Source organism: Loigolactobacillus rennini DSM 20253 (assembly GCF_001436505.1).
In the GTDB taxonomy this organism is placed as follows: domain Bacteria; phylum Bacillota; class Bacilli; order Lactobacillales; family Lactobacillaceae; genus Loigolactobacillus; species Loigolactobacillus rennini.
Window position 1 is genome coordinate 1 of sequence record NZ_AYYI01000010.1, and the last position, 57,671, is coordinate 57,671.

The 57,671-nt window shown below is 41.8% G+C and carries 58 protein-coding genes, 1 tRNA gene, 1 pseudogene and 1 other annotated feature (1 of these 61 running past the window's edge); of the genes and pseudogenes, 8 read left to right on the top strand and 52 right to left on the bottom strand.

What is annotated here, in order from left to right; translation table 11 throughout:
• Positions 1-67: 67 nt before the first annotated feature.
• The gene (gene ffh, locus FC24_RS01700; protein WP_057873145.1) at positions 68-1,504 is read right to left on the bottom strand and encodes a signal recognition particle protein; all 1,437 of its coding nucleotides are present in this window, start codon (positions 1,502-1,504) and stop codon (positions 68-70) included.
• Between the two features lie 16 nt (positions 1,505-1,520).
• A complete protein-coding gene (locus tag FC24_RS01705) occupies positions 1,521-1,862 on the bottom strand; it encodes a putative DNA-binding protein (protein WP_057873146.1) in 342 nt (113 codons plus the stop codon).
• 174 nt (positions 1,863-2,036) lie between these two features.
• Here FC24_RS01705 and FC24_RS01710 point away from each other — a divergent pair, with 174 nt between their 5' ends.
• Positions 2,037-2,363 carry a hypothetical protein gene (locus tag FC24_RS01710; RefSeq protein WP_057873147.1) on the top strand — a complete coding sequence of 109 codons (327 nt, stop codon included), beginning with the start codon at positions 2,037-2,039 and terminating at the stop codon, positions 2,361-2,363.
• 83 nt (positions 2,364-2,446) lie between these two features.
• Here FC24_RS01710 and ftsY read toward each other — a convergent pair whose 3' ends face one another.
• From ftsY to FC24_RS01750, 8 genes are all read right to left on the bottom strand, one after another.
• Positions 2,447-3,463 carry a signal recognition particle-docking protein FtsY gene (gene ftsY, locus FC24_RS01715; RefSeq protein WP_057873148.1) on the bottom strand — a complete coding sequence of 339 codons (1,017 nt, stop codon included), beginning with the start codon at positions 3,461-3,463 and terminating at the stop codon, positions 2,447-2,449.
• Positions 3,464-3,492: 29 nt separating this feature from the next.
• The gene (smc, locus tag FC24_RS01720) at positions 3,493-7,050 is read right to left on the bottom strand and encodes a chromosome segregation protein SMC (protein ID WP_057873149.1); all 3,558 of its coding nucleotides are present in this window, start codon (positions 7,048-7,050) and stop codon (positions 3,493-3,495) included.
• Positions 7,051-7,080: 30 nt separating this feature from the next.
• On the bottom strand, positions 7,081-7,779 hold the full coding sequence (gene rnc / locus FC24_RS01725; protein WP_057873150.1) for a ribonuclease III: 699 nt from the start codon (positions 7,777-7,779) through the stop codon (positions 7,081-7,083).
• Between the two features lie 172 nt (positions 7,780-7,951).
• Complete coding sequence (acpP, locus tag FC24_RS01730) at positions 7,952-8,191, bottom strand: acyl carrier protein (RefSeq protein ID WP_057873151.1); 240 nt, start codon at positions 8,189-8,191, stop codon at positions 7,952-7,954.
• Positions 8,192-8,370: 179 nt separating this feature from the next.
• Positions 8,371-9,393: a phosphate acyltransferase PlsX gene (gene plsX, locus FC24_RS01735; RefSeq protein WP_057873152.1), complete on the bottom strand. Its 1,023-nt coding sequence runs from the start codon at positions 9,391-9,393 to the stop codon at positions 8,371-8,373.
• 22 nt (positions 9,394-9,415) lie between these two features.
• On the bottom strand, positions 9,416-11,461 hold the full coding sequence (gene recG / locus FC24_RS01740; RefSeq protein ID WP_057873153.1) for an ATP-dependent DNA helicase RecG: 2,046 nt from the start codon (positions 11,459-11,461) through the stop codon (positions 9,416-9,418).
• Positions 11,462-11,630: 169 nt separating this feature from the next.
• Positions 11,631-13,295, bottom strand: a complete 1,665-nt coding sequence (locus tag FC24_RS01745; protein ID WP_057873154.1) for a DAK2 domain-containing protein — start codon at positions 13,293-13,295, stop codon at positions 11,631-11,633.
• 140 nt (positions 13,296-13,435) lie between these two features.
• Positions 13,436-13,798 carry an Asp23/Gls24 family envelope stress response protein gene (locus FC24_RS01750; RefSeq protein ID WP_057873155.1) on the bottom strand — a complete coding sequence of 121 codons (363 nt, stop codon included), beginning with the start codon at positions 13,796-13,798 and terminating at the stop codon, positions 13,436-13,438.
• Positions 13,799-14,154: 356 nt separating this feature from the next.
• On the opposite strand from FC24_RS01750, the gene rpmB reads away from it, so the two are divergent.
• Positions 14,155-14,340 carry a 50S ribosomal protein L28 gene (gene rpmB / locus FC24_RS01755; protein WP_057873156.1) on the top strand — a complete coding sequence of 62 codons (186 nt, stop codon included), beginning with the start codon at positions 14,155-14,157 and terminating at the stop codon, positions 14,338-14,340.
• A 62-nt stretch (positions 14,341-14,402) separates the two neighbouring features.
• Here rpmB and FC24_RS01760 read toward each other — a convergent pair whose 3' ends face one another.
• The 12 genes from FC24_RS01760 to FC24_RS01815 all read right to left on the bottom strand — a co-directional run bounded on the left by FC24_RS01760 (position 14,403) and on the right by FC24_RS01815 (position 26,418).
• The gene (locus FC24_RS01760; RefSeq protein ID WP_057873157.1) at positions 14,403-15,047 is read right to left on the bottom strand and encodes a thiamine diphosphokinase; all 645 of its coding nucleotides are present in this window, start codon (positions 15,045-15,047) and stop codon (positions 14,403-14,405) included.
• A complete protein-coding gene (gene rpe, locus FC24_RS01765; RefSeq protein ID WP_083485598.1) occupies positions 15,040-15,702 on the bottom strand; it encodes a ribulose-phosphate 3-epimerase in 663 nt (220 codons plus the stop codon). Before rpe ends, FC24_RS01760 begins: the two co-directional genes overlap by 8 nt.
• Positions 15,702-16,610 carry a ribosome small subunit-dependent GTPase A gene (gene rsgA, locus FC24_RS01770; protein WP_057873159.1) on the bottom strand — a complete coding sequence of 303 codons (909 nt, stop codon included), beginning with the start codon at positions 16,608-16,610 and terminating at the stop codon, positions 15,702-15,704. The genes rpe and rsgA overlap by 1 nt, the downstream gene beginning before the upstream one ends.
• A gap of 16 nt (positions 16,611-16,626) precedes the next feature.
• Entirely contained in the window at positions 16,627-18,384 is a 1,758-nt protein-coding gene (gene pknB / locus FC24_RS01775) for a Stk1 family PASTA domain-containing Ser/Thr kinase (RefSeq protein ID WP_057873160.1), read from the bottom strand.
• Positions 18,381-19,127, bottom strand: a complete 747-nt coding sequence (locus FC24_RS01780; RefSeq protein ID WP_057873161.1) for a Stp1/IreP family PP2C-type Ser/Thr phosphatase — start codon at positions 19,125-19,127, stop codon at positions 18,381-18,383. The genes pknB and FC24_RS01780 overlap by 4 nt, the downstream gene beginning before the upstream one ends.
• A 5-nt stretch (positions 19,128-19,132) precedes the next feature.
• Positions 19,133-20,482 carry a 16S rRNA (cytosine(967)-C(5))-methyltransferase RsmB gene (gene rsmB, locus FC24_RS01785; RefSeq protein ID WP_083485599.1) on the bottom strand — a complete coding sequence of 450 codons (1,350 nt, stop codon included), beginning with the start codon at positions 20,480-20,482 and terminating at the stop codon, positions 19,133-19,135.
• On the bottom strand, positions 20,472-21,419 hold the full coding sequence (gene fmt, locus FC24_RS01790) for a methionyl-tRNA formyltransferase (RefSeq protein ID WP_057873163.1): 948 nt from the start codon (positions 21,417-21,419) through the stop codon (positions 20,472-20,474). Before fmt ends, rsmB begins: the two co-directional genes overlap by 11 nt.
• A 40-nt stretch (positions 21,420-21,459) precedes the next feature.
• A complete protein-coding gene (gene priA, locus FC24_RS01795; RefSeq protein ID WP_057873164.1) occupies positions 21,460-23,871 on the bottom strand; it encodes a primosomal protein N' in 2,412 nt (803 codons plus the stop codon).
• A 20-nt stretch (positions 23,872-23,891) separates the two neighbouring features.
• On the bottom strand, positions 23,892-25,097 hold the full coding sequence (gene coaBC / locus FC24_RS01800) for a bifunctional phosphopantothenoylcysteine decarboxylase/phosphopantothenate--cysteine ligase CoaBC (protein WP_057873165.1): 1,206 nt from the start codon (positions 25,095-25,097) through the stop codon (positions 23,892-23,894).
• 143 nt (positions 25,098-25,240) lie between these two features.
• Positions 25,241-25,504, bottom strand: a complete 264-nt coding sequence (gene rpoZ, locus FC24_RS01805; protein WP_057873166.1) for a DNA-directed RNA polymerase subunit omega — start codon at positions 25,502-25,504, stop codon at positions 25,241-25,243.
• Entirely contained in the window at positions 25,501-26,121 is a 621-nt protein-coding gene (gene gmk / locus FC24_RS01810; RefSeq protein WP_057873167.1) for a guanylate kinase, read from the bottom strand. Before gmk ends, rpoZ begins: the two co-directional genes overlap by 4 nt.
• 69 nt (positions 26,122-26,190) lie before the next feature.
• Entirely contained in the window at positions 26,191-26,418 is a 228-nt protein-coding gene (locus tag FC24_RS01815; protein WP_057873168.1) for a YdbC family protein, read from the bottom strand.
• Between the two features lie 170 nt (positions 26,419-26,588).
• On the opposite strand from FC24_RS01815, the gene FC24_RS01820 reads away from it, so the two are divergent.
• Positions 26,589-26,954, top strand: coding sequence for a hypothetical protein (locus tag FC24_RS01820; protein WP_057873169.1), 366 nt, complete (start codon positions 26,589-26,591; stop codon positions 26,952-26,954).
• A 194-nt stretch (positions 26,955-27,148) separates the two neighbouring features.
• Here the strand turns inward: FC24_RS01820 and recN are convergent, their stop codons facing one another.
• From recN to rplU, 14 genes are all read right to left on the bottom strand, one after another.
• On the bottom strand, positions 27,149-28,864 hold the full coding sequence (recN, locus tag FC24_RS01825; protein WP_057873170.1) for a DNA repair protein RecN: 1,716 nt from the start codon (positions 28,862-28,864) through the stop codon (positions 27,149-27,151).
• Positions 28,865-28,919: 55 nt separating this feature from the next.
• Positions 28,920-29,375, bottom strand: coding sequence for an arginine repressor (gene argR / locus FC24_RS01830; RefSeq protein WP_057873171.1), 456 nt, complete (start codon positions 29,373-29,375; stop codon positions 28,920-28,922).
• Between the two features lie 93 nt (positions 29,376-29,468).
• Complete coding sequence (locus FC24_RS01835) at positions 29,469-30,296, bottom strand: TlyA family RNA methyltransferase (protein WP_057873172.1); 828 nt, start codon at positions 30,294-30,296, stop codon at positions 29,469-29,471.
• An 18-nt stretch (positions 30,297-30,314) separates the two neighbouring features.
• Complete coding sequence (locus FC24_RS01840; RefSeq protein ID WP_057873173.1) at positions 30,315-31,193, bottom strand: polyprenyl synthetase family protein; 879 nt, start codon at positions 31,191-31,193, stop codon at positions 30,315-30,317.
• Positions 31,186-31,431 (bottom strand): exodeoxyribonuclease VII small subunit, encoded by a 246-nt coding sequence (locus FC24_RS01845; protein WP_057873174.1) that lies wholly within the window; start codon positions 31,429-31,431, stop codon positions 31,186-31,188. Before FC24_RS01845 ends, FC24_RS01840 begins: the two co-directional genes overlap by 8 nt.
• Positions 31,432-31,448: 17 nt before the next feature.
• Positions 31,449-32,798 (bottom strand): exodeoxyribonuclease VII large subunit, encoded by a 1,350-nt coding sequence (gene xseA / locus FC24_RS01850; RefSeq protein ID WP_057873175.1) that lies wholly within the window; start codon positions 32,796-32,798, stop codon positions 31,449-31,451.
• Positions 32,791-33,642: a bifunctional 5,10-methylenetetrahydrofolate dehydrogenase/5,10-methenyltetrahydrofolate cyclohydrolase gene (locus tag FC24_RS01855; protein ID WP_057873176.1), complete on the bottom strand. Its 852-nt coding sequence runs from the start codon at positions 33,640-33,642 to the stop codon at positions 32,791-32,793. Before FC24_RS01855 ends, xseA begins: the two co-directional genes overlap by 8 nt.
• A gap of 86 nt (positions 33,643-33,728) precedes the next feature.
• On the bottom strand, positions 33,729-34,145 hold the full coding sequence (gene nusB, locus FC24_RS01860; RefSeq protein ID WP_057873177.1) for a transcription antitermination factor NusB: 417 nt from the start codon (positions 34,143-34,145) through the stop codon (positions 33,729-33,731).
• Positions 34,142-34,588 (bottom strand): Asp23/Gls24 family envelope stress response protein, encoded by a 447-nt coding sequence (locus FC24_RS01865; RefSeq protein WP_057873178.1) that lies wholly within the window; start codon positions 34,586-34,588, stop codon positions 34,142-34,144. The genes nusB and FC24_RS01865 overlap by 4 nt, the downstream gene beginning before the upstream one ends.
• A 39-nt stretch (positions 34,589-34,627) precedes the next feature.
• The gene (efp, locus tag FC24_RS01870) at positions 34,628-35,185 is read right to left on the bottom strand and encodes an elongation factor P (protein WP_057873179.1); all 558 of its coding nucleotides are present in this window, start codon (positions 35,183-35,185) and stop codon (positions 34,628-34,630) included.
• Between the two features lie 69 nt (positions 35,186-35,254).
• Positions 35,255-36,331 (bottom strand): M24 family metallopeptidase, encoded by a 1,077-nt coding sequence (locus tag FC24_RS01875; protein WP_057873180.1) that lies wholly within the window; start codon positions 36,329-36,331, stop codon positions 35,255-35,257.
• 166 nt (positions 36,332-36,497) lie between these two features.
• Entirely contained in the window at positions 36,498-36,794 is a 297-nt protein-coding gene (gene rpmA / locus FC24_RS01880) for a 50S ribosomal protein L27 (protein WP_057873201.1), read from the bottom strand.
• Positions 36,795-36,807: 13 nt separating this feature from the next.
• Positions 36,808-37,152, bottom strand: a complete 345-nt coding sequence (locus FC24_RS01885; protein WP_057873181.1) for a ribosomal-processing cysteine protease Prp — start codon at positions 37,150-37,152, stop codon at positions 36,808-36,810.
• Positions 37,153-37,174: 22 nt separating this feature from the next.
• Positions 37,175-37,486, bottom strand: coding sequence for a 50S ribosomal protein L21 (rplU, locus tag FC24_RS01890; RefSeq protein ID WP_057873182.1), 312 nt, complete (start codon positions 37,484-37,486; stop codon positions 37,175-37,177).
• 10 nt (positions 37,487-37,496) lie between these two features.
• Positions 37,497-37,570: a sequence feature (ribosomal protein L21 leader region), on the bottom strand.
• Positions 37,571-37,712: 142 nt separating this feature from the next.
• Here rplU and FC24_RS01895 point away from each other — a divergent pair.
• Positions 37,713-37,786 (top strand) — tRNA-Arg (locus FC24_RS01895).
• Positions 37,787-38,060: 274 nt separating this feature from the next.
• Here FC24_RS01895 and FC24_RS01900 read toward each other — a convergent pair.
• Positions 38,061-38,789: a Fic family protein gene (locus FC24_RS01900; protein WP_057873183.1), complete on the bottom strand. Its 729-nt coding sequence runs from the start codon at positions 38,787-38,789 to the stop codon at positions 38,061-38,063.
• A 373-nt stretch (positions 38,790-39,162) separates the two neighbouring features.
• Between FC24_RS01900 and FC24_RS11860 the strand changes: the two genes are divergently transcribed.
• Positions 39,163-39,285, top strand: coding sequence for a hypothetical protein (locus FC24_RS11860; protein WP_268872292.1), 123 nt, complete (start codon positions 39,163-39,165; stop codon positions 39,283-39,285).
• The gene (locus tag FC24_RS01905) at positions 39,282-39,509 is read left to right on the top strand and encodes a hypothetical protein (protein ID WP_057873184.1); all 228 of its coding nucleotides are present in this window, start codon (positions 39,282-39,284) and stop codon (positions 39,507-39,509) included. Before FC24_RS11860 ends, FC24_RS01905 begins: the two co-directional genes overlap by 4 nt.
• A gap of 349 nt (positions 39,510-39,858) precedes the next feature.
• On the opposite strand, the gene FC24_RS01910 is transcribed toward FC24_RS01905, so the two are convergent.
• From FC24_RS01910 to FC24_RS01960, 11 genes and pseudogenes are all read right to left on the bottom strand, one after another.
• Entirely contained in the window at positions 39,859-41,262 is a 1,404-nt protein-coding gene (locus FC24_RS01910; protein WP_057873185.1) for an FAD-binding oxidoreductase, read from the bottom strand.
• Between the two features lie 3 nt (positions 41,263-41,265).
• A complete protein-coding gene (locus FC24_RS01915) occupies positions 41,266-42,462 on the bottom strand; it encodes an electron transfer flavoprotein subunit alpha/FixB family protein (protein ID WP_057873186.1) in 1,197 nt (398 codons plus the stop codon).
• Between the two features lie 11 nt (positions 42,463-42,473).
• Positions 42,474-43,262 (bottom strand): electron transfer flavoprotein subunit beta/FixA family protein, encoded by a 789-nt coding sequence (locus FC24_RS01920; RefSeq protein WP_057873187.1) that lies wholly within the window; start codon positions 43,260-43,262, stop codon positions 42,474-42,476.
• 323 nt (positions 43,263-43,585) lie between these two features.
• Positions 43,586-46,180, bottom strand: a complete 2,595-nt coding sequence (gene fdhF, locus FC24_RS01925) for a formate dehydrogenase subunit alpha (RefSeq protein ID WP_057873188.1) — start codon at positions 46,178-46,180, stop codon at positions 43,586-43,588.
• Positions 46,180-47,481 carry an NADH-ubiquinone oxidoreductase-F iron-sulfur binding region domain-containing protein gene (locus FC24_RS01930; protein ID WP_057873189.1) on the bottom strand — a complete coding sequence of 434 codons (1,302 nt, stop codon included), beginning with the start codon at positions 47,479-47,481 and terminating at the stop codon, positions 46,180-46,182. Before FC24_RS01930 ends, fdhF begins: the two co-directional genes overlap by 1 nt.
• An 18-nt stretch (positions 47,482-47,499) precedes the next feature.
• A complete protein-coding gene (locus tag FC24_RS01935; RefSeq protein WP_057873190.1) occupies positions 47,500-47,994 on the bottom strand; it encodes an NADH-quinone oxidoreductase subunit NuoE family protein in 495 nt (164 codons plus the stop codon).
• A gap of 582 nt (positions 47,995-48,576) precedes the next feature.
• Positions 48,577-49,347 (bottom strand): trypsin-like serine peptidase, encoded by a 771-nt coding sequence (locus FC24_RS01940; RefSeq protein ID WP_057873191.1) that lies wholly within the window; start codon positions 49,345-49,347, stop codon positions 48,577-48,579.
• A 174-nt stretch (positions 49,348-49,521) separates the two neighbouring features.
• Positions 49,522-49,896: a hypothetical protein gene (locus tag FC24_RS01945; protein ID WP_057873192.1), complete on the bottom strand. Its 375-nt coding sequence runs from the start codon at positions 49,894-49,896 to the stop codon at positions 49,522-49,524.
• Complete coding sequence (locus FC24_RS01950; protein WP_057873193.1) at positions 49,893-50,213, bottom strand: hypothetical protein; 321 nt, start codon at positions 50,211-50,213, stop codon at positions 49,893-49,895. The genes FC24_RS01945 and FC24_RS01950 overlap by 4 nt, the downstream gene beginning before the upstream one ends.
• A complete protein-coding gene (locus tag FC24_RS01955) occupies positions 50,206-51,507 on the bottom strand; it encodes a Y-family DNA polymerase (protein ID WP_057873194.1) in 1,302 nt (433 codons plus the stop codon). The genes FC24_RS01950 and FC24_RS01955 overlap by 8 nt, the downstream gene beginning before the upstream one ends.
• Positions 51,508-51,645: 138 nt before the next feature.
• Positions 51,646-53,028 (bottom strand): annotated as a pseudogene (locus FC24_RS01960) (MFS transporter).
• Positions 53,029-53,184: 156 nt separating this feature from the next.
• On the opposite strand from FC24_RS01960, the gene FC24_RS01965 reads away from it, so the two are divergent.
• Entirely contained in the window at positions 53,185-53,625 is a 441-nt protein-coding gene (locus tag FC24_RS01965) for a MarR family winged helix-turn-helix transcriptional regulator (RefSeq protein ID WP_057873195.1), read from the top strand.
• 203 nt (positions 53,626-53,828) lie between these two features.
• Here FC24_RS01965 and FC24_RS01970 read toward each other — a convergent pair whose 3' ends face one another.
• Both FC24_RS01970 and FC24_RS11735 read right to left on the bottom strand, forming a co-directional pair.
• Positions 53,829-54,131 (bottom strand): hypothetical protein, encoded by a 303-nt coding sequence (locus FC24_RS01970; RefSeq protein ID WP_057873196.1) that lies wholly within the window; start codon positions 54,129-54,131, stop codon positions 53,829-53,831.
• Position 54,132: 1 nt separating this feature from the next.
• Positions 54,133-54,543, bottom strand: a complete 411-nt coding sequence (locus tag FC24_RS11735; RefSeq protein ID WP_235807295.1) for a hypothetical protein — start codon at positions 54,541-54,543, stop codon at positions 54,133-54,135.
• Between the two features lie 144 nt (positions 54,544-54,687).
• Between FC24_RS11735 and FC24_RS01980 the strand changes: the two genes are divergently transcribed.
• The gene (locus tag FC24_RS01980; RefSeq protein WP_057873197.1) at positions 54,688-57,078 is read left to right on the top strand and encodes a Xaa-Pro dipeptidyl-peptidase; all 2,391 of its coding nucleotides are present in this window, start codon (positions 54,688-54,690) and stop codon (positions 57,076-57,078) included.
• A 1-nt stretch (position 57,079) separates the two neighbouring features.
• Here FC24_RS01980 and FC24_RS01985 read toward each other — a convergent pair whose 3' ends face one another.
• Together FC24_RS01985 and glnA are read right to left on the bottom strand one after the other, a co-directional pair.
• Positions 57,080-57,514 (bottom strand): N-acetyltransferase, encoded by a 435-nt coding sequence (locus FC24_RS01985; protein ID WP_057873198.1) that lies wholly within the window; start codon positions 57,512-57,514, stop codon positions 57,080-57,082.
• Positions 57,515-57,594: 80 nt separating this feature from the next.
• Positions 57,595-57,671, bottom strand: the 3' end of a protein-coding gene (gene glnA / locus FC24_RS01990; RefSeq protein ID WP_057873199.1) for a type I glutamate--ammonia ligase. Its footprint extends 1,264 nt past the window's final position; 77 of the gene's 1,341 nt are visible here — the last part of the coding sequence; its start codon lies off the right edge, out of view — the gene reads right to left on this strand; its stop codon occupies positions 57,595-57,597.

Genomic DNA, 57,671 nt, shown 5'->3' on the forward strand with positions numbered 1-57,671 from the left:
GTGATTAGAACTTTTATAATTAATTCACCAACAACAGTTGACGAAGAGCCTTTTTTTACTGCTAACATTATTTACGTCTTCTCCGGGCCTTTTTTAGCCGTTTACGTTTACGCTTTTTTTGTTTACGTGCCATCGAACCCATTGCCATTTTTCCTAATTTGCCTGACATCCCTTGGCCAAATAACTGATCCATGCCGGAGAAGTTTCCTTTGGACATTTTATTCATCATTTTCCGGGATTGATTAAACTGTTTGATCATCCGGTTAACTTCTTGAATTGGTCGGCCAGCACCTGCTGCGATGCGCCGGCGACGACTAGGATTCAACAGACCTGGTTTAACCCGCTCTGCCGGTGTCATGGAATAAACCACGGCCTTCATGTGACCAATTTGTTCTGGCCCCATTTGAATTTGGTCGGCGCCAGGAATTTTATTCATTCCTGGCATCATTTTCATAATGTCTTTTACACCGCCCATTTTTTGAACCTGATCCAATTGATCAATAAAATCATTAAAATCAAAGGTATTTTCTTGAACTTTTTCCGCTAAATCGGCTGCTTTTTTCTCATCATAATCAGTTTGTGCCTTTTCAATTAGCGTAAGCATGTCACCCATGCCTAAAATTCGGTCAGCCATTCGATCGGGATGGAATACATCTAACTCGCTAAGTTTTTCACCTTGACCGGTAAATTTAATTGGTTTGCCCGTCACTGCCCGGATTGATAAAGCAGCCCCACCACGGGTGTCACCATCTAATTTAGTTAAAACAACACCAGTGATGTCCAATTGCTGATTAAAACTCTCCGCCACGTTAACAGCATTTTGCCCGGTCATCGCATCTACTGTGAGCAAAATCTCATTCGGCTGCGCAATTGCTTTTAAATCAGCCAGTTCTTGCATTAACTTTTCATCAATTTGTAACCGACCGGCAGTATCAATGATGACATAATCATTTTTCTTCTCTGCTGCCTGCGCTAAACCTTGCTTAACGATTTCTCGTGGATCCACGTCTGTCCCTAATTGGAAAACAGGTGCATCCACTTGTTGCGCAACCGTTTGTAACTGCTCAATTGCCGCTGGCCGGTACACATCGGCTGCAATAAATAGTGGCCGCGCCTTAGCCTGTTTTTTCAGCCGGTAAGCTAATTTACCTGCCGTGGTGGTTTTACCGGCACCTTGCAGTCCTACCATCATAATAATCGTTGGAATGTGGGGTGCCTTATTTAGAGGAACAGCTTCTTTCCCCATAACTTTTGTTAATTCTTCATCCACGATTTTAACAATTTGTTGGGCTGGAGTTAAGCTGTCTAAAACTTCTGCGCCTAAAGCGCGTTCGCGAACTGTTTTGACGAAGTCTTTAACTACGCCAAAGTTAACGTCGGCTTCTAATAAAGCCAATCGGATCTCACGCATCGCCTCACGTAGATCTTTTTCAGTAATTTTACCTTTACGCCGCAATTTGCCCATTGCGTTTTGTAAACGTTCTGTTAAGCCTTCAAATGCCATCTATGTCACCCTCTAATTATTCTGCTTCATTTTGCTCTAACGCATTGATTAAGGCAATTAATTGCGCATCATCTGCATAGTGCTGCTTAATGTAAGCACTCAATTGATCCGCCAATGCATTGCGTTTTTGAAAATTATGGTAAAGCTGCAACTTTTTTTCATAATCTTCTAAAATAACTTCCGTCCGTTTAATATTATCATAAACCGCTTGCCTGCTGACATTAAACTCTTCGGCAATTTCACCTAATGAGTAATCATCTGCATAATAAAGTTGAATGTATTGATGCTGCTTTGATGTTAATAAAGGTGCATAAAACTCAAAAAGTGAATTGATTCGGTAATTTTTTTCGATTTCCATTTTAATCTCCAGCATATCCGTTAATGCATACTTATTAAGCGTACCCTAACCTAAATAGAAAAGTCAATCCGGTTTTAAAACTCATCACAACTGGTGGAAAAAGGCTTACTTTTTAATCATAATCTGCTAAAATGGAATTAAGGTATGCAATTTGATTTTAAAGGAGGCCACATGATGGTACCAACAATCATTTATTGGGGCAGTGTTTTAGTCTTAGCTGTCTGGCTAATTTGGAACGTTGGTTTCTCCATTAAATATTTAATTAGTGGTGAACGTGGTAATTTATGGGCTTTTGCTTTCTTAAACATCTTTGCCTTAATCTTTGGGTTATTAGTGGTTTGGGCTTACGGGCAAAACGGCTTTTTAGAATGGGCATTAGCAACAGATTCCAGCCAAGTACAACAAACCGCTTGGCTTGCAATTAACAACTGGATTAACGTTGCTTTGATCATCATCCAATTCTTCTTAGGACGCACCAAACAAGCACAACCAGCTAAATAATTAGCTTGGAAAAAAACAGCGGACAAGTCGTCATCACGGCTTATCCGCTGTTTTTATTAGGTTGAAAATGATTTCAAATCATCTCAATCATCCGTTTTTGCAGCATCAGGTTGAACTAAATCTTTAAATAACCCATACACAAACTCATTAGGATCAAAGGCTTGTAAATCATCGATTTGTTCACCTAAGCCTACCAATTTAACCGGAACTTTCAATTCACTGCGAATAGCAAGGACTATGCCACCTTTAGCCGTTCCGTCTAGTTTGGTCAGCACAATACCAGTAACGTCTGTGGTTTCTTTAAATTGTTTCGCTTGGATTAAGGCATTTTGACCCGTTGTCGCATCTAACACCAATAACACTTCATGTGGTGCCTCCGGAATTTCCCGGTGAATCACGCGTTTGATTTTTTCCAATTCGTTCATTAAGTTAACTTTATTTTGCAAGCGACCGGCTGTATCAACTAATAAAACGTCATCTTGCTCCTGTTTAACTTTTTGAACCGCATCGTAGACCACCGCTGCAGGATCACTTTTAGCTTTACCAGTCACAACGGGAACATCAGCACGTTTACCCCAGACCTCTAATTGCTCAATGGCACCTGCTCGAAAGGTGTCTGCAGCAGCTAAAACCACTTTCTTACCTTCCTGCTGGTATTGATGAGCGAGCTTGCCAACCGTGGTCGTTTTACCCACACCATTGACACCGACAAATAAGATCACCGTTGGTCCTTTTTCAGCAAAATTCAAACTGTTCTTTTCATCGGCCCCTTCGGCTTCATAAATGTCCACTAGTTTCTCAATGATCGTTTGCGTGACTTCTTGCTGGCTTTTTGCATTGCGCAATTTCACTTCATCACGTAGTTCATCACTGATTTTAACGGCCATTTCGTAGCCAACATCTGCCCCGATTAAAGCTTCTTCTAAATTATCAAAGAATTCTTCATCAACACTGCGAAAATTTGCAAACAAAGCATTTAGTCGCTGCCCAAAAGTTTGGCGGCTTTTAGCTAAACCTTTATCATATTTTTCTTCTGTTTTGGTTTCTGTTTCATTCTTTTGACCGCTAAAAGCTTGTTTAATTTTATTAAATAGTCCCATCTATCTGTCTCCTTTCCGTTACCTAATTTTTAAGCACTGGCTTCCCGTTGTGCGTCTTCCAACGCCACAGAAACCATCTTCGACACCCCAGATTCTTGCATGGCTACACCAAATAAGACATCCATTGCCATCATAGTTCCTTTACGGTGGGTAATCACAATGAACTGAGTTTGTTGATCATACCGTTTTAAAAAGCGGCCAAAGTGTGCCACATTTGCTTCATCCAAGGCAGCCTCAACTTCATCTAAAATACATAATGGCACCGGACGGACATTAATAATCGCAAATAATAATGTAATTGCTGTTAATGCCTGTTCGCCACCGGATAATAAGCTCAGCTGTTGTAACTTTTTCCCTGGCGGTTGTGCTGTAATTTCAATTCCTGTGGTTAATAGATCAGTGGGATCCGTTAAACTCAAATTAGCCTGTCCGCCGCCAAACATCAATGGAAAAATCTCTGCAAAGGCCTTGGCAGTTGCCTCAAAAGTAGCCTTAAATCGTTGGCCAACTTCTTGGTCCATTTCTGTCATCGTGGCAGTCAGCTGTTCTCTAGCCGTCAGTAAATCCTTGCGCTGTTCCAGCAAAAAGTCATAGCGCTGACTAACTCGCTGGTATTCCGCAATGGCGCCCAGATTAACTTCGCCTAAATCAGCCAAACCTAATTTTAATAATTTTTCTTGTTGCTTCAATTGACTAAAATCTGTTGTTAATGTGTCAGCCTTAGCTGCTTCAAAACTAAGTTGATAATCGCTTTCCAACTGTGTCAATGCTTGTTTTAATTGTTGGTTTAAATAATTCAAACTCGTTTTAAGTTGTTGTGCATTAGTGGCCTGCTTTTGGTAAGTGGCCTGTGCATGCGCCAATTGTTGTTCTTGTTGCTGCAAGGTGCTATCAATTTGTGCCCGCTGTAACTTTAACGTTTTAATTTGTTGTGATAATTGTGCTAATTTTTGCGCACTGGCTTTTAATTCATCTTGATTAGCGCGATGATTTTGTTTTTGAGTATCAAGCTGTTGCTGTAGCTGTTTGGCTTGGCGTTGATCACGAGTAATTTCAGCTTGCAACGCACTTTGCTGCTCAACATGTTCACGATAAGCTTGCTGCCGCTGTCTTTGCCGTTCTTGTGCAACAGCAAGAGCTGTTTTCAACTGTTGCTGTTTTGCAGCACTAGCTGTTTGGTCAGCTTGCCAATTAGACAAGCGAGTTTGTTTTTCTGCTAGTTCAGTTTTTAATTGTTGAATTGCAGTAGTAACCTGTTGTGTTTGCTGTTGATTAGTTGTCAATTTTTCTTGATTACTAATTTTAGTTTCATTTTGCTGTTGATCCGTAAAAGCGATGGCTTTTTGCTGTTGTGCCAACTGTGCTTGCTGCCGCTGAACATCTTTCACGATTCCTTGCTGTTCTAAAAGCTGGGGCGCCAGCGCCTTTAATTTTTGTTCTAGCGTAACATTTTGTTTTGCTGCCGCTTCCAGTTGCGCTTTTTTGGTTTGCAGTGCTTGTTCTTTAGCTGTTAATTGCTGTTTCATTTGGGCAATTTGAGCAGTTAATGTTTGTTGTTCTTGTTTTCTGGCTAATAAACCACCCCGCTGATTATGACCACCACCGGTCATTGCACCACCAGGATTCAACAAATCACCCTTTAAAGTGACAATCCGCACGCGGTGTCGTAGTGCTGTCGCAATTTTAATGGCTGCATCTAAATCAGTAGCAACCACAATGCGACCCAATAAATAACGGATGACATTAGCATATGCTGATGAAAATGTCACTAGATCAGCTGCTAATCCAACGTAACCCGTAATGCCAGTTAACTGTTGCTTTTGAAATTGATTTAATGGTTGTGGCTGCATCACCGCTGCCGGCAAAAAGGTAGCCCGACCTAAACGATGGTGGCGCAAATAATTAATTCCATTCTTACCAGCCGCTTCATCTTTGACCACAACCGACTGCAACTGGTTGCCCAGCGCACTTTCAATCGCTTGGTTATACTTTTGCGGTACGTCAATTAATTCGGCGACTGCACCAATAATCCCAGTAATTTGCTTTTTATGTTTCAAAATGCCGCGAACACCAGCATAAAAGCCGCTATAATCTTCTTGCATCTCTGCTAAACTGGCTTGTTTTGCCTGTGCCTTTTGCATAATTGCTAACGCTTGGTACCATTGTTGCTGCTGCTGCTGATAATGAGCTTGCTCAGTTTGACTTTGGGATTGCAATTGTTGTCGTTGCTGCTGTAACTGCTGCTGTTTTTTTGTAAGTTGAGTGACCTGTGCAGCCGCTTTTTCTTGTTGCTGTTTTAAAGCTTGTACACGTTGCATCAGCGCTTGCTGCTGTGCCTGTTGTTTTTGATCTTGAACTTGGTCTTGCTGTTGCTGACGTTTAAGGTAAACTGCTTCATTGTGTAGCGATGTTTGTTGCTGTAACTGATCAATATAGCGTTGCCGTAGTTTTTCAATGGCTTTTTCTAAAGTTGCTTTATCCAATTTTTGGTGTGCTTTAGCCTGTTTGATCTGTAATTCCTGTTGGTGTAATTGTTTAGCTGCTTGAGCCAACGCTTTTTTTTCATCAACTAAACTTTGATGTTGCTTTTGCAGTTTATCATTTTGTTGAGTTAGACCTGTTTTTAAGTTTGCTAGATTTTCTTGCGCTACTCGCCGGCGCTCACCAACTAATTCTGTCTGACTAGAGAGCTCGCCTTGATGTTTAGTGATCTGCAATTGCTGTTGCTGCAATCGGTCTAATTGCTGGGCAACTTTTTGTTGCTGCTTTTTTTGCGCGTTAACTTGCGTTTGGAACTCATTTTGATTGTGCTGGGCTAACTGAACGTTCTCCTGTGTTTGTGCCAACGTTTGTTGTTGCTGATCGCGCTTAGCCGCCTGTGCTTCAATTTGCCGCACCAATAATGTTTTAGACACTTGGTCTAATTGCTTTTTCTGGCGCAAATAATCTTTTGCTAAACTACTTTGTTTTTTTAATGGCTCAACTTGCTGCGCTAACTCACTGATAATGTCCGAAACACGGTTTAGATTTGCAGCAGTTTCCGTTAACTGATTGTCTGCTTCCTTTTTACGCTGCTTATACTTGACAACGCCAGCCGCTTCCTCAATAATGCCGCGTCGCTGTGCTGGTTTACTATTAAAAATGGCCGCAATTTTTCCTTGTGAAATAATGGAAAAGGATTCTCGCCCCAGGCCAGAATCCATAAACAAATTCACAATATCACGTAATCGGCAGCTTTTTTGATTCAAATAAAAAGTAGACGTACCATCACGGTACAGTACGCGACTGACATTAACTTCATCATAATCTGATTTTAGCTGGTGATCCTGATTATCAAAGGTTAGGCTGACTTCGGCGCGATTTAACGGTTTGCGAGCATTAGAGCCAGCAAAAATAATATCTGGCATTTTACCCCCACGCAAATTCTTAGCGGATTGTTCACCTAAAGCCCAACGGATCGCTTCAGTAATATTGCTTTTACCACTACCGTTCGGGCCAACAATGCCGGTAATGCCATGATTAAATTGAATGGTCGTTTTATCAGCAAACGACTTGAACCCACTGATCTCCAAGGTTTTTAACTGCAAATTGCCAGCCCTCCTTCCATTGTTTTACGGTTAATCATCAGCTTGTAATTTTTGTAAGGCAACTTCTGCAGCTGCTTGTTCCGCAATTTTTTTAGTATGACCAGTTCCTCGGCCTAAAACTTGATCGTGGGCGATGACCTCAACTGTAAATTTAGTATCATTAGCTGGACCAGTTTCCGAAATCAAATGATAAGTGATTTCAACTTCACCATCCCGCTGTAAATATTCCTGTAAGTTGGTTTTATGATCCATAACGTAAGAAAAGGTCCCATTATCAATCTTAGGAAAAACCACCTGGGCAACAAACCGATGGACGGCTGCCACACCTTGATCTAAATATAATGAACCAACGAAACTCTCAAAAATATCACACAATAGTGAATTACGTTGCCGAGCGCCATTATTTTCTTCACCTTTACCTAATTTAATGTAACGGTCAAAATGACATTCCCGCGCAAAAGCACTGAAACTATCCTCACAGACAATTGCTGCCCGTAATCGGGTCAATTTACCTTCAGGATAATTTGGGTACTTTTTATACAAATATTCCGACACCATAAGCTCCATTACCGCATCACCTAAAAATTCAATTCGTTGGTAATCCTGCAGTTTCAGGTTCGGGTGCTCATTGACATAAGAAGACTGTGTAAATGCCTCCGTCAGCAAATCAACATTATGGTACTCAATACCAAAATTATCACGTAACTCGTTTAAAAAAGCTTGCTCCACAACTTTTACTCCCTTCAAGCTTGTCCTTAGTGTTTGACTACAACAGCGTATTATACAGGTTTTTACAGTAAAACACTAATCAAAACTCAATCTAAGCAGCAGATTAATGCACCTAAATAAAAATGAGCCTAAGCGTTCCAAAAGGAGCACTTTGACTCATCATGATGCTGCTTTATTGATGATTCTTGATGTAAGTGACTGCATCACCAACAGTAACTAACTTTTCAGCATCCTCATCTGGGATCTCAGCGCCAAACGTATCTTCTAATTCTAGAATAAATTCCACAATATCAATTGAATCAGCGTCCAGGTCCTTTTTAAAATCTAATTTCATACTGAATTGATCGGCTGATAATTCAAAGCGCTCCTCAATCAATTTCGCGATCTTGTCATAAATTTCTTGTTCAGTCATTCAATCCCTCCTGGCCTAGCTAGCACAATTATCAGGCTAAGCAGTAAATTATAATTGTTTTCACTGGTGCAAGACTTAAAACCACCACGAAAAATGGCTGAACGCAACCGATCTTTTAAGGTGATTTTAAAGTTCAAATAGTAGTGTAATGGTTTTAATCCAGATTGTCTAGTCTAAACTCAATCCTTTTTTTGTGGCGCTCGCGTTAATTGATTCTGGCTAAAATAAGTGACCACATCATCAATAACATTTTTAGCCAACATTGCATGGATTTGACTAATAGTGTAATAAACTGCTGCTGGTGTTGCCGTACCGTGCGTTTTCACTACCGGTGCCTTCAATCCCAACAAAACAGCCCCACCATAGCGTGAATAATCAAATTGTTCTCGCATACCGCCTAAACTACTTTTTAACAAAGCACCGCCTATTTTACTTTTAACACCACCATTTAAAATGGTCCGTTTTAGCAAACTTAAAATGGACAACGCGGTGCCTTCAATAGATTTTAACGCTGCATTACCAGTAAAACCATCGGTAACAATAACATCAGCACGCCCGTTTAATAATTCACGGGCTTCAATATTACCAATAAAATTCAAACTAGGTTCAGCTGCGATCAATTGATAAGCTGCTTTATGCAGTGCATTACCTTTATCTGGCTCAGTACCATTATTCAACAAAGCGATCCGCGGATGTGTAATGCCACGCATATTTTTAGCATAATAATTTCCTAAAATTGCAAATTGATACAAGTATTCTGGTTTGCTATCTGCGTTAGCACCGATATCTAAAATGTTAAACTGCCCACCAGTACGGAAATCTGGTAAGGTTGGCGTCAATCCAGGACGGTCGATTCCCTTAATCCGGCCAATAATAAACAGACCTGCAGCTAATAAAGCCCCTGTGCTGCCTGCTGAAAAAATGGCATCCGCTTCGCCGGCTTTAACCGCTTGTGCAGCCACAACCATGGAAGCATCCTTTTTACGCCGCACCGCTTTAACGGGCTCTTCATCGTCTTGAATCACTTGACTGGTAGCAATAACAGTTAACCGTTGTGGATTTTTAATCACTTGTTGAATTTTAGTTTGATCACCATAGAGTAAAAATTCGATATCCGGAAACTGATCCCGGGCCCGTTCTACGCCAGGAATAACCGTTTTGGGACCATGGTCGCCCCCCATTGCATCTACTGCAATTTTCATAAGTTAACCTCCTGTAAAAAATTTAATCTAAATTCTGATAATTTTGCGCATGTTGTTTTAAATAAACTGCTAAACCATGATTTTCCGGCCTTTGCCACGCACCTGAAACTACCAATTGCTGGGCTTCAATTTGTGCAACTTCTAGGGCACGGTAGTCCGCTACTGGATCCGCAACCTTAAACTCAGGCATTCCCGATTGCTTTTCACCTAAAACATCTCCAGGTCCACGCAATTCTAAATCCTTTTGTGCAACTTGGAACCCATCAGTGGTTGCAACCATGGTTTTCATCCGTTCAATGCCATTTTGATTTTTAGGGTCAGCAACTAAAATGCAAAAAGAAGCTGCATGTCCCCGGCCAATTCGACCGCGCAATTGGTGCAGTTGTGATAAGCCAAAGCGATCGGCGTCAAAAATCAACATGGCAGCAGCGTTAGGAACGTCAACACCGACTTCAATAACCGTCGTTGTTACCAACACTTGAAATTGATTAGCTTTAAAATCTTGCATGGTTTGCTCTTTTTCTTCATTTTTCATCTGTCCGTGTAACAGTCCCACTTGATAAGTTGGGGTGAAGGCTGCTTGCATTTTTTCAAAGATTGCCTGCGCATTTTTCAAATCCATGCTTTCTGATTCTTCAATCAACGGTGTCACAATGTAAGCTTGCCGTCCTTGTGCTAACTCTTTTTGAATAAAGGCCAATGCGTTAGGAACTTGGTTGCTGCGGATCCAGCTGGTTTTAATTGGAATTCGCCCAGCTGGCAACTCATCAATCGTTGAAACATCCATTTCGCCAAAAGCAGTAATCGCCAGTGTCCGCGGAATAGGGGTGGCGGTCATCGCTAAAATATCCGGTTGATAACCTTTTTCTCGCAAAATTCGGCGTTGATTAACGCCAAATCGGTGTTGTTCATCGGTAATTGCTAAACCTAAATTAGCAAAATCAACGCCTGTTTGGATTAAGGCGTGCGTCCCAATTAACATATCAATTTGACCGGCTGCCAAATCTGCCAACAGCTGTTTCCGGGTTTTTCCTTTAACCGCACCCGTTAACAAACCAATCTTAACATCAAAATCCGCAAAAACACGTTGTAAATTTTTATAATGTTGCTGTGCCAAAATTTCAGTAGGTGCCATCAAGGCCACTTGGTAACCTGCTGTAATGGCAGCGTACATCACAATCGCAGCCACGATGGTTTTACCACTGCCAACATCCCCCTGCAGCAAACGGTTCATGTGATAGGGACTTTTTAGATCGCGGCAAATTTCATTGACAACACGTTTTTGTGCGTGTGTCAGTTCAAACGGTAACGTTTGAATGAATTGACGTAGCTGCTGATTATCGTAATGTACTTTAACGCCTTGTTCCGGCGCTTGCTCCCTTTTTTTAAGTAGTTGTAATGCCATTTGAAACAAAAAGAATTCTTCAAAAATTGCGGTGCGCCGCGCCGCTTTTGCTTCAGTTTGCGTCTTTGGAAAATGCATACCGTGAATCATCGCACGTTCAGACATTAACCGATACTTTTGCTGTAAAGTAGCTGGCAAAACATCCGTAATCTGTGTTGCATAAGCTTGGTATGCTGCACGGATCAATTTAACTAATGTAGTTTGGCGAATCCGCTTAGAAGCACTATAAATCGATGCAAATTGGGGACTAGCTTCATTTTTCACCGCTAATACTTTCATCCCAGTCAAACTTTTACGCTTTGCATCCCACTTCCCATAAATGGCCACTTCAGTACCAGTTTCAAATTTATCTTTCAGCCAAGGCTGATTGAAAAAAGTGACGATAATGGCAGCATGATCAATTAATAACCGTACGTTTAACCGATTACGCCCGCGGCCAAAGCGACTGACAATTGGGGGTGCGATGACAACGCCCTTTAACGTGACTTTCTCCTGATCATTGATTTCATTTAGCGCTTTAACCTTTAAATCTTCATAGCGAAACGGAAAATAATGTAACAGATCATCAATGGTCACAATTTTTAATTCTTTTAGTGCCTGTTCTTTTTTAGGGCCAACCCCAGCCAATACCGTTACCGGATCCGTTAAGTGTTTAGTTGTCATCTTATCACCACCCTTCAACTACCTGGTTGCATGAGATAGAGGCTGTGATAAAAGTAGTCATTTTTCACAGCCTCTTTTTTACTTTTGACCATTATTCGAAAACGGGTTTCACCAGATAGCCATTCGTACGGATAACGGCCTAATGTCACAATTTCTTAATCAATCATCATTATTCAACCGAAACTAAGTACGGGTAAACCGGCTGATCACCATCATGTAGTTCCACTTCGATCTCATCATCTAAACCTTCAACTACTTTAGCAATGGCCTCAGCTTCTTTATGACTGCCACCTTCACCAATCATAATCGTCACAATTTCGCTATCCGCTTCTAACATTGCTTTGATCATATCAATGGTGGCTTGCTTACGCTTAGCAGCTGTCACTTTAATCTTACCATCAACGATGCCCATAAACTGGTCCTTCTTGATCGCTAGGCCGTCCACTGTTGTGTCCCGAATGGCTTGGGTCACTTGTCCGCTGACAACATCCGCTAAACCAGCCGTCATCTGCTTTTGATTATCCGCTAAGGAATGGTCTGGATTAAATGATAATAGTGCCGTCATCCCTTGAGAAATGGTTTTACTTGGGACAATGGCTACTGGCACTGATGCCACTTTAGCCGCTTCCTGGGCAGCCAGAATAATATTGCCATTGTTAGGTAAAATAATCACTTGCTTTGCGTTCACTTTTTTGATGGCATCCACAATGTCTTGTGTACTTGGATTCATGGTTTGTCCACCATTTAACACGGATGTCACGCCTAAGCTCTTAAACAGTTTGGTAATCCCTTTACCTGACGCAATTGCAACGATGCCTAGTTCAACCGGTTCCTGTGTTTCAGTTGTCTGGTCATTTTCTAAAATCGTTTCATGCTGTAAACGCATATTGTCAATTTTAATTTTTAGCATGGCACCAAACTGGCGGCCATACGCAAAAACAGCCCCTGGATGTTCCGTATGCACATGAACTTTAACCACTTCATCATCATTAACCACCAATAATGAATCACCTAATTCAGCTAAGTGATTGCGGAATGGTACGTAATCAAAAGTAGCAGTTGCTCCTGCTTTGCCTAAACCAACCATCATTTCAGTACAATAACCATGGGCAATGTCTTCGGTTGCTAGCTGACTTTGAACACTTTGGTGATGCATTGCATTAACCATTTCGTCCATTTCCCGTTCGCTAGGCGTGTAAGTATCTTGGTCAGAAACATCACCAGATAAACCTTCAAGAAAGCCTTCATAAATGAAAACTAAGCCTTGTCCACCGGAATCGACAACGCCCACTTCTTTTAAGACAGGCAACAAGTTAGGTGTGTCTGCCAGTGCTTTCTTAGCAGCAGCAACCACTGCTTGCATGATAACAACTGCGTCATCGGTTTGTTTGATCTGCTTATTAGCTGCCCGGGCCGCTTCCCGCGCAACCGTTAAAATGGTACCTTCAACAGGTTTCATCACTGCTTTATAAGCCGTTTCAACCCCATTCATCAACGCTGCGGTTAAATCACGGGCGGTTAAATTTGGCTTGCCAGCAACACTGCTGGCAAATCCGCGGAATAATTGTGATGTGATCACACCAGAATTACCGCGAGCACCCATCAACAAACCTTTAGCCAATGCCTGTGCCAATTCACCGATGTTATCGGCATCAGCTTCGTTAACTGCTTTGGCCCCGCTGCCAAATGATAAACTCATATTAGTGCCAGTATCACCATCTGGAACTGGAAAAACATTTAATGAATTGACAAATTCAGCATTTTTAGCCAAGCGATGGGCGCCTACCCGCACCATATCTTGAAATTTTGCTGCTGTTATTTCTGTTACTTCCAAAACTAATCCTCCTCTGCCGTTTTGCTGCGTTAAAACGAGCAAAACCAGCGGGACACTTGAGTATCCGCATTAAATCATTTACGTTATTTTACAATTAAATTATGGGCTAGATCTGCTAACTTATTAGCGCCGTCAATTGACTAATCCGCCAACACCCGGACACCTTGTACAAAAACATTAACTGAGTTAGCCGTCACACCTAGCATTGTTTTTAAATTATATTTTACTTTTGATTGCACGTTGCGGCAAACTTCAGAAATTTTAGTGCCGTAGCCGACAATAATATAAACATCAATGGCAACACCATTTTCTTCTTGCCGAACTACCACACCGCGTGAATAATTTTCTTTCCGCAAAATATCGTTTAAATTATCGCGGATTTGATTTTTACTTGCCATTCCGATAATTCCATAGACATCTGTTGCAGCACCGCCAACCACTGTTGCAATTACTGCATTGGCAATATCGATTGTCCCATATTGGGTTTTAATGTGCACAGCCATTAAAAGAACCTCCTAATTTAGCTTAAACAATTGGGGTACGAATTAAAAACTTCTACACGTCATTTTATCATAGCCGCCAATCATTGCAAAATTATCCTAGTCCAAAGGCAAGTATTGGCAGGTAGCGTCTCCCCGCATAGTTAAAGTTAATCTTAATTCAATTCACCATGGTAAGCAACTTTATCCCATGACAGCACTTAAATACTTTGAATGCTGACTAAATTAAACAAGCAAACTAACCCTGTCAAGCAAAACTACTTGAAAGAAAAGTGTTGCAATCATAGGCAGGATATGCTAAATTTAATCAGGTAGTCTTTAACGTGTCACATGTGATCATGCTTAAGGGAGGATTAGATATGGCTAAAGATTTCATTACCGGCAAAGGCACACAGTTTGGTAACCGGCGTTCACACGCTTTAAACCACAGCCGCCGTAGCTGGAAAGCCAACTTGCAAAAAGTACGTATTTTAGTTGATGGCAAGCCAAAACGCGTTTGGGTTTCTGCACGGACGTTAAAATCCGGTAAAGTTACTCGCGTTTAATGGTTAAAATAAAAAAGCAGTCAGGAACTTTCCTGACTGCTTTTTTAATCGCCAATTAACGATTAATCTTTACTTTGAATCACCGCAACCACACCACTTTTAAAGCTAAAAGTGGCGCTTTTTTTTATAAATTCATTGCTAGCATACATCATCGGGTGCACATCATTACGCTGGGTTAAATGATATTTTGTATCGTACAATGTCAAGCCGGTTACTGCCGTTAACGGACCAAACGCAAGGTAAGGCTTATCCGGCTCCTTCACGATTGTATGGGTGCCAGGTAAAAATAACCGTAAACTGTTTTGCCGATCCACTAACCGTACACGCTCACAATAAGGTAAAAACCGCGGTTGCAACAACATGTATAGATTATCCAAGAAATGATCCAAGCGACCGCCAGTAGCGCCAAAAATAGTCACCCGGGTCGCTTTAAACTCGGTTAATGCTAACTGCAACGCCATTTCCGTATCCGTTTCATCTTTATCTGCAACAGCATACCGAATATCTTTAACCTGCGCTTGCAAAGTCGCTAATTCAGCTTTTGAAAGTGAATCAAAGTCACCAACAGCTAACTGCGGTGTAATTCCAATCCGCAACAAACGCAGCGCACCCCGGTCTGCCGCAATCCACGGTACCTGCGTTTGCTCTGCTAAATTAAGCGGCCAGCGGGAAACTGGCCCGCCCACTAATAAATTAAATTCAGTCATGAACAGCAGCTAAATTACGCAGAGTTTGAATTTGTTTAGCAGGGTCTGCGGCACCATAAACATAAGAACCTGCGACAAAAACATCTGCGCCTGCTTGTGCACAGCTTTGCACTGTTTGATCACTGACACCACCATCAACTTCAATTTCAAAATGATAATCATTGGTTTGCCGTAACTGATCTAACCGTTTAACTTTACCCAACATTGCTGGCAAAAATTTCTGGCCACCAAAACCTGGGTTAACAGTCATTACTAAAACTTGATCGACCAAAGGTAATACCGGTTTGATTTGTTCCAAAGGTGTCCCCGGATTTAAAACCACACTGGCCTTGATGCCTGCTGCTTTAACCAATTGTAATGCCCGATGGATGTGCGGTGTGCTTTCTACATGTAAAGTTAAAATATCCGCACCTGCTTGTGCAAATTGCGTCACAAAACGCTCTGGTTCTGTAACCATCAAATGACAATCCAACACTAACTTAGTAACCGGGCGCAAAGCAGCGACCATCCCAGGGCCAAAGGTAATGTTAGGAACAAATTGACCATCCATAATATCAATGTGCAAATAATCCGCGCCACCTTTTTCAACAATCTGGACGTCACGGGCTAAATTAGCAAAATCTGCACTTAAAATTGAAGGTGCAATCTTCATGATTATCTTCCTCGCTTTCTCGTATACCTAGGTTTAGCGGTTTTTCTTTCCGCACGAAATTGTAAATAATTTTGATAACGACTAGTCATAATTTTACCACTTGCCACCAATTCTTTCACCGCACAACCAGGCTCTTGATCATGCTGGCAAGCCCGAAAACGACAATTTACCGCAGCTTTAACGAATTCAGGAAATAATTGTGGCAGTTCAGTTAATTCAAATGCAGTGAGACCTAATGAAGAAAAACCAGGCGTGTCCGCCACTAAACCACCAAATAACGGTAATAATTCTACATGGCGTGTTGTGTGCTTCCCCCGGCTTAGACTAGTGGAAACCGCTGCTGTTATTAACTGCAAATCTGGGTCAATGTGGTTGAGTAACGTTGATTTTCCCACACCAGATTGTCCCATGAAAACAGTTAATTGTTGGTTGAAATGTCCAGTTAACTGCTGCACTTGTGCAGCGGCAAACGGCTGAGCGTTAAAAAATACGGGGTAGCCAATTTGTGCATAGGCCTGTGCCACTTTTTTTAAATGAGTGAACTGAGTGGTTGTTAATAAATCAGTTTTAGTAAAATAAATCAGCGGTCGAATCTTTTTTTGTGCTAACGTAATTAAAAAGCGATCTAATAAATTACTCGAAAAATCTGGTTCCACACAAGAAGTGACCACCACAGCTTGATCAACATTCACAACCGGTGGCCGCACTAACGTATTTTTGCGCGGCAGTAATTTTAATAAATAGCCTTCAGATAAATCACTGCTTTCAAACTCAACGTAATCCCCCACCAAAGGTTTCAGCCCACGTTTACGAAAATTACCGCGGCCCCGGGTTTGAAAAGTCTGTTGGTCAGCGTAAACGTAATAAAAACCACTTAACGCTTTACGAATCTGACCCGTTATAACTGTCAAATTTGCACCTCCTGATTTAATCTGCTGCTTCACCTGCACGATTTCCCCGCGAGATTGTCACGGTAATCTTAGCGTCTCTTGCCACTGCTGTCCCAGCATGGGGCGACTGCTTCATCACCGTTCCTGTTTGAACAGCACCTGAATAATCATACTTTAAATCTAAATTAAAGCCCATGCTATTGGCATACTCTTCCACACTAGATTGTGGCCAATTAGTCATGTCACGTAAGTTAAAACCATTTGCACCGACACTAACAGTTAAGATTATTTTTTTACCTTTAGGATGCACCCGTTCACCTGCATCCAAATTTTGTGCCATGATTTCACCAGCACCTAAAGTGTGAGAAATTGCACGGCGTTTCTTAACTTTAAATCCTGCTTGGCGTAATTGATTTGCCACTGATCGGTAGTAACGGCCAGTGTAATCTTTAACTAAATAGGCTTTTTTACCAGTACTGACGCGCATTTTAACCACAGAATGCCGCTTAACTTTTTGTTTAGCTTGTGGTTGGGATCGCACAACACGTCCGGCTTTAACTTCTTCATCCGCCTTTTTCGTTGCAGCACCCACTTTTAAATTAGCATCAATCAAGGCATTCTCTGCTTGCCGCTGCGTCATGCCACGGACATTGGGCACGGTTACCGGTAAAAGCTGTCTCGCAACAAAAAAGCCGCCACCGACTAACAAAAACACAATTAACAAAAATAACGCAGAAAACCGTAACCGAGAACGAACTCGCCGTCGCGGTTTTTGCAGACTAGCAGTTTGATCGCCAGTGTGCGTTGCTGGCGCTGTCTTAGTTACATTTGTCGCAGCTGATGCCGGACGAACAGCTGCCGAAGCGGGTGCTGCACTGCTGGTATCCGTATATTGCTCTGGCTTTAGTTTTGGAATTACCTTAGTCGCTTCGTCCGCAATTTTTGATTTGAATTTGGGCTCATTAGCACGTAATGGCGATAGTGCCGTTTTTAAATCATCAGTCATCGCTGCAACGGATTGATAACGCTCGCTAGGCTCCTTTGCAGTTGCACGTAATACAACGTTTTCCAAGGCTTGCGGAATATTCGGGTCAATGTGCCGGACTGAAGGGATCTCACTTTGAAAATGCTTTAAAGCGATGCTGACAGCCGTCTCCCCTTCAAATGGCACCTTTCCAGTCAACATTTCGTATAAAATAATCCCTAAAGAATAAATATCTGATTGTTTAGTGGCCACACTGCCACGCGCCTGTTCTGGAGACAAATAGTGAACTGAGCCTAACATTGAGTTAGTTTGCGTAATTGAATTTTCTGATAACGCAACTGCAATGCCAAAATCTGTAATTTTTAAATGACCAGAGGGATCAACTAGAATGTTTTGCGGTTTTAAATCCCGGTGAATAATCCCATGTGCGTGTGCTTGTTGAACTGCTGCCAAAACTTCCATCATCATTCGAACCACTTCGGCGTAAGGGATCGGGTAATGATCAGCGATATACCGCTTTAAATCAGTTCCAGAAACATACTCCATCACAATGTATTGCAAGCCGTTGTCTTCCCCGACATCATAAACAACCACAATGTTAGGGTGCACTAACTCTGTTGCCGCCAATTCTTCACGCCGAAAACGCCGAATGGTATCTGGATCATTTTGTAAATCTAATCGTAAGACTTTAATCGCCACTTCGCGATTTAAAATTAAGTCTTGCGCTAAATAAACATTAGCCATACCGCCTTCGCCAATTGAACGAATAATCCGGTAGCGGCCATCTAATTTATACCCTGCCTCCATCATGACTGGCCGCCTCCACGATCTTCATACAATAATAAAGCAGTAATGTTATCCTTACCACCAGCAGCATTAGCCTGATCTACTAAAGCCTGACACTTTTTAGCTAAACTTTTCGGACTAGCTAAAATGGAACGGATCTGCTCATCGGTTACCATATTGGTTAAACCATCGGAACACAATAAAATGTAGTCACCATGCTGCGAACGGCGAACAACCACATCAGCATCCGCCTGTCCCGATACCCCTAATGTTCTGGTAATAATATTTTTCTTAGGGTGGTGTTTAGCTGCTTCAGCACTTAACTGGCCGCGTTTGACCAGTTCGTTAACTAATGAGTGGTCTTCTGTCAATTGTGTCAGTTGGTTTTGGCGGTACAGGTAAGCCCGGCTGTCACCAATATTTGAAATGATAAATTCATTTTTGAAGTAAATCGCCGCCACAAAAGTCGTTCCCATCCCGGATAAATCTGGATAACGTTGCGATTTATCCAAAATATGTTCGTTTTCTTTTTGTAGTTCTGCTACTAGCCAAGAAATAATGGGTTCGACTTTATTAAAGTGCGTCTGCTCAAAATCATGGCCAATATGTAAAACGGCCATGGCAGAGGCCACATCACCACCAAGGTGACCCCCCATGCCATCTGCCACAATCGCAAATTGAACGCCAGCCATATTTTGATAGACGCTTACATAGTCTTCGTTGTTTGGCCGCCGGCGGCCAATATCCGTGCGGTAAGCGAATTTCATTTTTTCTACCTCGATTTCCGTTTCAAATTACAAATGAAGAAACCATCCGTCCCGTAATCATCCGGATACAACTTTAAGTAAGGTGTTGTTGCAACCTTCAGGGGGTGATCAGTCTGCACTGGTAATGGTGTGAATTCAGGATGTTGCTGCAAAAATTGTGCAATTACAGCTTGATTTTCTTCATTAACAATTGTACACGTACTGTAAGTCAAAATGCCACCTGGTTTTACTTTCAAAGCAGCTTGATTGATAATTTCCAGCTGCAATTGTTGTAAATTCATTAAATCTGCTGGTTGCCGTGCATATTTAATCTCTGGTTTACGCCGCATTAAACCCAAACCTGAACACGGCGCATCCACCAAAACACGATCAAAATGCTGATCTGGCACAACAGAATCTAAATGCCGCGCATCACCAACATGAGCAGAAATTAAATCCGCAACTTGCAACCGTCGTGCGTTTTGTTGCAGCAATTTAATTTTATGGGGGTAAAGATCAAATGCTGTGACGTGTCCGCCTGCCGCTTTTGAAAGCAATGCAGCAATGTGTGTTGTTTTACCACCTGGCGCAGCACAGACATCTAAAACTTGGTGGTGTGGTTGTAAACGCATGCTACTTGCCACTAACATTGAGCTTTCGTCTTGTAAAGTATAGGCACCCTCTTTAAATAACGAAGTCCCAGCTAAAAAGCCACCTTGACGGACTAAACCTACTGATGATAACGCACTAACCTTGGTCGGCAAATCTAATGCTGCAAGCTGAGTTTGCACTTTTTCCACCGAGGTAACTGCAGTATTAACCCGTAAAGAAGCAGCTGGCGGTTGATTAATAGTCTTTAAGATGGCACTTGTTTTAACCTGGCCTAATTGATCTATTAATTTTTCAACTAACCACTGGGGAACGCTAGCACTTACACTTAAACGCTGCAAAGGGGATTTAATCTTATTTAAATCAGGTAGCCCTTGACGTTGTATTTGGTGTAAGACTGCTGTGACAAAGCCAGCTGCCCCACGATTTTTAGCTTTTGCAATCTCGGCAGCTTCATAAAAAATCGCCCGATCAGGTATTTTAGTCAAATAGACCATTTGGTACACTGCTACCCACAAATCTTGTTTTACCCAATCTTGCAGGCGGTTAGGCTTTTTAATAAAGGGCTGTAAGTAAAAATCCAGTGTCAACTGGCGCTGAATGACGCCATAAACCAGATTAGTTAATAAGGCGGTGTCCCGACCAGTCAAGGCGGTTTGTGCAATTAGTTGATCCAAAGCAATATTGGCATAACTGCCTGCTGTAGCCACACGGTGCAATAAATTAACTGCTAAATAACGTGGCGAATACTGGCGTTTAGTTTTCAATGAGCTGTTGTCCTTTCTTAATCCCTTGCCCTTGGCCATTTAAAAAGGCAGTAGTGGTCATTTTTGCTTTGCCCGCAGGTTGTAATTCTTCTAGATACAAAATCTTCTGGTCACCAGCAGCGATCCCTAAACGGTGCTTAGTAATGACAGCTACTTGGCCAGCTGCCAAAGTAGTCGTTTCAGCGCTAGGTGTTGCCCGCCAAATTTTGGTCCGCCGACCAGCCATTTTGACATAAGCACCAGGCTGTGGCCGCAATGCGCGAATTTTACAGTCCATCTCACGCGCAGTTAAGGTTAGCGTTAATTGTTCCTGTCCTGGCTTGATTGTTGGCGCAAAAGTCACCTGCTGTTCGTCTTGAACTTGTGGCTGAATCTTGCCAGCTAGGAAATCAGGCAATGTCTCCAATAACAATTTTTCACCCACTTGACTTAATTTAGCAAATAAGGTGCCATTATCGTCATCGGCTAAAATCGGTACTGCTTGCTGCCGTAAAATAGCACCAGCATCCATTTTCATCACCATTTTCATGATAGTGACACCCGTTTTGGCTTCACCATTGAGTAACGCGTATTGAATTGGCGCACCGCCACGATATTTAGGTAATAAAGAAGCATGGACGTTTAAAGCGGCAACTTTAGGTGCTGCTAAAATTTTCTGTGGCAAGAACTGTCCAAACGCAGCGGTAATAATTAAATCAGGCGCAAGTGCAATAATTTTTTGTGCTTCTGGACTACCACTTAATTTTTCCGGTTGCAAAACTGGCAAATCATGGGCCAATGCAACTTTTTTAACTGGTGAAGGTGTCATCACCCGTTTACGCCCTACCGGACGATCGGGTTGGGTAACTACTGCCAACACTTGGTACCCTGTTTGAATGAGACTTTCTAAAATGGGCGCGGAAAATTGGGGTGTGCCCATAAAAACGATTGAAGTCAATCGGCATTCCTCCTTAACGATCAGGGCATAGCCCTTTTACTTAAATAAAACTCAACGGCTCGCGGTCAATGGCAATCTGAATGCCATTACGTGCTTGATTTTCTTGCATAATCTGCGCTAAAACCGATTCAAGCTTAGGTTCGCGCTTGTATTTAATCACCATTTGGTAATAGTAGCGCCGATTTACCCGGGCAATTGCACGGGGAGTCGGCCCTAGCAAAATTGCCTGTGGGGATAACGCTGGCTTTATCTGGTTCATTAATTGAAAAATCTTTTTTGCTGCTTCATTTTCTTCTGGATGGCTGGCGGTTAGCAAAATTGTAAAATAATAAGGTGGATAACCGCCCTGATGGCGCAAAGTCATTTCTCGCTTATAAAAGCCTTCATAGTCATGGTGCCGGGCTAAACGAATGGCATAGTGTTCCGGATTATAAGTCTGAATGATGACTTCCCCTTTTTTAGCTGCCCGGCCAGCACGTCCACTGACCTGGGTCAACAATTGAAAAGTCCGTTCGCTAGCACGAAAGTCAGGCAGCCCCAACGCAGTGTCTGCATTAAGCACACCTACTAACGTCACTTCAGGAAAATCTAATCCTTTAGCAATCATCTGTGTACCTAATAAAATGTCCGCTTGTCGCTGGCCAAATTGATGTAAAATTTTACCATAAGCACCTTTACGCCGGGTAGTATCGACATCCATCCGCAATACGCGGGCTTGTGGCAATAACTGTTTCAATTCACTCTCTACTTTTTGCGTACCGGTGCCATAATAACGGATTTTACGACTGTGACAGTTTGGACAAATTTGCGGAATTGGCTCCTCGTGCCCACAATAATGGCACTTCATGGTGTGAGTATCCATGTGTAATGTTAGCGAAATGTCACAATTAGGACATTTTAAAACAAAACCGCAATCCCGACACATAACAAATGACGAAAAGCCACGGCGGTTAAGCATTAAAACGCTTTGCTCCTTGTGCACTAACCGTTGACGTAATGCTTGGAGCATCAAACTTGAAAAATTACTTTCCTTGGTTTTTTTCAATTCATTTTTCATATCCACAACGGTCACTTCGGGTAACGGTTGCTGATTAGCACGTTTTTTTAACCGGATTAATTGGTACACGCCTTTTTGCGCCCGGGCACGAGATTCTAGAGATGGCGTCGCACTACCTAGCACAACAGGGCAATGATGATAACGTGCCCGCCACAGTGCCACGTCGCGCGCATGGTAGCGTGGCATATCATCTTGCTTATAACTGGTTTCATGCTCTTCATCCATCACGATCAACCCAATTTTCGTCAACGGAGCAAAGACCGCTGACCGAGCACCGACGACTACTTGTGCTTCACCGCGTTCAATTCGGCGCCATTCATCATAGCGCTCCCCTTGTGACAAACCACTGTGTAAAACTGCTACTCGCTGACCAAAACGACCTTTCACCCGAGTAACCATCTGGGGTGTCAGGGCGATTTCTGGCACTAGCATCAATGCGGTTTTTCCTGCAGCGATAGCAGATTGAATAGTTTGCAAATAAATTTCTGTTTTTCCGCTGCCCGTAACGCCTTCAATTAAGAAAGTTTTAGCTTGTTGTTGCTCACTAGCAGCCGTGATTTGTGCCACGGCAGTCCGCTGTTCAGCCGTCAAAGTTAAAGGTTGCGTGCGTGGTACTTGCGCTAATTTTGCGTAAGGATCACGGTAAGTTTCTAAAGCCACAACCTTCAGCCAACCCTTTTGTTCCCCGGTGTGCATATGCGTTAAAGTTAAGCCAGTTGCCGCTGTAATCTGTGGTAATGGCAATGGCTTTTTAGCAGTGGCATGCTGGCTTAAAAAATCTAGCAGTTGGTGTTGGCGTTTCGCGTTAGCAGGAATTTTTTTAGCCATTGCGACATAAGCTGCTTGAGAACATAAAGGTTGAACGGCCTTAACTGTTTTAACTTTAGCCCGATCATGAACTTGATAAGAGACAGTGACCAAATGCTGTCGCTGCAATGCTAACACCTGTTTTAACTCTGCCGATCCTAAATCAGCCACATCCAATTGGCTATGACCATGAAATAACGCCTTTGCAGCAGCCGGTGCACCAGCCACTAACTGAACTTTCTTAACATAACTAGCTTTCATAACACTAGGCAGCATCGTCTGCATACAACTGATTTGAAAGGCAAACGTCCGCGTTGCCAGCCATTTAGCTAACGCTAGTAATTCTGTATTTAACACAGGCTGTAAATCTAAAACTTGAATGATCGGCTTGAGTTGACCCTGAAAACTTGCTTCATCACTAATAGCAATAACAAAGCCTTGAACACGGCGTTTACCCTTTCCAAAAGGTACCACCACGCGCATGCCAGGCTTTAATTGCGCCTGCCACAATGTTGGAATTTGATAGTCAAAGGGCCGATTGGTCTGCATCGTTGGCACATCAACGATCACTTGTGCAAACTTTGCCATGACGATCGCCTCTTTTTCAATTAATCTGTTTGCGCTGCAATTGCCAATTGCAAAATTTGTTGCGCAATTTTTGTTTTATGCGCCACTTTTAGGGGCTGTGGTGCTTGATTTGGTTGCAAAACGGTGACTTCATTAGTATCCCGATTAAAACCAGCATGAGGGCTAGAAACATCGTTTGCAACGATCATATCGACCTGTTTTTGTGCTAACTTTCGCTGGGCATAAGCTAACAGGTGCTGTGTTTCCGCGGCAAAGCCGATAAGAAATTGATGCTGTTTGCGCTGGCCCAATTCTGCTAAAATATCCGGATTCTTAGTTAGTTCTAAAGTGTAAGTTGTTGCCGTTTTTTTAATTTTATTGGTAGCCGGTGCGGCAGGACGAAAATCAGCTACCGCAGCAGCCATAATCACCATAGCTGCTGTCGCAAATCGTTTTAATAACGCATTACGCATAGCAGCTGCTGAATCAACGTGAATAACTGTGATTCCAGCAGGTACTGGTAATTGAGAGACTGTACTGATCAACGTCACTTGTGCACCTAAATTACGTGCTGCTAGCGCTAATGCATAGCCCATTTTACCTGAGGAGTCATTGGTTAAATAACGAACTGGGTCCAAGCGCTCCCGAGTACCACCAGCAGTGACCAACACTTGTTGCCCATGTAATGGCAACGTTGTATCTGCTGCAATTAAATCAGCTTCCACTTCAGCAACAATTTTAACTGGTGCTGGAAAACGGCCTTTACCTTGGTAGCCTTCCGCTAAAAAGCCAGTATCAGGATCAATAATCCGCATTCCATCTTGTTTCAAAACAGCCAGATTACGCTGAGTAGCTGGATTTTCCCACATATGAACGTTCATCGCTGGTGCAATAAATTTGGGGGCTGTGGTGGCTAATAATGCAGTGCTAGCGAAGTCATCTGCGATGCCCGTTGCAAGTTTTGCCATTAAATCGGCAGTGGCTGGTGCAACCACTGCCACATCCGTCCAATCTGCTAATTCAATGTGTGCCACCTGATCAGGTGCCAATTGTGCAAAGCGATCAGTGTAAACCTCATGTTTGCTGAGTACTTGAAAAGTCAGCGGTGTGACAAAAGCTTGTGCGCCTGCAGTTTCAACCACACGTACTTGTGCTTTTTGCCGGATAAATTCGCGTACCAACGTCGCTGCTTTATAGGCTGCGATACCGCCACTGACATAAAGTGCAATGTGTTTGCCCGTTAACAAAGCAAATCATCCTCCCCGTATCCCGATGAGTTAACCTAATATAGTTATTGTAGCAGAAAATGCGTCTGACAACAGTCAATAAAAAAAGCGTCCGGAACAAATTGTCCCGAACCGCCCAAACTGAGCTAAGTTAAACAAGTAAACTACTCTGCATCATGTTTATCTTCTTGATCTTTTTCTTCCGCTTCATGTTCAGTCATTTGTGAATCAGGATCGATTACAACATCGCCTTTAACAATTTCTTCTAGGGCTTTACCTACTGGTTTCGGAGATTCATAATCATTTTCTGGCAACATTTTAACGCCGCCAGCTTCCAACTCATGTGCCCGTTTAGCTGCTAAAACAGCCAAAGAATAACGAGAATCGACTTTATCCAATAATTTATCAATCGATGGGTATAAAATCATTTTTTCACCACTCCTATCATTTTTTCATACTGGGTGATCACACGCGGAACTCGTAAATGTTCACTTTCAATAATTCGCTCAATGCGATGAACAGCATTACGGATGGTATCATTAACCACGGCATAATCGTATTGCCGCATCATTTTAATTTCTTCAACTGCTTTAAGCATCCGTTTATCGATGGTCTTTTGGTCTTCAGAACCGCGGCCAGTAATTCGTTTTTTCAGTGAACTTAAGTCAGGCGGGGTTAAAAAAATAAAGACACCATCCGGACATTTTTTCCGTACTTGCATCGCTCCGTTGACTTCAATTTCCAAAAAAACATCTTTACCAGCATCTAAAGTCTGATTCACGTATTTTAATGGTGTTCCGTAATAATTATCTACGTAACGAGCGTACTCTAGCATACCACCATTAGCAATTTCCTGTTCAAATTGTGCTTTACTACAAAAATAATAATCCACCCCGTTAACTTCACCGGGACGAGGCTTACGCGTGGTCATTGAAATGGAATAAACGAAGTCCCGTTTCTTATCACGAAACATTGCTTTACGGACCGTTCCTTTTCCTACCCCAGATGGCCCCGATAAAACGATTAACATACCGCGTGTTGTCATCGTTTAATTCTCCTTCTACAAGTTTAATTTTAACCTCTATTTTGCACTCTTTGCAAACATTTTTCAAGTTTAGTTAGTGAGCATCTCATTGAGAATTTGGCGCAACTGATCCAGCTCATCATTGGTGAACGTCAAGCCCTTCCCCATCTTACTGTGGTCTGGTGCCCAATCCCGCAAATCAAATTTAGCTGGCCGACCATTCCAACTAACTAAATTCAATTCTCGTTTCCAGCCACTCTTATTGGTACTAATCACACCGACAGTTTCTTCAATTTCAAATTGTAACGCACCTGCCATGTGTCACCCTCCTAGCTAAAATTACTATCATGAATACTAATCAGTGTAGCATAACCTAGCAATGACGTCTAAAGCCAATCAGGCTAAACAAAAATTTAGTCAAAAATGATTGCATTTTAGAACGCTTGTTCGTATAATGGATATACAAACAAATGTTCGGAGGTAAAAACATGGCACTTCATCAAGCAAGCTTAAAACAATTTAGCACACGTTTACAGACTTCCTATCAAAAAATCGTTCATTTTGAGGCGCCGGCAGCAGCTAAACCAACTAAAGCACTACCACAAATGCCTAAATTTCAAATTGATCACTTTTTAAAGCAAGCTTTGGCCAAGCAATTACCCGTCACAGTTCAGTTCAATGATTTTGATCACGGTGGTCAAAACGCTTTGAACGGAAAGTTTAAACAACAAGCAGCAGGGCCCATTATTTTTCAAGCAGCTAATCATAAACTGTTCCATTTAGTAACTGCTAATGCCATTCGCTACATTGCTTTACAACAACCTGCAGCTACTTTAGCCAAAAGTGGCAGTTAAACAGCGTGCTATTGTTGTTAAATAATCCTAGATTGATTAACTTAACTTCCCCTTTTAAATCACTATGACTTATACGGGCAATTAATGGTCATTTAATTTACTGTAACGCCACCTAAAATTAATTTTAAATCACCTAAAAAGTCGGTTAACACTTAATTGTAGTTAACCGGCTTTTTTTATTTAAACTTCTTGGTTTAGCTAGTTGCCTGATCGGTCTGTAGTTGCCGTTTTTCTTGATTTGCCAACTGTAAAAGTTCTTGCGCGTGTTCACGCGTTAATTTAGTGACCGCTGTCCCAGCAAGCATTCGCGCTAATTCATCTACCCGTTGTGCAGCTTTTAAATGCACTAAAGTCGTTTTAGTCCGCTGCTTACTAATCTGTTTGCGAATGAAGAAATGCTGATCGCTCATTGCTGCAACTTGCGGTAAATGTGTGATGCACAATACCTGTGAAAAACGCGCAATACCAGAAATCTTGTCCGCAATTGCTTGCGCAACACGACCACTGACACCAGTGTCTACTTCATCAAAAATAATGCTGGTAATCCCTTGGCTACGCGTAAAAATCGTCTTTAATGCCAGCATCATTCGCGATAATTCACCACCAGAGGCAATTTTTGCCAGTGGACCAGCTGCCTCTCCTGGATTAGTCTGTACATAAAATTCAACATCATCTAATCCAGTAGGGTAAAAATGAATCGATCCTTGTTCCTTAAAACGAACCGAAAAAACAGTTTTTGCCATGTACAAAGCCGCAAGCTGCTGGTGAATGGCTTGGCTTAACTTTTTAGCGCTTTGTTGCCGTCGTTGAGAAAGCTGTTTCCCTAACGTTAACAATTTACTTTTAGCAGCTTTTACTTGTGTCGTTAACTGATCACTATTATTTTCTGTAGCTTCCATTTTTTCTAGTTCTTGTTTAATGTTGTCATAGTAACTCAGAATCTGCGGAATGCTATCGCCATATTTACGCTTTAATTGCCGAATAGCTTCGAGACGATTTTCAATTTCATTTAGCCGACCTTCATCCCACTCCATTAAATCTGCTTGGCGCAAAATATCGGAACCAGTATCTTGTAAGGTATAGTAAGCATTTTGCACGCTATCGGCCAATTGTTGATAAGCGGGATCTAAGCTGGCAATTTGCTGTAATTCCGTCATTGCCGTTCCTAAATGGTCCATAGTTCCGGCTTCATCGCCAGCAATAGCAGCATAACTGGTATTTAACGCTGTTGTAATGCGCTGAAAATTAGTTAACCGCTGACGCTCACTTTCTAAATTAGCTTCTTCATCTGGCTTTAGTTGGGCTGCATTAATTTCATCCACTTGAAAACGGAGCATATCCAAGCGCTGGGCCCATTCCTTTGCGTGGGCTTTATGATCTTGATAAAGATTGTGCAGGTGTTGGTATTTTTTATAAGCTCGCTGATAAGCAGCAAGTTTAGGGGCAATTTTAGCTTGATCAAACTCATCTAACAACGCTAAATGCTTTTCAGGATGCATCAATTCTTGGTGTTCATTTTGACCATGAATGTCCACTAAGGTTTCTCCAATTTCTTTCAAAGTCGTAGTGTTAACTAGTTGGCCATTCACCCGACAAATATTGCGTCCACTCCGATAAAGATCCCGTTGCAATAAAACATCATTATCCGGGTGATCAATGCCATATTTGTCTAGTGCAGTAAACGTGTTATTTTGCGCAGGCAAATGAAAAAGCCCCTGTAAGCGCGCTTTATTTGCACCTTTACGAATGAAATCTTGTGAGCCACGCCCACCTGCCAAAACACCGACTGCATCAATGATAATTGATTTACCTGCACCCGTCTCACCTGTTAAAACCGTCATGCCAGTTTGAAACGCAATGTTTAGTTTTTCAATAATGGCAAAATCACGAATATCTAACTCCTGAAGCACAAGAATCCTCCTCTAATTGAAACGCAAAAGGAACACTTGAAAACAAAGAACCTGCTTATCCATTAAGCAAGTTCAACAATATCTGGTATAAATCCTGTGCTGCCGCAGGTGTTTTAGCAATGATTAACACCGTATCATCTCCACCAATAGTGCCGAAAACATCAGCAAAATTAATTTGATCAATCAATGTTGCGATTGCCGCGGCATTGCCAGGCAATGCTTTTAAAACAATAAAATAATCTTGTACAGCCATGGAGACATAAGCATCTGCCAACACACGCTGCAATTTTTTCTTTGTATCAACTCGTTGTTTAGAGGGCAAACTATAGCGGTAACCGCCATTAGATGATGGCACTTTAACCAACTGCATTTCCTTAATGTCCCTTGAAACTGTTGCCTGCGTCACTTTAACGCCAGCTGCCGCCAACAAAGTCACAAATTCCTCTTGTTTTTGAATGTCGTGAGCTTTTAGCAGTTGTCGAATCAAACGCTGTCGTTCAGATTTACGCATACCATCACCTTGCTTTCCCTAGTCTAACTTTAATCATAGCTTATTAAGGGTTAAAATTAAAGCGTTATCTCACCGCCAGCAAGGCAAATAGTATTACTTAGTCGCGTTATTTAAACCCTGATAAGCCGCTTGTAACGTTTTATCAATTGACACTGAAGCTGCTGCTTGTGGTTTAACCGCATTAGTCAACCTTAACTGCGTAATGAATTCAATGTTACCAGTACCGCCTTTAATCGGTGAATAATCTAAATTTAATACATCATAATGATGAGCTAGTGCGAAATTTAAAATTCGTTCTAAAACTGCCCGGTGAACTTGTGGATCGCGCACAATACCGCCTTTACCAACGTATTCTGGCCCAGCTTCAAATTGTGGTTTAATTAACGCAACCACAGTACCACCAGGTTTCAAAATCGTCGCCAAATTAGGTAAAATCAAACGTAGTGAAATAAACGAAACATCGATGGTCGCAAATTCAGGCTGCCCATAAGTGAAATCAGCTAATTGACTGTAACGGAAATTAGTTTGCTCCATCACCGTCACACGCGGATCTTCTCGTAATTTCCAAACTAATTGGTTGGTCCCAACATCTAATGCGTAGCTATGCGCTGCACCATTTTGCAACATGACATCAGTAAAACCACCTGTTGAGGAACCAATGTCCAAAACATTTTTTCCTTTAACATCTAATGCAAAGACTTTCATTGCTTTAGCTAATTTCAAACCACCACGGCTCACATACGGCATATGTTTACCTTTTAAATGTAAAGTTGTATCACCGGGAATCTTACTGCCCGGTTTATCATAACGCTGATCGTTTTCATCATAAACTTCTCCGGCCATTACCGCGCGTTTAGCTTGCTCCCGAGAATCAAAAAAGCCTTGCTGCTGCAACAATACATCAATTCGTTCTTTCTTCATGCTCACCATTTGCCTCCATTAAACCGCTAATTCAGTTAAAAATGCCATTAATAAGCTAACATCGCTTGAGGCAACTAAGGGTGTTAGCGCCTGTTTTGCCGCGACAAGTTCTGTCGCCAATGCTTTTTTCGTACCCGCCAACCCTAATAAAGCAGGATAAGTATTTTTATTTGCCGCCTGATCTTGATGCACCGGCTTGCCTAACTCTGCAGCGGTACTAGTAACATCCAACAAATCATCACGAATTTGAAAGGCCAGTCCCAGATGATCAGCATAATTCGTTAAAGCTTGTTGGCGTTGCGTGTTCACTTCACTAACAGTTGCCCCCATTAAAATACTCGCTTTGAGTAAAGCGCCAGTTTTTTGCCGATGTAATGCTTTAAGGGCGGTTAAATCTAATTGCTTCTTTTCGCCTTCCATGTCAGCAACTTGTCCCGCCACCATGTTACTTGGACCAACGGCTGAAGATAATTGTTGCACCAATTCAACCGTAATACCAGCTGAAAATTGACTATTGCTCAACCACTGGAAAGCCAAGGCCTGTAAGCCATCTCCTGCTAAAATTGCCATTGCCTCGCCAAATTTTTTATGGTTCGTGGGTTGCCCCCGCCGCAGATCATCATTATCCATCGCTGGCAAATCGTCATGAATTAGCGAATAAGTGTGTGCCAATTCAATCGCAGCAGCAGCTTGCAAACTTTGCGGTAAGCGATCCGCATGAAACGTTTGAACAACTGCTAACATCAATAACGGCCGGATCCGCTTGCCACCAGCCATGACAGAATAACGCATCGCTGCCTGCAGTGTCGGCGCAGAGACGTCGTGGTTGATTTTAAGGCGCAATAACTCATTTAACGCTGGCAACATTTGTTTTTTAAATTCGGCTAAATCAGTCATTTTGCTCAGTTCCTTCATCTTTTTTAGCCTCTTCAAATGGCGCTTCCGTCCCATTTTCTGCCATCATCTTAGTTAAGGTTTTTTCAGCATGCGTTAAAGTATCTTGTAGTGTTTTACTGAGTTTCACACCCTTTTGAAATTCGGTTAGGGCTTGCTCTAAGGGAATATCTCCTTGTTCTAAGTTCGTTACGATCGTATTTAGTGCATTTAAATTATCTTCAAAGCTTGGTTCTGCCATCCCAATTGGCCTCCGTTCTATTTTTTATCCTGGGGCTTTACCTTAATCACTTTAGCCGCAACTACCGCATCTGTGACGTGTAGATCAATTTTTTTATCTGGTTTAAAATCCTGTGCCTTTTTTAAAACATTGCCAGTGTCATCCGTGACGTAGCTATAACCCCGACCCATAATTTTTAACGGGCTGAGATAATCCAAAGATTGAATTTGCTGCTGCACAGTTTGCTGTTTAGCTCGCAAATACCGCTGCATTGTTTGCGTTAGTTGCTGATGCAGCCGAGTAACGTCACGTTGTGCCTGTTGCAGACGCATTTGTGGCTGATGTTGCTGTAAGCGACCGTTAACCACTAATAACTGTTGTTGTTTCGTCTGTAAAACTTGGTTAAAGCTAGTTTGCAAACGTCGATTAAGCTGATCTACATTTTGCAAATAACCATCGTACAAGCGTTGTGGCTGCCGAAAAACGTAGGATTGACGCAACCGATCAACTTGTTTTTTTGCCAATGCCAAGCGATTTCGTAAAGCCTGAACCAAACGGACTTGCTGTTGTTGTAATTTTAACACTTCATCACTTAACACTGGAACTGCTAATTCAGCTGCTGCTGTCGGCGTCGCCGCTCGTACATCAGCCACTAAATCCGCAATAGTCGTGTCAGTTTCATGCCCCACCGAAGAAATAACAGGAATTTTGCTAGCTGCAATGGCCCGTGCCACTTTTTCCTCATTAAACGGCCATAAGTCTTCAATGGAACCACCGCCACGGCCCACAATCAAGGTGTCGAAATTATCTAATTGATTAACCTGCTGGATTTTAGCGACAATGTCTGCTGCCGCCCCATCTCCTTGCACTAAAGTTGGAAATAAAACCAACTGAACAATTGGATAGCGCCGACGTGTTGTCGTAATAATGTCCCGGATAACAGCACCACTAGGACTTGTTACAACAGCAATCCGCTTAGGAAAGCGAACTAAAGGACGTTTAGGCGCATTGAACAAGCCTTCCTGCGCTAACTTCTTTTTTAATTGTTCGTAAGCTTGATAAAGCGCGCCAATCCCATCTGGCTCCATGTGTTCTACATAAATTTGGTAACTGCCGTTAGGCGCATACAGTGAAATCCGACCGACTACCAAAACTTTCATCCCAGTTTCTGGTGTAAACTTCACTTTTTTAAATGCTGAACGAAACATCACAGCACTAATTTTTGCATGGTCATCTTTCAAACTAAAATATTGATGTGCTGGACGCAAGCGAAAATTTGAAATTTCACCAGTCAGGTAAACTCGTTCCAAATAAGGATCCCGGTCAAATTTCGCTCGTAAATACTTGGTCAATGTCGTAACGGATAAATAATCTGTGCGTTCAACCATGGTTTGTCTGTCTCCTTGCTAATTGCACCGTCTGGTAAAATAACATTAAACTAGTCATGGGCCCAACACCTCCAGGAACTGGTGTCAGCGCACGGGCAACTCGGGCAACGCTAGCATAATCCACATCCCCTGCCAATTTACCATTAGCTAACCGGTTAATCCCAACATCAATCACAATCGCACCTGGCTTAATGGCTTCGGCTGAAATCATATTCGGCTGGCCAACTGCAGTCACCAAGATATCCGCCTGTTGCGTTAATTTGGTCAAATCAGTCGTGAACCGGTGGGCAATTGTCACTGTAGCATCCTGATTTAACAATAAAGCGGCTAATGGCCGACCGACTACCACACTACGGCCGACTACCACAACGTTTTGGTGTTTAACTGACAAGTGATAATGATCTAATAATTTTAAAATGCCATAAGGTGTATTGGGAATTGCATGTGCGTGCCCGGAAAATAAATAACCTAAATTTAGCGGATGCACACCATCCACATCTTTACGCGGGTCAATGGCTAAAATGGCCTGCTGACTGTTAATATGAGCTGGTAATGGCATTTCCAACATAATTGCATGAATGTGATCATCTTGATTAAGCTTCTGAATAATTGTGGTTAATTCTGCTGTAGAAGTCGCATCAGGCAATTTTGTGGTTACCAAACGGACACCAAGTTTTGCTGCCCGCTTTTTTTTACTGCGCAAATAAATCTGACTAGCTGGATCATCCCCTACCAAAATGGCGGCTAAAGTCGGGAGTGTTCCAGTTGCTTTTAACTGCGTGATCTTTTGCTTTAAATCTGTGACTAATCCCTGTGATGCCTTTTTTCCATCTAATATTATCACGGCAAATTGACGCCCTTTCTAAAAAAGCTGAGCTTACAACGTTAAGTTGTCGCCCAGCCGCAAAATTTTATATTGCCCAGTCATCATTAAGCTAAATGACGCTGCCGGATTACTGCTGCTAACACACCGTTGATAAATTTACGTGAATGCTCATCACTATAATCTTTAGCGAGCTCCAACGCTTCATCTACCGCAACCTTAGCCGGAATTTCAGGGACCTTTAGCATTTCATATAACGCAAGCCGTAAAATCACGAGATCAGTTTTTGCAAGCCGATTTAACGACCAATCTGTACTTAAATGCTGTTGAATCAACTCATCTAGTGCCGGTAAGTCCGCCTGCACGCCATTGACTAATTTCAATAAATAAGCGGGTAAGGCCGTTTCCTTACCCGGAGACGCAACTAAGGAAGCCATCAACGCCTGCTGATCAACGTCAGGATTAGCATCGACCGCAAACAAAGTCTGCAATGCATATTCACGAATTTTGTGTCGGTTGATCACTTAGGTTCACCATCTTTGCCATCATCGTCTTCAGCAAACAAATTATCTGGATCCACTGAATTAGCTAATTTTTCTGGAATCACACCAACAACATGGATATTGACTTCAGATAACTTTAAGTCCGTCATAAATAAAAGCTGTTCCTTGATGGTATCTTGCATTTTTAAAGCGACTTGTGGTACAGAAACACCATAATTTAAATAAGCGTAGATATCAGCTTGAATTTGGCCTTCTGTTACCGTCAATTTAACGCCCTTGCCACGGTCTTGTCGTCCTAACAATTGACTAATGCTAGAAGACAATGTTCCCCGCATTTTATAAACACCATCAACTTGACTGGCCGCAATTCCTAAAATGATCTCAATCACTTCTGGTGCGATCTCAATCCGACCTAATGCTGGTTCAGCCTTACTATCCAATACAATATTTGTGTTTTCAGCCATTCAATAGACCCTCCTTAATTACCTGTCTGTAACCAATCATTATGCCCGTGAGATGTAAGTGCCATCCTGAGTATTGATCAATAGTTGATCACCTTGGTTAATGAAAAATGGCACTTGAACCACTAAACCAGTTTCCATCGTTGCCGGCTTAGAACCACCAGATTGCGTATCGCCACGAATACCTGGCTCGGTTTCAGTCACTTTCAATTCAACAGTATTTGGTAGTTCAACACCTAAAGTTTCACTACCATACATGATCAAACCGACTTCCATGTTCTCTTTCAAATAATTTAATTCATCTTTAATTTTTTCGCTTGGCAAAGCGATTTGATCATAAGTGGTCATGTCCATGAACACATAATTGTCGCCATCTTGATAAAGATATTGCATCTTCTTATTATCAATTTGCGCCCGTTTTACTTTTTTACCAGCTTGGAATGTTTTTTCCTGAACTGCGCCAGTCCGCAAATTTTTTAGCTTTGACCGAACAAATGCACTGCCTTTACCTGGCTTAACGTGTTGAAATTCAACAACCCGCCATAATTCGCCTTCTACTTCAATGGTTAAACCTGTTTTAAAATCATTTACAGAAATCACTTGCTATTCCTCCTCTACGCGATACATGCTCATTAACTATAGCAAGACCAGTCTAAATTTGGCAAGGCGCTAAACTACAATTAAGTCATGCTTTGGTGCATTATTTAAAATTTGATTGCCAGATGACATAATTAAAAGATCATCTTCGATGCGGACACCACCTAACCCTAATAAATAAATACCGGGTTCCGCAGTGATCACATTACCATCAACCAAGGTGGTATCTGAAGCACTAGGACTAGCTAAAGGTGTTTCATGAATTTCTAAGCCAATACCATGGCCAGTGCCGTGACCGAAGTAGTCGCCATAACCGGCTTTTGTGATCACCTGCCGGGCAACATAATCAAATTGCTGACCAGTTAACCCAGCACGTGCATTTTTAATCACTTGTTCTTGGGCCTGCAAAACAATTTGATAAATGTGCTTTAACTCAGAACTTGGTTGACCCACTGCAAAAGTCCGGGTTAGATCTGACACATAGCCGTGGTAATAGCAGCCAAAATCCAACGTGACCAATTCATTAGCAGCGATGACTTTATCCGTGGCCACACCATGTGGCATTGCCGAACGCGGACCACTTGCAACAATGGTGTCAAAAGCAACACTAGAGGCACCCTGCCGGCGCATGTAAAAATCTAAATCATCCGCAACCTGACGTTCAGTCATGCCGGGATGAATGGTAGTCAATACATGTTGATAAGCTTGATCAGTGATTGCAGCTGCTTCACGGATTAACGCGACTTCATCCGGGTCTTTAACCGCTCGCAACTGCTCCACAATTCCTGAAGTGGGTACCAACCCCACATCAAATAAGTCAGCCAGATCATCATAAGTATTAAACGACACATAATCAGCTTCAAATCCTAAAGTTGTTAGCTGCAATTTTCGTAAAAGCCGATTAATTTCTGCAAATAACGAACCAGCACTTTCGACAATGGCGTAACCCTGGGGTGCTACCTGCTGATAGGCTTGTTGTGTATACCGAGAATCCGTCACAAAAAACGCACTAGTCCGTGTAATCAGCGCAACACCAGAAGTACCAGTAAAATGAGTCAAATAGCGTAAATTAGCAGCATTAGTCACCATTAAACCATCTAACTGAATTGCCGTTAACTTTTTACGCAAAGCCGCTAATCGTTGTGCCATTACTTGCCTCTTTTCTGATCATATCGCCTTTTTAATACAGACCAATTTTAACACCTATTATAACAAAAAGCAGTGACAAACAAAATGGCTGCACTAAATAATCCCTTTATGCCATAAAAAAAGTTCGGAACACCCTAACAGGCTGCTCCGAACTTGATGTAGCAGTTTATTTAGCTGCCGCTACTTTAACCGGATAAACTGATACCTTTTTCCGCTTCTTATCTAAGCGTTCAAATTTAACAACGCCATCAACTAAAGCAAACAAAGTATCATCACCACCGATACCAACATTAGTACCAGGATGAACTTTTGTTCCGCGTTGCCGATAAATAATTGAACCGCTTGTAACAGTTTGTCCATCAGCACGCTTGCTGCCTAAACGCCGGCCGGCAGAGTTACGGCCGTTGGCAGTTGAACCGCCTCCCTTATGATGGGAGAAGAATTGTAGATCCATTTTCAACATCATCGGACACCTCCTAGGCTTCAACTTTGTACTTAAGCGTCACATAATCCGCATAATCAGCTACGATGCTCTCTAAACTTAACGCTAAATTGGCTAAAATCACTTGCGCAGTTTTAGCTTGGTCAACAGTTAAATCAGCTGGTAAACGACATTCTAGATGTCCTCCTGCTTCAGCATCCATGGTAACTAACGGTTTAACCTTAGCAATTTGCTCGATACCATTTACCGCACCAATTGCAACCGCCGAAACCGCCGCACACACAATATCGCTGCCATAAGGACCAGCATCCGCGTGACCAGTTAAGCCAAAGAAAACAATATTTCCCGCTTGATCACGTTGAATTTGCGCTCGGATCATGTAACCACCTACTTATTATTCATTATGCATTAACTGCGTTAATCATGACACGTGTGTAAGGTTGACGATGACCAGTCTTTGTATGACTATGCTTCTTAGGCTTGTACTTGTAAGTAACAACTTTCTTTTCCTTACCTTGTTTTTCAACCTTGCCCGTTACTGTTGCGTTGGCAACTGTTGGTGTGCCGATTTTAGTTTCACCGTCACCGCCAACTAAAATAACATCTTTGAACGTTACTTCGTCGCCTTCGTTGGCATCCAACTTTTCGACCCAGATCTGTTGACCTGCTTGGACTTTAAGTTGTTTACCACCAGTTTCAATAATTGCGTACATCTGCTGCACCTCCTCATCTTAGACTCGCCGAAAACAAGTGCGGCTAAACCGACTTAAACTTGTTCCGAGCGGTTGTAGCTGTGGCAGCCACAATTACAACAGTAGTATCATACCAATAAACACGACCAGTTGCAACTATTTTCGTGCTTTACAAGTAAATTGATGACCAAAGCTTTTTTGCGCGTTGACAGGCGCGCTAAACTTCCTTATAATAATTTCTGATGTCGTCTCGATAGCTCAGCTGGATAGAGCAACGGTCTTCTAAACCGTGGGCCGTGGGTTCGAATCCCACTCGAGGCATTTTAATGCCAATTAAAGAAAAATGCTTTTTTTAAAGAATCCCGTTAAATCAACATTTATTGGGATTTTATTTTTTTAGAATGAACTAGAAAAGGCTGAAAAAAGAAAATTATTGCACACAATCTGCACACAAAATAGTTTTTTGAATAATCCCGCTAAATCAATGTTTAGCGGGATTTTTATTTTTTTATAGGCAATTAAAAATCACTATAATATTAAAAAACTGAGAACATTTTGAGAACGCTTTTGTGGTTAAAAAGTTATTCTGTTTAAATCATTCAGGATAAAAATAATTAATTAAGCCTTGATACTTATCTTGTTCTAAGCCCAGTGTATCAACTAAATACCCGGGAGTGTTTTCAAACTCACGTAAGCCACGCAGATAATATGGCTTATTAACATCTTCAATAATCAAAGGTGTCTGATTACGCCGGCATAATTCTTTAAACAATAATAATCTGCCAACACGGCCATTGCCATCACTAAAGGGGTGGATTAGTTCAAAATCACGATGGAATTTAGCAAAATTTGCTAAATTAGCAGCTGTTTCTTTTTCCCATTGTTTAAATAAACTGGCAACTTTTCCCGGTGTTTCCTTCGGACTGGTAGTGTTGATGACGTTAAAGGTACCAATTTGATTTGGTAGCTGTTTAAAACCAGCATAATTAAACCTAGGATTATATTCTTGTTTAGTTCCCTTTTTTAAGATTTGATGCAGCTTGATTGTATATTCAGGTGTTAATGGTTGCTCGACCGTATCTAATAAATAATTAAAGACCTGAAAGTGGTTAACTGTCGCGAGCACATCATCAACATAAATAGGTTTGCCTTGTTCAGCAAAAACACTCCCAGTATCATAAATTTGTTGTGTTTGGTCTTCAGTTAAGCGTGTGCCTTCCATATGATTACTGTTATAGGAAAAGGTAATCTGGGTACGATAATACAAGCTGCCTGCTAATTTATTATCCCGCTCATTGATTAGTTGTTCGACCAGTTTAGTCATATAAGCACTCCTTTAATTTGCAGCTTCAACGTCGTTGAGGTTATTACTGCGTAAAGCCTTTATCCCATAAACAGCTATCGGGGCCATAGCTTTTGTTTCTTGAGTTGTTGAATTAGGTTCACTCAACAGCACTTTTTATAAAAAAATAGTTGCTAAACAGTCTTGTATTATACAACGTAATCATGTATTATGACAAGGAGAAAGACGGTTTCTTTATCTTGCTTAAAAATGAAAAAGCCACAAGCGATTAAATTAACCTTTAAAATTAACTCAATTTTCGTGACTTTAACAATTATTTTCAAGTAGTAACCGGTCACGCTTAAAAAGCAATAACCTATTTTTTAACGTAGCATGGCTATAGGAGGAAAGCAAAATGAAATTATTTGAAAGCAAACACGTTAAAATAAGCGTTCGCAAAACAACACGTAAAGAAATGATTACTGGCTTGATTGCTTTTATTGTGCTTGTTTTATTAATTTGGTGGTGGCTGAAATGAAAAGTATTTATCAACAATATTTAGATAATAATCACATCACTCGCTATCAAGTTGCAAAAAAGGGGCATGTTTATCAAAGTACCCTGCAGACTGTCGCTAATTCTAAAGGTGGCACTGATACTATTTCAGGCAAAATTTTAAAAGCAACCGGAAAAGCATTAGACAAGGAACCATGGATTGTGTTTAAAGAATTGCTTAAATTAGAACAAACGAATACTGATTAATCGGTAGGATAATAGGCCGATACTGCAAATGGGAAATTCGCTACGCATTTCCCATTATGCTCTTCGCAAATCCTTTTTTCCAGTCGCTGCTATTACAACAAGTTGCTTGTCAAAGATCCGGTGCAAATCTACTGGCCATTTTTCTGGTTTTTACCGTAAAGATGTACAGACGTAATTGTGCCAAACTTTAGTTGCTTTTTAGCGCTCATCATATCTGGATCAGTTGAATTCACTGTCATTATGCTAACACTTACTTAAATTAATTTAACCTAATGAGGATCATCGTAAAAAAGAGTGTGACATAAAGCAAAAATAATTGCTTGTTGTCACACTCTTTGTTTAATTATTCTTAAACATCAAAAACTTTATTGGGATTCAAAATGTTCTTAGGATCAAAGGTCTTTTTAATGCCGCGCATTAATTCTAAGTTCACTGGATCCATGGTCTCTTTCAGGTAGCGTTTCTTAGCATAGCCAATCCCGTGCTCACCTGAAACCAAACCACCTAAATTATGAGCTTTCTCATAAACTAATTCCATGGTCTTGGTCATCCGTTTCTGGAATTCCGCTTCAGATAAATCATCTTTTAACATATAAGCGTGTAGATTGCCGTCACCAGCATGACCGAAGCTTTTAATTCGAATGCCTTGTTCTTTACTGACTTCTGGGAAATAAGCAACCATTTCGTTAACTTTACTGCGTGGCACAACGGTATCTAATTCATCCATATCTGTTGTTGAACCTTTGATTGCTTCTAAGAAGGCACTGCGCGCTTTCCAGATTGAATCTTCCCGTTCCTGCGTATCTGAAATAAAGACGTCTACCGCTCCTTGCTTCAAGCAAAGATCTGCCACTGGTTGATAAGCTTTTTCAACTTCTTCATCCGTATTGCCGTCGAAACGTAACAATAAGTAAGCATCGGCAGAATGGTCAGGGAATTTTTTACCCAAATACTCTTCTGCATCCAAGATAACGTCTTGTTCCATAAATTCAATTGCAATGGGCACATTTTCAGAGCGGACAATTTCTGGTACCGTATCAATGGCTTGACGTAAAGTTGGGAAAGGCACTAATAAGCTGATCACTTTTTTAGGGGCAGGCAATAATTTCAAAACAGCTTTTGTGATAATGCCTAAAATACCTTCAGAACCAATAATAAGGTCTTTCAAATCTAGTCCTGAACTATTTTTAACCACTTTACCGCCAAACGTTACGACTTTGCCGGTTGGCAAAACAACCTCTAATTCACGAACAAAATCCCGGGTGACACCATATTTAACAGCTCGCATCCCACCGGCATTAGTCGCAATATTACCCGCGATGGTAGCAGATTTTTCACCTGGATCTGGTGGGAAGAAAAGATCGTGCTCGGCAGTATAATCTCCAATGGTCATCAATAAAACACCAGGTTGTACCGTCAGTGTTAAATTATCTTCGTCCAATTCAAGGATTTGATCCATCTTTGAAATATCGATTAAAATGCCATGCTCAATAGGTACGCAGGCGCCAACTAAACCTGTACCAGCACCACGAGCCGTTACTGGAATATTATTTTCATATGCATAGGTCATCACTTTAGAAACATCAGCAGTCGATGCTGCTAAAACCACAACATCTGGTAAAGATTCAGTACCGCCCAATTCATCATGGCCATATTCTTCTTGAATGGCGTCTTGATATAACACACGGTCATTGTCATTAATTAAATCTAAAATAGCAGTGTAATCTTCCTTAGTAAAAGTCTTATAAGCCATCAGCTATTCCCCCTTCCTAGCTTTAATATCTGCGATTAATTGCGGTATGATGTCGCTTTGATCGCCCACTAAACAATAATGCGCACTCTTAAAAATTGTCGCTTTAGGATCATTATTGATGGCGACAATATTGTCAGCATTATCCATCCCCGCAATAAATTGAATGGCACCAGAAATACCAACACAGATGATCAATTTTGGCCGAACCGTTCGGCCACTTAAACCAATTTGTTGTCTAACATCTATCCAGCCATTCTCAACTAATGGCCGTGTTCCAGCTAACTGGCCACCTAATAGGTTCGCCAGTTCTTTTAATTGGTCTAATTCTGCCTTTGACTTAACGCCGCGACCAGCCGCAACCAAAACGTCAGCGCTTTCAATTGATTGTTCAGCCGGCTTAGGAATAATATCAATGATCTTCTCGTTTGAAACAAGCTTCTTTTCATTGATTTTCTTTTCAACGATTTCGCCAGAGATTTCTTCTTGCCGTGGTGCAGCGTCCATCACTTTATAGCGGACAGTTGCCATTTGTGGGCGGTTATTTGGCGTAACGATGTGCGCAATAATGTTACCACCAAAGGCAGGCCGAATCTGACTTAAATCAGTGGATTTTGCATCCATATCTAAAATAGTAGTGTCGGCCGTTAAACCAGTCCGCATCCGTGCGGCTACACGTGGCGCCAGCTGGCGGCCAACTGTTGTGGCGCCAACTAAAATGCTGTTTGGCTTATTTTGTTTAATGAAACGTTCAAATACTGCAGTATATGGTTCAATTGCAAAACGCGCTAATTTAGGATCATCGTAAACAAAAATCTTATCGATTCCATAGTGCTGTAATTCCTTGGCAGCTGCTTGAACCTGACTCCCAATCAATAAAGCATAAACTGGTTGGTGCAGTTTACCAGCTAATTCCTTAGCTTTACCAATTAATTCATAAGTAACTGGATGAATTTCTCCGTCTACTTGAGCGACGTAGACGGCAACGCCTTGCCATCTTTCCTTTTTAAGCGGTTTTTTCTTCTTTTCTACAATGAATTCAACCGCGCCTTTTGGTCCAGTATTGACGCAATTCAAGCACATACGGCAGGAATCATCAATCACGACATTGCCATCCTTAACGGACATGGAACCAAATGGGCAAACCGCCACTAGCGCTTCAGGATCGTCAATTTTATCTTGATGTACTTTTAATCTCGCCATGAAAAAACCTCCTAAATAAGCTTCAAATCTGCTAACGTGGTTGTTAATTTTTTGGCTTGCTCTTCAGCAGTTCCTTCCAACATCGTTTGTGTGGTATTGGTTTCTGGTGGGAAAATTTTCTTAACTTGTGTTGGTGAACCGCTTAAACCATAATTGTTTTCGTCTTGATCGTCCATATCATCCAATGAATAAATCGGAATTTTCCGATCAGCCGTTGCCTTTTTTAAAACATAAGAAGGTAAACGCGGTTGATAGATATCCTTTTCGACAGTTAGCAAACATGGAAATGCCACTTCAACAACTTCAAGCTGGTTAGGCATATCCATTTCAACTGTCATCGTTTCGTCAGTTACTTCACGAATTTTTGTCACGTTCGCAACGGCCGGTATTTCTAAGTATTCAGAGATTTCTGGCCCAACTTGGGCAGTATCCCCGTCAGTGGTTTGCTTGCCACACAAAATCAAGTCAAAATCACCTAATGCTTTAATACCTTGGGATAAAGCGTAACTGGTTGCTAGAACATCAGCACCCCCAAAGCGCCGGTCTGATAGTAGCGCACCATGATCAGCCCCCATCGCAAATGCTTCTTCAATTACGGCTTTAGCGGCTTGCGGGCCCATGCTCAAAACCGTAATTTCGCCACCCTTTTCTTTCTTCAAACGTAGTGCCGTTTCTAACGCAAATAAGTCATAAGGATTCATTTTGACATTATCCCCATCACGGATCAATAAACCGGTATCTGGATCTACTTTTACCTCAGATGAACCAGGCACTTGTTTTATACAAACCAGAATGTTCATTTTTATATAAGCCTCCTAATGTCTTGATAAACATAGTGAAACGAGCATATCCTGTAAGCGCTGCCATCACTAACTAAATTAAGCATGCTACTAAAACGAATCTTTGTCAACATTAGTCAGGTTAATTTAGGGTAAAAACCTATTTTTTGTGAAAATATTAATCAGATGCTAATGCACTTACAGCAGGTGTAAAGGCTATTTTTAAAATTTTTGCTCGCTTGTATGTTATCTTTTAACTTAATCGTAGCATAAGCTATTACTTGCTAGAACGCATAAAAGCCCCTCTAGATAAATTGTTACTTCTAGAGTTGGCTTTTAATGGTTTAAGCCTTTACAGGTTCAATTTTAATTGCACAAACTTTATAATCGGGACATTTTGCAATGTCATCCGTTGCTGGATTAGTTAAGAAGTTGCTGTTGCCATCAGGAAAGTGAAATGTCATAAAAGCAGCATCCGGCTGGACAACATCGCCGACAGCGGCATAGCTTTCGATTGTACCGCGTCGCGAGCTAACCCGGACTTTATCACCGTCACTAATTCCCATTTCAGCAGCATTGATTTGGTTGATTTCAATGTAGGACAGATCTCTGCCTTTACCAGCTTTTTCCCGAATACCCGGTGTACGCTCAGAATAAGCACGGGTATTGTAGTGATACAACTCACGGCCTGTACAGAGCATAAATGGGTAGTCATCATTTGGTAATTCATTAGGCGCTTCGTAAGGCAACGTCATAAATACAGCTTTGCCCCCTGGCCGTGTAAACCGATCGACATGTAAAATCGGTGTTCCCGGATCAGTTGGCGAGGTACATGGCCATTGCAAGCCATCGTTTGGATGAGCTTTTAAGCGGTCAAAACTGATTCCGCCATAGGCTGGATCAACCGCCGCAATTTCATCCATAATGTCGCTGGTGGTTGCAAAATCCATTTTACCGCCCATTCGTTTCGCAATTTCACAGAAAACTTTAAAATCATCCATGACACCACTTAATGGCTTCATCACTTGGTGCACCCGCTGGACGCGCCGCTCCGTATTGGTAAACGTCCCTTCTTTTTCCAAGTAGCTCAAACCCGGCAATACAACATCTGCCATCTGCGCAGTTTCCGTCATGAAGAGTTCATGAACAACTAGAAAATCTAAGCTGGCTAATTCTTCACGTACAGCACTGGTATTTGGATCTGTGACTAATGGATCTTCACCAAAAATGAATAAGCCCTTAATTTTACCTGTTTTGGCGGCTGGTAAAACTTGTGTAGACGTCATCCCAATATCGGGATTAAGTTTGGTACCCCAAGCCTTTTCAAATTTCGGCAGTGTTTTCGGATCATTGAGCTTTTGATAACCGGGCAGATCAAATGGTGAACAGCCCATATCGCAAGCGCCCTGAACATTATTTTGCCCCCGCAATGGGTTGATGCCACAGCCGGGCTTACCCACTTTACCCACTAATAGCGCTAAGTTCGAAATACTCATGACACCTTCAGTTCCAAATGAATGCTCCGTAACGCCAAGACAGTAAACAATCGGTGCTTTGTCCGCTCTAGCATACATTTCAGCGGCTTTAATAATCTCAGTAGGTTCTAGGCCGCAAATTTTAGCTACTTTTTCTGGTGTATAGTCCGCTACCAGTGCTTTCATCTTCTCGTAGCCTTCTGTCCGTTCAGCAATGAATTTTTCATCAGCCAAACCTTCATTGATGATGACATTCATCATCCCATTGAGCAGTGCGACATTTGTACCACCTTTTTGCTGTAAATGCAAAGTCGCAATGTTGGTTAAATCAATTTTACGCGGATCAATCACAATTAACTTCGTACCATTGCGCACGGCACCCCGGATCTGTGCACCAATGACAGGATGTGCTTCAGTGGTATTCGACCCGATCAACAAGATCACGTCAACATCAGTGGTGATGTCTTTAACGGTATTGGTCATGGCACCAGAACCTAAGGTCGTCCCTAAACCATGAACTGAAGGTGCGTGACAAACACGGGCACAATTATCAACGTTATTGGTACCAAAACCAACACGTACCATTTTTTGTAACGCATAGTTGTCCTCATTAATTGAACGGGAACAGGAAAAGCCTGCTAAACTATCAGCACCATAATCTGCTTTTAATTGACTAAACCGGTTGGCAACATAATCCAAGGCTTCATCCCAACTAGCTTTCTCAAATTTACCATTGCGTTTAATCAATGGTTTGGTCAACCGGTCTTTAGAAGCCGCAAAGCGATAAGCTGCAAAACGCCCTTTAACACACAACATATTTTTATTTGCTGCACCATTAGCTGGCTCTGCATCCACTATTTCACCATTGCGCACAATCATATTAATCTGGCAGCCAGAGCCACAATATGGGCAAGTGGTTTGCATTTTAGTCGTTTCCCAGTCACGATATTTCCGATGATCTTTAGCAGTTAAAGCGCCAGTTGGACAGGCAAAAACACAATTACCACAAGACTCGCAAATTGAATCATTGATCTTATTACCAAAATCAGCTGCAACTTGGGTGTTAAAACCACGGCCAGCAATGCTTAGTACATTTCTATTTTGTTTTAAATGACAAGCCGAAACACAACGACCACAAAGAATGCATTTTTCTGGATCATAATCAATAAAGGGACTGCTGGTGTCCATCGCACCAACAGTACTATGTTTTGGCACATCAAAAGTAGTGCGATAGATACCAGTTGCTAAAGCATCCTGTTGAATTTGACAATTACCATTACTTGGGCACCCAAAACATTCAATTTTATGGTCGCTTAATTGCAAATCAACTAAAAAACGACGCGCAGCAGTTTTCTTTTCGCTGCGGGAACGTTCATCTTGGCCGTTTTCCGCTTCAATATCAAAGCAGTCGACCAAACGGCCGTATTGAGTCGGCATTGTCTTTGATTTCAATTTAGTTGCCATTACCATGGTACCTCCTTAGTTTCAGGTGCATCCCAATTGATGCTTTGCTTAAACTCGTCAGGAAATAGTTTCATACCCGAAAAGATGGCATTACCGATTGATTGGCCAACTGGACAAAGCGACCGCTCAGCTACATGATCCACTGTATGGGCAAAATAACGTAAATCTCCTGGCACACCCGCATGACGTTGAAATTTTTGCAACTGTTCTTTAATCCGAACACTACCAACACGACCAGCCAAACATTTACCACAAGATTCCGCACAATAAAATGCTGCAACTTTTTCTAAATAATCGACAACACCAACGCTGTCATCCATAGCAACAATCACACCACAGCCGATCGTTAAATGCTGAGCATGGAAATCCGAATAAGTATACGCACAATCTACCAGTTGGGCGGGGGTTGCTAACGCGCCAGCTTGCCCACCGACATGGATAAACTTAAACGGCTTGCCAGTTGTAGAACCCCCACCATAATCTGCCTGATATAAAATATCCTGTACTGGTGTACCTAATGCTACTTCATATAACCCTGGATGCTGAAATTGCCCTGACAGAGAAACTAAGATTGTGCCGCCAGCATCTTTTGCACCTAAATCCCGATACGCTGAGCCACCCAAACGTAAAATCACCGGAATGTTAGCAAAAGTTTCCGGATCATGGACCAATGTAGGTGCACCATACAAGCCGCGTTTGACCAGATTAACCTTACGACCAGGTTTACCTACTCGACCTTCTAAAGCAGGAATCATTGCATCAGCAACATTTTCTACATAGCCGCCTCCACTCACCATAATTTGAATGTCAAAGTTAAAACCTGGAATACCTAAGATATTGGTTCCTAGATAATGCGCGGCTTTTGCGTTATTCAGCGCAGTTGCAAAGTTTTCAATAAATTCTGGAAATTCGCCTTGAACATAAAGATAACCTTGGCTAGCCTTTAAAAAGTAAGCTGCAATGGTCATTCCTTCAATTACTGCTAACGGATCCTTTTGTATTAAAGCTTTATCTTTGAAACTGCCTGGTTCACCTTCATTCGCATTACACACAACATATTTCGTTTGTCCTTTGGCTTTTGCTAAAGCTTGCCATTGGGCTGCAATGTTTTCACCAGTTCCAGAACGACTGATTAAACCAGCCGTTTCTAATTCATTTAATAATACCGCAGTATCTAATGTTGTTGCCTTTTGCAAACCCTGATAACCAGCTAGATCAACGTAGGTTGGTACCTCAGCTGGGTTCGTCATTTTAGCAAAACGTGCAGTTAAAATAGCATTAGTCGTTTGTTCAGTTGCCATCATTTTTCCCTCCTTTCCTTATATTTCATGATCATAGTGGCCATTTTGTAAATCATGGACGAGCTGTTTAGTTTTAGTTTCATCTAAATGACCAAAAACTTTAGTCCCAACTTTGATAAACGGTGCTTGATCACAAGCGCCTAAACCACCTACACTTTTATAAGCAAACAAACCATCTTCGGTCACTGTATCTTCTGGTACCCCTAACACAGCTTCTAAGGTCTGGCGAATCATTTCACCACCCACTAATGTACAAGGAGCCGCATTACACAGTTTCAACATATATTTGGCTTGTGGTTTCACGTTCAAGATTGGGTAATATGAACATAATTCATACACGCCGGACACGGGTATTTTTAAATGATCACTAACTAATTGTGCTGTTTTTTGATCAATATAATGTTGCTTTGAAGTACGCTGCAGTCTAAACAATAAATTAACAATTTGTTCTGGTTTTGACGCATAGCTAGCGATCAAAGCAACTTTAGCATCACGTGTTAATACATCGCCCATAAACGGACACTTCTTTCTTTGATTAAGCTGGGTAAAGAATTAACTAGCAGTATCAATAAATAACAACGACAAACAAATTTCATTCAAGCGGTAATACTAATAAAACGTTATGTTTTCCCTTGATGTGACGCATGATAATTTCCGTAATTATGAATTTTTCCTCCTTTTTTGTTCGGCTCCAATTCTGTAATCGCTTTCAAATTAAAATAAGAATAATAGCAGCGCCATTAAACCACTGCCATGCAAGTAAAAAAATGCTGTTTCAATACAGTAAAAGTGCTTTTAAATTAAGCGATTACATTACCGTTCCAAAAATATTTTTGCTATGATTATTTATTTTAAGTATAGGGTCAGCCAATGCGTTTGTCAACTGTTATATTACAGAAAATCAATTCAGACCCATTCAGCAGCAATCACACTTTAATCCCCATAATAGTTATCTGATTAGCATCACTGAACGGTGCAATTAAACGTTGATTTTGTACAGCTTATTTTTAAAGATTGATTAGCATTAAAAATACCTGTTAGCTAAGACTAACAGGCATTCTTTAAGGATCTGACCTAGCAACGTGCTGAATAAGTTTATTGTAAATGATCCAAGATAAACTGGTAATTTTCAGCGTTTAATTTCACACCAAGATTAGCTGTTTGTGTGCCACCTCCGTGTACCGCAACCATTTGATTTTGATCATTATAGACCGGTGAACCAGATTGACCACCAGCAGTATCCATATCATAGTAAATCAAACTATCAGTCTGCTTAACAACTTGTCCGGAATTTGTCCACATTGTGCCATAAACGCGGTCTCCTGGATAGCCCGTCGTCGTTAAAGGTGTTCCAATCGCAATATCTCCAGTCACCTTTATCGGCATGGGGGTAACTAAATCGCCAACACTTTCACCAGCTTCATTAGTATCAAGGATTAAAACTGCAAGGTCAGATTCGGCACCTGGATTATCAATATAATCCGGCAGCTGATACATTGCTTTAATTTTAAATTTCCCAAATGGATATTCTTCATCATTACGTCCTGGCGCAAAGTAGACTTCATCAATATCCTGGCTCGGTTCTTCACCAATACTATTGCCCACATGCCCGGCTGTTACAACAGTGTTTTTTCCAATTACTGTCCCAGTACTAATGTGGCCATTTGCTAAAATGTAACCGATGCTTTGGTAAGGACTAACAGTTGTATCCATAATCTGCACGCGATCATCATCACCAATGATCACACGCGTTTGTGGGACAGTTGCGGCACTTGCTTGTTGCTGTGCAACAAGACCTCCGATACCACCTGATACTGCAAATGCGACTCCCAACGTTAATTTGATAAACCGGCCTACTTTTTTCATTAGTTCGCCTCTTTTCTACTTATTTGATTTTTATAGTTTACTAAGTAAGGCTAGACATTGTCAAAAAATAAGCGCAAGTAGCTAACGCTATCATTTAGTTTGCGCTTTAAATAGCTTAACTATCCGATCAATAACTACATCTGCAATAAGAATTGCTTAAAATAATTCTCATTTTCACACCACTTGTACATACCGAATCAATGCTAAAGCAACTGGCTGGGCGCCAATGTAAACAGTGTCCGCGTGATAACCTTGCACAATCCCCTTAACGGCAGGTAAAGGTGTCCCGGTAGCTGCTGTTAATTGATTCAATTGCACAATGACCGTTAAATGTTGCCGGTAAGCCACGGCCAAACATTGCGTAATTTTAGCCACCGATTGCTGCGGTTGAATTGAAAGCTGCTGGTGCTCAGCAGCTTTCACCTGCTTTAACGCCGCAGTGTGATCAGATAAATAAAATCCCTGCCATTTCATTAATCCACGATCATGGTAAACCTGATCAAAAAAATGCTGTACTCGCGCATCGCTAAACTGATCAAACGATCTCATTCTTCCCAGAACTTCTTTCGTTGGATTAGAGTTTGCGCTTGTGGCCAACGCAAACCAGTAAAACCGACATAGTCAATAGTAAATTGAAAACGTGCCTGTAATGCGACAACAATCTTTTCCAAAGCAGCCAGATCAATGCCAGTAATGGTATGTAACGGGATGGATTTTAAACGCTGCTGCCGTTTTTGCTGGTTAAAGAAAAAATTAAATGCATGATCATAAGGATCTAAAACGATTTGAACCCAATAACGGGTATTGCGGCGTGGCTGAAAATGCTGCTGCAACCGGGTTAAAATCAACTTTAAATCATTATTCATAACTATTACCTCCATTATGGCCGCCAACTAAGGAAGCCCGTTCAATGGCGGTGCCCCCATTCAAAAGTGAACTGGCATACACTAATGCTGTAAACCCAAACCGATCGCGAATTTGATCAACCAAAGAATTAACGCGTTGTTGCTTCAATTGTTGCCGTGGTGGTGCGAACAATGACAACTGAAAACCGGTATCTGGGTGCAGACGTGAACCATAAACGGCCAAATTACGCACTGCTTGCCCCGCCCAATTTTGACGAAATAGCCACACTAAAGTTGCCGTGATGGCTTGGTTGCTATTAGTTGGATCAATGCGCTGAGCCTGCACAAAGCCACCACGACCATCTGCCTGGCTAGCCGCGTATGAAAAACCCACACGCAAACTGATGCAAGCCGCAAGTTTATGGTGATGACGCAACCGAGCTGCTACCTGTTCACCGATTTCTTTAATCACAAGTTCGATTTCAGCAGGCACCTGATAGTCTCGTGGTAACACTTGCGAATTACCAATGCTGGCAGAACGAACCTTTAGCGGTTGATTTAATTGCGTACGGTCGATCCCCCAAGCAATCGCAAATAATTGTTCTCCGATCACACCCATTTCTTGCTTTAACAAATAAGGATTGGCGTGGGCTAGATCGTACATCGTATGAATCCGCAAATGTGCTAGGCGTTTAGCCGTCCGCACATTAATGCTCCAAACTGCGGTCAAATCCTTAATTGGCCAAATTTTATCTGGGACAGTCTCATAATGAATTTCGCCAATCAAGTCAGTCGTATGTTTAGCGTAAATATCTAATGCGATTTTTGCTTGTACAGGATTATCGCCAATTCCCACTGTGGTATAAAGTCCTAACGCTTGCCGTACAGTCCGCTGAATTCGTTTAGCCACTGCTCGGGGCGATTTACCAAACAACCGCCACGAATGCGTCAGATCCAGAATTGATTCATCGATGGAGTATGGCCATAAATCTTCATCGGCGACAAACTGGCGAAAAATTTGGTTAATCTGTAAATTCTTTTTAATGTATAAATTCATCCGGGGCGGCACTACCCATAAGCGCGGATCATTAGGCAAATCACGCTGCCGAGAAACATTCGCCTTCAACCCATAAATCTTTTTTGCTAAAGGTGACGTCGCTAGAATCAAACCACCATTGGTATTTTCTTGTTCCGACATCACCACCATAATTGATTTCAATGGATTCAAGCCACGAGCCACTGCTTCAACGCTAGCGTAAAAGGATTTGTTATCAATTAAGAAAAAAACGCCATGTGGTTCTTTCGCATAATTCATCCGCCTCACCTCCCTTTCATTATACAAACGTATGTTCGCATTCGTCAATCCTTTTTCAGCAAAATTCATGTGTGCAAGCAAAAAAGCTGTTACAAAAGTCCTACTTTTGTAACAGCTCCTAAGTAAGTCATGGCAATGCTATTGCCGTCGCTTCATTGCCATACTGATCACAATCAGATTAAGCAGCATGAAAACGAATAATAAACCGAATGCCACAGTCGCACCTAACGCTATTTTCCGCGCAGCACTACCACTAGCTTGCACTTGCACCAAAGTAATTAAGGCGGACACAAGTGATGTGCCAACTGCCCCGGCAAATTGCTGCAAAGTGTTAAACAAGGCGTTCCCATCAGCTTGTTGTGCAAGTGTCAATTGATTTAAGCCACTAGTCATCGTATTGCCCATGGTTAAGCCAGTCCCAATCATCAATAATAAATAAATGAGCAGGATAAGCAATCCTGTTAGCCGCATTCCTAAAATAACAAATAAGAATAACGCAACAGTTAGAATACTAGCACCAGTTAAAATTGGCTTAGCTGCACCATAACGGTCTAAAATCCGACCACCTAATGGCGCAAAAATTGCTCCTAAAGCAGCCCCAGGTAGCACAAACAAGCCAGCTAATAATGCGCTTTGCCCATTCACTAATTGAATGTAGTTTGGCAAAATAAAGGCTAAACCTAGCACGCACAGCTGAATTAAGAAAAAAGCAATGAGGTGATAATTAAACGATCGATTATGAAAAACGGTCAATTTAATTAAAGGCTGTGGTGAAACCTTTGTCCGCCAAATAAAGCCGAACAAGCCAATCAAACCGATAAGCAACCAACCGCAAAAACGTAATGGATATTGTATGATTTGAGCTAAATGACTAAAAGCCAATGTAAAACCGGTGAATAACAAAATAATCAGCAACCAGCTGACAAAATCGAAACTGGTTTTAACGGTTGGCGCTGCCTGCTGAATGGCATAAATTCCAAGGATTAACGAAACCAGTAATAAGGGAATCAAACTGATAAAAATCCAGTGCTACCCTAATGAACCGACGATAAAACCACCAAACGTGGGCCCTAATGCAGGCGCAATCGCCGTAATCAATGTACCAATTCCCATTAACATACCTTTTTGCGCTTGTGGTGCCCAATCGATAATAATATTAAACATTAAAGGTAAAGCAATCCCGGTACCTAAACCTTGAGCAATCCGGCCAAACACCAAGACAGTAAAATTAGTTGCTAATGCATCAATTATTAATCCCAACAAAAAAAGGAGATTGGCGGCAATAAACAGCGTTTTTGTTTTAAACCGACGCTTTAAAAAAGCAGAAAGTGGCACCACAATGGCAACCACCAATAAATAAGCAGTGGTCATCCACTGTACAGTTGCAGCATTAATGGCAAATTCTCGCATCAAAACCGGAAAAGTAATGTTCATTGCCGTTTCAACAATTACACCGCAAAATGATAATAAGCCGGTTGCAATAATCGCTAAGATTAACTTTAAATCAATCCGTTTTTGCATTTAAACAGCTCCTTTAAAATAGTTCACATACGAACTAACAAATAATTATACCATTAAAATGTTGTTTTTAAAGGATAAATATTAAGTTGACACTGAATATAACTCAGCATATAATCAATTAAGTTAACTAACAAACTATTAAGGAAATGTGACGACATGAAAAACTCATTGGGGATTGCGATCAAACAAGCAAACAATGCATTATCCCGCGATGCAGACCATTACGCCAAAACAATCGGGTTAACTGGTATGCAGATCAGCATTATTAATTTTATTGCTGATCATGAACAAACACAGAACATCTTTCAACGTGACTTAGAGCAAGAATTTAACATCCGTAAAGCCACCTCTTCCAGTTTAGTGACCAAAATGGTTAAGGCAGATTTATTAGTCCGTGTGCCCACTCAACATGATGCCCGGTATAAACGACTGCTGCTCACTCCTAAAGCGCGACAGTTAGCGGCACAAATTGAGCAATTCTTTCAAAAAAGCGAACAACGCATGGCACAGCTTTTAACGACTGATAAAACACGCACTTACACTGCTTTATCTACCATTAGCAAGGCATTTAAAACCCCAACGTCAATCTCGAAATAAAACGCAAACAGAAAGCGGCTACCCCATATTGAATCAATGGGATAGCCGCTTCGTTAATGTTGATTAACTGCCATAAAACCAGCCATATCTCGATAAGTCAAGGTGAATACGACAACAGGTTCATTTTTGATTATCTTGATGAACGTGCCCGTTTTAAGATGTGTAAATCAATCAAAATAGCTGCTCACATGAGTGTTTCATCCTCACGACGCCAACTGATCCGCTACCGCTTTGACTAAAGGCTGCAACTGGTCTAAATCATCATCACACTCGTAAAAGGCATTGTGATAAATCTGCTGCATCTTTTTATCAATGTCGCCGTAGCCTTGATCAAAAGTTTTCACTTGGTAGCTGCCATCTGGTGCCACAATAAAAATCACGCAGCCAGCGGCAATTTTGTGTTCATGGGTAAACGAGACGGGTAAGGCAATCTCTGCTCGGCCAGCATGTTGGCGCCGGTGCGAAATGGTTCGGGTAATGTCAGTGACGATCCGGTCAAATGTCATGTTAATCGGTCTCTCCTTTAAAATCATGTTCTTGTTCAGTCGGTTTAACGTTTAGCATTTGGTAAACGCGATCAACACTGCCAAATCTAGCCGTCAACAATGCTGGCGTAATCCCATAACGCATTAATGCCGTTAAACTAGTGCCATCATCTGTAAAAATTTCACTCACACAATTTAACAATTCACCAGTGGCCAATTGTTGCGGTAAAAAAGCTAAGCCGGCTGCTTGTTTAATTTGGTACCAACTTTTCTGGTAATGGGCCATAATTTCTTGACGAGTTGGAAAATCAGCGGCATAGTGATCAAAATCGCTAGCCACTGCTGGTTCAACTGCTTGGTAAGCAGCCGCAAATTGCGGTATAAACTCCGTATAACGCGGCCAATCCCAAGCACCTGTCGCTAATTTTTTCATTTTATGTCACTTCCAACAAATAATACCATTACAAGTTGCGCTATTCATTATACCAAACAATCCGTCGACAGCGAAAATTCTGGTTTGTATTTCCTGCTAGCTTAATCAATAATAGAGTTAACAACTTTTATGGGAGGTTTCAGGATGAAAATCAATCAATTTGCCCAAATTAAAGTAACGCCAAAACAACGTGACGCAGAATTACAACGTATTGGTCTATTTTCACCAACAGCAAAACAACAAACAGTGAGTGCTAATTTTGCCCATTTTTTGCGCCAATGTTTTCCAGAAGCACACACCACCACAACTAAACAAGAAGCCATTGCAAACTTAATGCTAACTACTGACCAAAGCGTTCCCGCTTACCTCGCTGAGCCTAGCCCGCTCACTCTCACACAATTTTATAACGTGGGCTTACAGTTGCTAGGTTATGAAGTTGGCAGTGATTTTTCATTAGCGGAGCCACTATCGTTTATACGCCAAAATCAGCTGGCTTTTTCTGATACACCACTTACAAACAATGACGCCTTATTTACTGCTATCTACTTATTACTCACCACTCACACTAAAATGGGCGTGACTTATTTAGATGATTTGGCTAACCGTGGCTTTTTTAACGCTTACCAGGGCAAGCGCCCGTTATTTTTTAATGGCAAAGCCCAAGCCGTTTTTGATACACAGCACTTGATTAAAGAAGTGGTCTACGTAGAATCAGACTTAGATACCGATCAAGACGGTCAACGGGATTTATTAGCGGCAACAATTTTTCGGCCTGCAGTTGCAGAGCCACAGCTTAAAATTCCCGCTTTGTATACCGCAAGTCCTTATTATAAAGGCACTAACAATGTGGACAAATACATGCACAATGTGGATCAGGAACTAGCAGCCAAAACACCCGGCAAAGAAAGCTACCCTAAAACGCAAGCTAAGCCTTTGCCAGCAGCTCGGACACCGCAAAAGCAAGCGACCACCAGTGAAAAAACGGCAACCGATCACAGCAACTACAGCTTAAATGATTATTTTCTCGCTCGTGGCTTTGCCAATGTTTATGCCGGTGGCATCGGCACCCGTGATTCCGACGGTATCCGTACTTGCGGTTCTGCTGCTGAAACCAGCTCAACCACGGCTATCATTGAATGGCTAGCTGGCAACCGGCGCGCCTTTACTAACCGAACTGATCGTATCGAAATTAAAGCCGACTGGTGCAATGGCAATGTGGCGATGACTGGTAAATCCTATTTAGGTACTTTAGCCACCGCCGCAGCCACTACCGGTGTTGCTGGGCTAAAAACCATTATCGCAGAAGCTGCCATTTCCAGCTGGTATGATTATTACCGCGATAATGGCCTGGTGGTTGCACCAGTGGACTGCCAAGGTGAAGATGCCGATGTTTTGGCCGCATTGTGCCAGTCCCGGCAAAAAGACGCAGCCGACAAACAAAAAGTTGAAAAAGTGTTCTCCCAGGAATTAGCAAAACTAAAAGCTGGCCAAGATCGAACTAGCGGTAATTACAACGCTTTTTGGGATGCCCGCAATTATCGAAAAAATGCAGCAAACACCAAAGCTGATGTGGTGTTAGTCCACGGACTCAACGACTGGAACGTAAAACCCCGTAACGCTGAAAAAATGTGGCAAGCCTTAAAGCAAACTAAAGTGAACCGGAAACTGATTTTGCACCAAGGCAAACACATTTACATCAACAACATGCCATCACTAGATTTCACCGACATGATGAACTTATGGTTAAGCTATCAGCTTTACGATGTGGCCAACAACGCCCCTAAAGTATTGCCTAACGTGACCATTCAAGATAACCGCCAGCCTGAAACTTGGCACGCTTATCATGATTGGGCCCCTAATGATCGTAAACGTCAATTATTTTACTTTACGCCAAGCACGCTACAAACTAAGGAACCCACTGATGCTGCTTTTGTACCGTTTAAAGACGATAGCACGGCCGTTTTCAAACAACAAGGCAAAGACGAACATCGCTGGTTAAACGATTTTATTCTGGGTAAAGCAGCCTACCAACCTAGCCAAGCTCAATTTAAAACCCAGCCACTAACCCAACCACTCCTGATTGATGGCAATATCGATATCACCTTGCAGGCCGCTGTCGACCAAACTACCGGCTTGCTCAGTGTGATGGTGATCGACTACGGCCATGATCAGCGTTTAGGTGCTGACCCGACAGTTGTGGCACGCGATGGCTACCAGCTGGATCCTGCTGGTCTCACCCAAGATCTCGTTGAATTCCAATTGGCGGCTGCTACTGATTATCAGTTAATCACTCGCGGCCACATTAATTTGCAAAACCGTAACGGTGCTGATCAAGTGGTGCCAGTTAACCCACACGAATTTTATACAGTCCATTTTGCCTTGCAGCCAACCCATTTTACAGTTCCAGCAGGTCATCAATTAGGTGTAATCGTTTATGCCAGCGATATGGGGATGACGGTGCGGCCTGAAACTGTGGCGCATTATCAACTTGATTTAAACGCTTGTCAATTAAGCGTGCCATATATGAAAAAATAAACTAATTGGCGGCTGCTGCTTGCCACCGCATTAAAAATTCAGTGGCTTGTGTTGCTGAATCTTGTTGGACTTTAACTACTTGAAAACCTGCTTGCTGATAAAAATGACAGGCTTGGTGATTTTGTTGATAAACCATTAAGGTCAATCGCCAGTGCTTTGCCTTAACTGCTGCTAATAATTGACTGCCAATTCCCTGACCACGCGCGTCTTTAGCAACAAATAAGCCAGCGATAAATTGATCTTTTAAGCCAATAAAGCCTAAAATGACGCCGCGTTCATGATAAACATAAACATCAGCTTGCATTAAAGCCTTTTGGACTACAGCTTGATTTTGTCGCCAATAAGCAGCGGGAATAAAGGCATGTGCTTCAAGATTAGCGGTTAGCCAAATTTGCAGCACCGCCTTTAAATCTGCTGGTATCATTTTTCGAATCATCAATGGTCACCTCCTAACTAAAAAAGCCAGTGCCAACAACTTCAATGGTTGCTGCGCACTGGCTTTTTGCATAAACAATTTTAGTAAAGCTCTAAGTATTGATCCCGTTCCCATTGCGAAACCATTTGCCGGTAAGAAGCCCATTCTAACTTCTTAG

Excerpts from the sequence above, each read along its gene's own strand:
- ffh (WP_057873145.1), bottom strand. The coding sequence starts at position 1,504 with ATGGCATTTGAAGGCTTAACAGAACGTTTACAAAACGCAATGGGCAAA.
- FC24_RS01705 (WP_057873146.1), bottom strand. The coding sequence starts at position 1,862 with ATGGAAATCGAAAAAAATTACCGAATCAATTCACTTTTTGAGTTTTAT.
- FC24_RS01710 (WP_057873147.1), top strand. The coding sequence starts at position 2,037 with ATGGTACCAACAATCATTTATTGGGGCAGTGTTTTAGTCTTAGCTGTC.
- ftsY (WP_057873148.1), bottom strand. The coding sequence starts at position 3,463 with ATGGGACTATTTAATAAAATTAAACAAGCTTTTAGCGGTCAAAAGAAT.
- acpP (WP_057873151.1), bottom strand. The coding sequence starts at position 8,191 with ATGACTGAACAAGAAATTTATGACAAGATCGCGAAATTGATTGAGGAG.
- plsX (WP_057873152.1), bottom strand. The coding sequence starts at position 9,393 with ATGAAAATTGCAGTAGATGCAATGGGGGGCGACCATGGTCCCAAAACG.
- recG (WP_057873153.1), bottom strand. The coding sequence starts at position 11,461 with ATGACAACTAAACACTTAACGGATCCGGTAACGGTATTGGCTGGGGTT.
- FC24_RS01750 (WP_057873155.1), bottom strand. The coding sequence starts at position 13,798 with ATGGCTGTGCACATTAAAACCCAATATGGGACAATCGATATTGCCAAT.
- rpmB (WP_057873156.1), top strand. The coding sequence starts at position 14,155 with ATGGCTAAAGATTTCATTACCGGCAAAGGCACACAGTTTGGTAACCGG.
- FC24_RS01760 (WP_057873157.1), bottom strand. The coding sequence starts at position 15,047 with ATGACTGAATTTAATTTATTAGTGGGCGGGCCAGTTTCCCGCTGGCCG.
- pknB (WP_057873160.1), bottom strand. The coding sequence starts at position 18,384 with ATGATGGAGGCAGGGTATAAATTAGATGGCCGCTACCGGATTATTCGT.
- FC24_RS01780 (WP_057873161.1), bottom strand. The coding sequence starts at position 19,127 with ATGAAATTCGCTTACCGCACGGATATTGGCCGCCGGCGGCCAAACAAC.
- priA (WP_057873164.1), bottom strand. The coding sequence starts at position 23,871 with ATGGCAAAGTTTGCACAAGTGATCGTTGATGTGCCAACGATGCAGACC.
- rpoZ (WP_057873166.1), bottom strand. The coding sequence starts at position 25,504 with ATGATTTTATACCCATCGATTGATAAATTATTGGATAAAGTCGATTCT.
- gmk (WP_057873167.1), bottom strand. The coding sequence starts at position 26,121 with ATGACAACACGCGGTATGTTAATCGTTTTATCGGGGCCATCTGGGGTA.
- FC24_RS01815 (WP_057873168.1), bottom strand. The coding sequence starts at position 26,418 with ATGGCAGGTGCGTTACAATTTGAAATTGAAGAAACTGTCGGTGTGATT.
- FC24_RS01820 (WP_057873169.1), top strand. The coding sequence starts at position 26,589 with ATGGCACTTCATCAAGCAAGCTTAAAACAATTTAGCACACGTTTACAG.
- argR (WP_057873171.1), bottom strand. The coding sequence starts at position 29,375 with ATGCGTAAATCTGAACGACAGCGTTTGATTCGACAACTGCTAAAAGCT.
- FC24_RS01835 (WP_057873172.1), bottom strand. The coding sequence starts at position 30,296 with ATGAAGAAAGAACGAATTGATGTATTGTTGCAGCAGCAAGGCTTTTTT.
- FC24_RS01840 (WP_057873173.1), bottom strand. The coding sequence starts at position 31,193 with ATGACTGATTTAGCCGAATTTAAAAAACAAATGTTGCCAGCGTTAAAT.
- FC24_RS01845 (WP_057873174.1), bottom strand. The coding sequence starts at position 31,431 with ATGGCAGAACCAAGCTTTGAAGATAATTTAAATGCACTAAATACGATC.
- xseA (WP_057873175.1), bottom strand. The coding sequence starts at position 32,798 with ATGGTTGAACGCACAGATTATTTATCCGTTACGACATTGACCAAGTAT.
- FC24_RS01865 (WP_057873178.1), bottom strand. The coding sequence starts at position 34,588 with ATGGCTGAAAACACAAATATTGTATTGGATAGTAAGGCTGAACCAGCA.
- FC24_RS01875 (WP_057873180.1), bottom strand. The coding sequence starts at position 36,331 with ATGGCACAACGATTAGCGGCTTTGCGTAAAAAGTTAACGGCAATTCAG.
- rpmA (WP_057873201.1), bottom strand. The coding sequence starts at position 36,794 with ATGTTGAAAATGGATCTACAATTCTTCTCCCATCATAAGGGAGGCGGT.
- FC24_RS01885 (WP_057873181.1), bottom strand. The coding sequence starts at position 37,152 with ATGATCCGAGCGCAAATTCAACGTGATCAAGCGGGAAATATTGTTTTC.
- rplU (WP_057873182.1), bottom strand. The coding sequence starts at position 37,486 with ATGTACGCAATTATTGAAACTGGTGGTAAACAACTTAAAGTCCAAGCA.
- FC24_RS01900 (WP_057873183.1), bottom strand. The coding sequence starts at position 38,789 with ATGACTAAACTGGTCGAACAACTAATCAATGAGCGGGATAATAAATTA.
- FC24_RS11860 (WP_268872292.1), top strand. The coding sequence starts at position 39,163 with ATGAAATTATTTGAAAGCAAACACGTTAAAATAAGCGTTCGCAAAACA.
- FC24_RS01905 (WP_057873184.1), top strand. The coding sequence starts at position 39,282 with ATGAAAAGTATTTATCAACAATATTTAGATAATAATCACATCACTCGC.
- FC24_RS01910 (WP_057873185.1), bottom strand. The coding sequence starts at position 41,262 with ATGGCTTATAAGACTTTTACTAAGGAAGATTACACTGCTATTTTAGAT.
- FC24_RS01915 (WP_057873186.1), bottom strand. The coding sequence starts at position 42,462 with ATGGCGAGATTAAAAGTACATCAAGATAAAATTGACGATCCTGAAGCG.
- FC24_RS01920 (WP_057873187.1), bottom strand. The coding sequence starts at position 43,262 with ATGAACATTCTGGTTTGTATAAAACAAGTGCCTGGTTCATCTGAGGTA.
- fdhF (WP_057873188.1), bottom strand. The coding sequence starts at position 46,180 with ATGGCAACTAAATTGAAATCAAAGACAATGCCGACTCAATACGGCCGT.
- FC24_RS01930 (WP_057873189.1), bottom strand. The coding sequence starts at position 47,481 with ATGGCAACTGAACAAACGACTAATGCTATTTTAACTGCACGTTTTGCT.
- FC24_RS01935 (WP_057873190.1), bottom strand. The coding sequence starts at position 47,994 with ATGGGCGATGTATTAACACGTGATGCTAAAGTTGCTTTGATCGCTAGC.
- FC24_RS01940 (WP_057873191.1), bottom strand. The coding sequence starts at position 49,347 with ATGAAAAAAGTAGGCCGGTTTATCAAATTAACGTTGGGAGTCGCATTT.
- FC24_RS01945 (WP_057873192.1), bottom strand. The coding sequence starts at position 49,896 with ATGAGATCGTTTGATCAGTTTAGCGATGCGCGAGTACAGCATTTTTTT.
- FC24_RS01950 (WP_057873193.1), bottom strand. The coding sequence starts at position 50,213 with ATGAATAATGATTTAAAGTTGATTTTAACCCGGTTGCAGCAGCATTTT.
- FC24_RS01955 (WP_057873194.1), bottom strand. The coding sequence starts at position 51,507 with ATGAATTATGCGAAAGAACCACATGGCGTTTTTTTCTTAATTGATAAC.
- FC24_RS01965 (WP_057873195.1), top strand. The coding sequence starts at position 53,185 with ATGAAAAACTCATTGGGGATTGCGATCAAACAAGCAAACAATGCATTA.
- FC24_RS01970 (WP_057873196.1), bottom strand. The coding sequence starts at position 54,131 with ATGACATTTGACCGGATCGTCACTGACATTACCCGAACCATTTCGCAC.
- FC24_RS11735 (WP_235807295.1), bottom strand. The coding sequence starts at position 54,543 with ATGAAAAAATTAGCGACAGGTGCTTGGGATTGGCCGCGTTATACGGAG.
- FC24_RS01980 (WP_057873197.1), top strand. The coding sequence starts at position 54,688 with ATGAAAATCAATCAATTTGCCCAAATTAAAGTAACGCCAAAACAACGT.
- FC24_RS01985 (WP_057873198.1), bottom strand. The coding sequence starts at position 57,514 with ATGATTCGAAAAATGATACCAGCAGATTTAAAGGCGGTGCTGCAAATT.